Raw genomic sequence first — 57188 nt, 5'->3', positions numbered from 1 at the left:
TGTCCGCCGGGAAGGGCTCGCCGTTCATCGTGCGGGCCAGCAGGCCCGTGGACGACAGCAGCACGCGGCACGGGTCGTCGGCCACCTGGAGTGGCACCACGGCCGCCGGGGCACCGGAGGCCTCCAGCAGGACCGTGCGCCGCTCGGTGCCGAACTTCTTGGCCACGGCGGCCAGTTCCGCGGAGACCAGCTTGCGCAGCTCCGCGTCCGACTCCAGGATCCGGGTCAGCTCGGCGATCTCCGCGGTGAGCTTCTCCTTCTCCGCCTCCAGCTCGATGCGGTCGTACTTGGTGAGGCGGCGCAGCGGGGTGTCGAGGATGTACTGGGTCTGGATCTCCGACAGGGAGAAGCGCTCCATCAGGCGCTCCTTGGCCTGCGCGCTGTTCTCGCTGGAGCGGATCAGCCGGATGACCTCGTCGATGTCGACCAGGGCGGTGAGCAGGCCCTCGACCAGGTGCAGGCGGTCGCGGCGCTTGGTGCGGCGGAACTCGCTGCGGCGGCGCACCACGTCGAAGCGGTGGTCCAGGTAGACCTCGAGGAGCTCCTTGAGACCCAGGGTGAGCGGCTGGCCGTCCACCAGGGCCACGTTGTTGATGCCGAAGGACTCCTCCATCGGCGTCAGCTTGTAGAGCTGCTCCAGGACCGCCTCCGGCACGAACCCGTTCTTGATCTCGACGACCAGGCGCAGTCCGTGCTCGCGGTCGGTGAGGTCCTTGACGTCGGCGATGCCCTGCAGCTTCTTGGCGTTGACCAGGTCCTTGATCTTGCCGATGACCTTCTCGGGGCCGACCGCGAAGGGAAGTTCGGTGATGACCAGGCCCTTGCGGCGGGCCGTCACCGTCTCCACCGCCACCGTGGCCCGGATCTTGAAGGTGCCGCGGCCCGTCTCGTACGCGTCCCGGACGCCCTCCAGGCCGACGATCCGGCCGCCGGTCGGCAGGTCGGGGCCCGGGACGTGCTTCATCAGCGCGTCCAGGTCCGCGTTCGGGTAGCGGATCAGGTGCCGGGCGGCCGCGATCACCTCGCCGAGGTTGTGCGGCGGCATGTTGGTCGCCATGCCCACGGCGATCCCCGACGAGCCGTTCACCAGCAGGTTCGGGAAGGCGGCGGGCAGCGCCACCGGCTCCTGCTCCTGGCCGTCGTAGTTGGGCGCGAAGTCGACCGTGTCCTCGTCGATGGACTCGGTCATCAGGCTCGTCGCCTCGGCCATCCGGCACTCGGTGTACCGCATGGCGGCCGGCGGGTCGTCGTTGCCCAGCGAGCCGAAGTTGCCGTGGCCGTCGACCAGCGGGACGCGCATCGAGAACGGCTGCGCCATCCGCACCAGCGCGTCGTAGATCGACGAGTCGCCGTGCGGGTGCAGCTTGCCCATCACCTCGCCGACCACGCGCGCGCACTTCACGTAGCCGCGCTCGGGACGCAGCCCCATCTCGTTCATCTGGTAGACGATCCGGCGGTGCACCGGCTTGAGCCCGTCACGGGCGTCCGGCAGGGCGCGCGAGTAGATGACCGAGTACGCGTACTCGAGGTAGGAGCCGCGCATCTCGTCCACGACGTCGATGTCGAGGATCCTCTCCTCGAACGAGTCGTCGGGCGGCGGGGTCTTCGTGCTGCGGCGGGCCATCGCTGCCGGCTCCTTGCTCATGCGTGAACGGGATCTGACGCGGACCATTGTGGACCGCCCTACTGACAACCCGGGTCAGGACCCGGTCTCCGCGGCCCGCTCCACCGCCCGGCGGCGTTCGGGAGCGGGTCTGACGCAGGCTACGCGATCCGCTGTGGGCGTACGTCGTGCGGGAACTTCGCCGGGCCCCCGCCCGCTTGCATACAGTGGCAGGACCGGCAGAAAAACCGCGGTTCGAGACCGCTTCCGCGAGCGAAGGGACGTACATGCCCATGGGTCACACGACCACGGCCGAGACAGGCTCCGGAGGCCTGACAGCGACCGAGCACCGCTTGGCCAACGGTCTGCGCGTGGTGCTCTCCGAGGACCACCTGACCCCGGTCGCGGCGGTCTGCCTCTGGTACGACGTCGGTTCCCGGCACGAAGTCAAGGGCCGTACCGGCCTGGCTCACCTTTTCGAGCACCTGATGTTCCAGGGCTCCGCCCAGGTGAAGGGCAACGGCCACTTCGAGCTCGTCCAGGGCGCCGGCGGCTCGCTCAACGGCACCACGAGCTTCGAGCGCACCAACTACTTCGAGACCATGCCCGCCCACCAGCTGGAGCTCGCCCTCTGGCTGGAGGCCGACCGCATGGGCTCGCTGCTCGCCGCCCTGGACGACGAGTCGATGGAGAACCAGCGCGACGTCGTCAAGAACGAGCGCCGCCAGCGCTACGACAACGTCCCCTACGGCACGGCGTTCGAGAGGCTCACCGCCCTCGCCTACCCGGAGGGCCACCCCTACCACCACACGCCGATCGGCTCGATGGCGGACCTGGACGCGGCCACCCTGGAGGACGCCCGCGCGTTCTTCCGCACCTACTACGCGCCCAACAACGCCGTCCTGTCGGTCGTCGGCGACATCGACCCGCAGCAGACGCTCGCCTGGATCGAGAAGTACTTCGGTTCCATCCCGTCGCACGACGGCAAGCCCACCCCGCGCGACGGCGCGCTGCCCGAGACCATGGGCGAGCAGCTGCGCGAGGTCGTCGTCGAGGAGGTGCCCGCGCGGGCGCTGATGGCCGCGTACCGGCTCCCCGAGGACGGCACGCGCGCGGCCGACGCGGCCGACCTGGCCCTCACCGTCCTCGGCGGCGGTGAGTCCTCCCGGCTCTACAACCGCCTGGTGCGACGCGACCGCACGGCCGTCGCGGCCGGCTTCGGCCTGCTGCGGCTCGCCGGCGCGCCGTCCCTGGGCTGGCTGGACGTGAAGACCTCCGGTGACGTGGAGGTGCCGGTCATCGAGGCCGCCATCGACGAGGAGCTCGCCCGTTTCGCCGAGGAGGGCCCCACGCCGGAGGAGATGGAACGCGCCCAGGCCCAGTTGGAGCGCGAGTGGCTGGACCGGCTCGGCACCGTGGCCGGCCGCGCCGACGAACTGTGCCGGTTCGCCGTCCTGTTCGGCGACCCGCAGCTCGCCCTGACCGCCGTTCAGCGCGTCCTCCAGGTCACCCCCGAGGAGGTCCAGGAGGTCGCCAAGGCCCGGCTGCGCCCCGACAACCGCGCGGTGCTCGTCTACGAGCCCAAGTCCCCGGAGGCGGTCGAGGACGCCGACGTGCCCGAGGACCCCGAGGCCGAAGCCACGGTCGAAGCCGGCGACAACGATGAGGAGACGGCCAAGTGACCGAGCTCGCCAGCATGGACTTCCATCCCCAGCCGCAGCCGGGCGAGGCCAGGCCGTGGGCCTTCCCCGCCCCCGAACGCACCACCCTGGACAACGGCCTGACCGTGCTCCGCTGCCACCGCCCCGGCCAGCAGGTCGTCGCCGTGGAGGTGCTCCTGGACGCGCCCCTGGACGCCGAACCGGCCGGCCTGGACGGGGTCGCCACGATCATGGCGCGGGCCTTCTCCGAGGGCACCGACCGGCACTCCGCCGAGGACTACGCCGCCGAGCTGGAGCGGGCCGGGGCGACCCTCGACGCGCACGCCGACCACCCCGGCGTCCGCATCAGCCTGGAGGTCCCGGCCTCCCGCCTGGCCAAGGGCCTCGGGCTGCTCTCCGACGCCCTCAGGGCGCCCGCCTTCGCCGACAGCGAGGTCGAGCGGCTGGTGCGCAACCGTCTCGACGAGATCCCGCACGAACTGGCCAACCCCAGCCGCCGGGCCGCCAAGCAGCTCTACAAGGAGCTGTTCCCGGCCACCGCGCGGATGTCCCGCCCGCGCCAGGGCACCGAGGACACCGTCGAGAAGATCGACGCCGCCGCCGTACGGGCGTTCTACGACCGTCACGTGCGCCCCGCCACCGCCACCGCGGTCGTCGTCGGCGACCTGACCGGCATCGACCTGGACGCGCTGCTCGGCGACACCCTGGGCGCCTGGACCGGCTCCACCGCGGAGCCCCGGCCGGTGCCGCCGGTGACCGCCGACGACACCGGGCGGGTCGTCATCGTGGACCGCCCCGGCGCCGTCCAGACGCAGCTGCTCATCGGCCGCGTCGGCCCCGACCGGCACGACCGCGTCTGGCCCGCCCAGGTGCTCGGCACCTACTGCCTGGGCGGCACCCTCACCTCCCGCCTGGACCGCGTGCTGCGCGAGGAGAAGGGCTACACGTACGGCGTCCGCTCCTTCGGGCAGGTGCTGCGCTCCGCCCCCGACGGCACCGGTGCCGCCCTGCTGGCCATCAGCGGCTCCGTGGACACCCCGAACACCGGCCCCGCCCTCGACGACCTGTGGACGGTGCTGCGCACCCTCGCCGCCGAGGGCCTCACCGACGCCGAGCGGGACGTCGCCGTGCAGAACCTCGTCGGTGTGGCGCCGCTCAAGTACGAGACGGCGGCGGCCGTCGCCGGCACCCTCGCCGACCAGGTCGAGCAGCACCTGCCCGACGACTTCCAGGCCACGCTCTACCGGCAACTGGCCGCCACCGGCACCGTGGAGGCCACCGCGGCGGTCGTGAACGCCTTCCCGGTGGACCGCCTGGTGACCGTCCTCGTCGGCGACGCGGCGCAGATCAGGGAGCCCGTCGAGGCCCTCGGCATCGGCGAAGTGACCGTCGTCGCGGCGGAGTAGCTCCACGCGCGCGTGCGGAGCCCTGGCGGCCGTCGGCCACCAGGGCTCTCGTATGTCCGAATTGGGGCGGAGGTTGCCTGTCTGCCCTGTGGGATGCGCTACAAAAACCGCGATCGGTTTGAGTCTTGAAAGAACGCCGCCGTAGGTTCCTTCGGGCTGTCCGTCAGGCACCGAGCCGCACCCGCGGCACCGGACAGCCATCGCCGAGTCCCCGTACGGCGCGAGCCAGGGGAGCCGGGGACCCACGCAGTCCCTGGGGTGAATCGGGCGCCCGCGCGTGTCGCGAGGGGGTCCGTAGGAGACCTTCCTGCTCCGAACCCGTCAGCTAACCCGGTAGGCGAGAGGGAAGGAAAGGACCAGCCTCTACATGGCGTTCATGTGCGCCTCCGGGAAGCACCGTCGTCCCGGCCGCGTGAAGCGCACCACCGCGCAGGCCGCCGGCATCGCGGCCCTCACCACCACCGGCATCATCGGCACCGTCTCCGCCGCCCCGGCGCTCGCGGCCGAGAACTCCGTAGAGCAGACCGGTCTCACCCCGGTCATCACGGTCAGCGACTCGGTCGCCGAGCACGTCGACGCCCAGGCCGTCGCGCAGCAGGCCGAAGCGGAGCGCAAGGCGGCCGAGCAGGCCGCGCGCGAGCGGGCCGCGGCGCGCGCGGAGAAGGAGCGCGAGGCCAAGGCACGGGCCGCGCGGGAGGCCGAGCGCAAGCGCCTCAACGCCTTCGTCGCGCCCATCAGCGACTCGTACGTCTCCACCGGCTACAAGACCGGCGGCTCCCTGTGGTCCTCCGGCTCCCACACCGGCATCGACTTCCACGCCGCAGCCGGCACGGTCGTGCACGCGGTCGGCACCGGCACGGTCGTCTCCACCGGCTGGGGCGGGGCGTACGGCAACCAGATCGTCATCAAGATGGCCGACGGCATGTACACCCAGTACGGCCACCTGTCGTCCATCGGCGTCTCGGTGGGGCAGCAGGTGACCCCGGGCCAGCAGATCGGCCTGTCCGGGTCCACCGGCAACACCACCGGCCCCCACCTCCACTTCGAGGCCCGCACGACCGCGGAGTACGGCTCCGACGTCGACCCGGTCGCCTACCTCCGCAAACACGGCGTGAACGTCTGACGTCCGCCTTTTTCGGCGACATCCTGCGAAGCCCCGGCGGCCGGCCGGGGCTTTCGTCGTTTTCGCGCCCCCGCTGTCCAAAAAATACTCATGGATTCCGGCCCCCCGTCGGAAATTCCCGCGCATTGCAATAGAGTCACGGAACCGGCGTCACTCGGCGGCGTTTCACGGGGATTAAGGCGGAGGTCGGACATGCGTATTCCGGCGCACTCGGTATGCACGGCGATCCGGGACGACATCGTCGCGGGTGTCCACGAGCGCGGCAGCCGGCTCACCGAGGAACTCCTGGCCCGCCGCTACGGCGTCTCGCGCGTCCCGGTCCGCGAGGCGCTGCGCACGCTGGAGGCCGAGGGCTTCGTCGTGACCCGTCGGCACGCCGGCGCGTGTGTGGCCGAACCGACCGAGCAGGAGGCCGCCGACCTGCTGGAGATGCGCCTGCTCCTGGAGCCGCTCGGCGCTCTGCGGGCCGCCCAGCGCCGCACCGAGGCCCACCTGAAGGTGCTGCGCGGGCTGGTCAGGCTGGGTCAGGAGCGGGCCAGGACGGGCCACAGCGACGACCTGCGCTCGCTGGGCGGCTGGTTCCACGAGACGCTCGCCCAGGCCTCCGCCAGCCACGCCCTGACGTCGACGCTCACCCAGTTGCGGCACAAGATCGCCTGGATGTACACGGTGGAGGCGCCCGTCAGCCCGGTGGAGTCCTGGGCCGAGCACGGCGCGATCGTGGACGCGGTGGCGCGCGGGGACGGGGAGCGCGCCCGGGCGGTGACGGCGCTGCACACCGAGCGCTCCATGGTCTTCCACCGGCTCCGGTTTTCCGGCGCCACCGAACGGGCGAACGGTGTGAGGACTTCGCAACATCCCGTAAACATGTCGGGCGTGCGGCATTAACACGGGCGCCGTATACAAAGAGGTGCTATTCGCGGGGGCGGTTTTTCCGTTGCCCGTTTCCCGGCATGCCCATATCCAGATGTGCCCCTGTCAGGCGTGCGCTTTTTCACGTGTGTTTACGCGGGCCGCTGCCGAGTGCGACCGCATTGCCGCGCGCACTTATCGAAGCGTGCCGCTGATTGCGGCCGTGCGCCTTTCGTGCGCGAAAAGAGCGGGGCCGTGCCGGCCCCCGGAGGGGTCGGCGCGGCCCCGGTCGTGCGGGCGCTGCGGTGCTCAGACGGTCTCGGGGAGTTCCTCGAGGCCCTCGGCGACCAGCTTGGCCAGGCGGTCGAGGGCGGCGTCCGCACCCTCGGCGTCGGAGGCGAGGACGATCTCCTCGCCGCCCTGGGCGCCCAGCCCCAGGACCGCCAGCATGGAGGCCGCGTTGACGGGGTTGCCCCCGGCCTTGGCGATCGTGACCGGGACGCCTGCGGCCGTGGCGGCTCGGACGAAGATGGAAGCGGGGCGGGCGTGGAGGCCCTCGGCCCAGCCGACGTTGACGCGGCGCTCAGCCATGTGATGCTGCCCTTCGGTGTTCAGGGTTGTCTAGACCAGTTTTCCATATCGTGAAGCATCCCCGGAGCGGACGTAAGTCCCTCCGGGTGTGTCGCCGGACCGCGGCCTCGGTCCGGCTTCCGTCCTCCACAGACTGCCTCGCGCCGTTGTCGGACGCGAGCCGTACTCTGGGGCCCATGCAGACCCCGGCGGACCGGCAGGACCGGCACGAGTACCCCGCCCACTGGGAGGCGGACGTGGTGCTGCGCGACGGTGGCACCGCGCGCATCCGGCCCATCACCGTCGATGACGCCGACCGCCTGGTCAGCTTCTACGAGCAGGTCTCGGACGAGTCGAAGTACTACCGCTTCTTCGCGCCCTACCCCAGACTCTCCGCCAAGGACGTCCACCGCTTCACTCACCACGACTTTGTGGACAGGGTGGGACTCGCGGCCACCATCGGCGGCGAGTTCATCGCAACCGTACGCTACGACCGCATCGGCGCCGACGGCACGCCCGCCTCCGCCCCCGCCGACGAGGCCGAGGTCGCCTTCCTCGTCCAGGACGCCCACCAGGGCCGCGGAGTCGCCTCCGCCCTCCTGGAACACATCGCCGCCGTCGCGCGCGAGCGCGGGATCCGCCGGTTCGCCGCCGAGGTGCTGCCCGCCAACAGCAGGATGATCAAGGTGTTCACGGACGCCGGCTACACCCAGAAGCGCAGCTTCGAGGACGGCGTCGTCCGCCTGGAGTTCGGTCTGGAGCCCACGGACCGCTCGGTCGCCGTCCAGCAGGCCCGCGAGCAGCGTGCCGAGGCCCGCTCGGTACGAAGGCTGCTGGCGCCCGGCTCCGTGGCCGTGATCGGCGTCGGCCGCGCGCCCGGCGGGGTGGGCCGCAGCGTTCTCGGCAACCTCAGGGACGCCGGTTTCACCGGTCGTCTGCACGCCGTGAACCGGGCCTTTCCCGAGGACCTCAAGGAGGTCGACGGGGTGCCCGCGCACCGCTCCGTAGGGGACATCGGGGAACCGGTGGACCTGGCGGTGGTCGCCGTACCCGCCGACCACGTCCCCGACGTCGTCACCGCGTGCGGCGAGCACGGCGTCCAGGGTCTCGTGGTCCTCGCCGCCGGCTATGCGGAGAGCGGGCCCGACGGCCGTGAACGCCAGCGCGAACTGGTCCGCCGAGCGCGCACGTACGGCATGAGGATCATCGGGCCGAACGCCTTCGGGGTCATGAACACGGCGGACGACGTCCGGCTGAACGCGTCCCTCGCACCCGAGATGCCGCGCCCCGGCCGCATCGGGCTGTTCGCCCAGTCCGGCGCCATCGGCATCGCCCTGCTGTCCCGGCTGCACCGGCGGGGCGGGGGTGTCACCGGGACCACGGGCGTGTCCACCTTCGTCTCGGCGGGCAACCGCGCGGACGTCTCCGGCAACGACGTGCTCCAGTACTGGTACGACGACCCCGAGACCGACGTCGTCCTCATGTACCTGGAGTCGATCGGCAACCCCCGCAAGTTCACCCGGCTCGCACGGCGCACGGCGGCCGTCAAGCCGCTGGTCGTGGTGCAGAGCGCGGGATCGGCGCCGCAGGGGCACGCGGTACGGGCGACGCGGCTGCCGTACGCCACGGTCTCCGCGCTGCTGCGGCAGGCCGGGGTGATCCGCGTCGACACGATCACCGAACTGGTCGACGCGGGTCTGCTGCTCGCACGGCAGCCGTTGCCGTCCGGACCGAGGGTGGCCATCCTCGGGAACTCCGAGTCGCTGGGGCTGCTGACGTACGACCGGTGTCTCGCGGAGGGGCTGCGCCCGGCCAGGCCGCTGGACCTGACCACTGGGGCGACCGCGGCCGACTTCCACCGGGCGCTGGCCCGGGCGCTGGCGGACGAGTCCTGCGACGCGGTGGTCGTGACGGCGATACCGGCGATCGGGGAGGGACCGGTGGGGGACGCCGAGCTGGCCCAGGCGCTGCGGTCGGCGGCCGAGTCGGTGCCCGGGAAGCCCGTGCTGGTGGTGCACGTGGAACTCGGGGGGCTGGCGCAGGCCCTGTCGGCCGCGGGCCGTACCGCACCGCAGGCGGGAGCGACGGCACCGGGCGCCGGTGCCCACCCGGTCCCCCCTGCGGAAGTGGCTCCCACCGCGGTGCGCCACTCGTACTCCCGGCTCATCCCCGCCTACCCCGCGGCCGAGCGCGCCGTGCGGGCGCTCGCCGAGGCCGTGAAGTACGCGCAGTGGCGGCGGGAGGCCGCCGAGCCCGGGCGGGTGCCCGAGTACGACGACATCGACGAGAAGGGGGCCGCCGAGCTGGTCGGCGCGCTGTCGGCGGGCGGCCAGGGCCTCACCCTCGGCGTCGAGCAGACCTGCGCGCTGCTCGGCAGGTACGGGATCACCGTGCACCGGGCGCTGCCCGCGCCCAGCCCGGACGCCGCCGTCCGGGCCGCCCGCGACCTCGGCTACCCCGTCGCCCTCAAGGCCACCGCTCCCCATCTGCGGCACCGCGCGGACCTGGGCGGCGTCCGCCTCGACCTCGCGGACGAAGAGCAACTGCGCCGGGCCTACGCCGAGTTGGCACAGCTGTTCGGGCCGCCGGAGGAGCTGCGGCCGGTGGTGCAGCGGATGGCGCCCCGGGGCGTCGACACCGTCGTACGGGCCGTGATCGACCCGGCGGCCGGAGCCGTGCTGTCGTTCGGGCTCGCCGGGGCCGCCTCGCAGCTGCTCGACGACATGGCGCACCGGCTGGTTCCGGTCACCGACCGGGACGCGGCCTCGCTGGTGCGGTCGATCCGGACCGCACCCCTGCTGTTCGGCTGGCGCGGCTCGGCCCCCGTCGACACGCCCGCCCTGGAGGAGCTGCTGCTCAGGGTCTCCCGGCTGGTCGACGACCACCCGCAGGTGGTGGCGGTCACCCTGGAACCGGTCGTGGTCGCCCGGCGGGGCGTGAGCGTCCTCGGTGCCACGGTCCGCCTCGCACCCCCGCCGGCCCGCGACGACCTCGGTCCCCGCACCCTGCCCGCGTACTGAGGGCGGCGAACCTCCGCACCCGGTGGCGGCGTTCGAGGAGGTGCCCGTGACTGGCCCGGGGCCCCTTGCCCACGGATTAGGATGGACGCCATGGCCAAGACCAGTACGACGACCCAGGGGCTGCGCGTCGCGATCGAGCGCAGCGGCTACTACCCGGCCCTCGTGGCCGAGGCGGTGGAGGCTGCCGTGGGTGGTGAGCCGATCCGGTCGTACCTGGTCCACCAGGAGACGACGTTCGACCAGAACGAGGTGCGGCGGCACGTGACCGTGCTCGTCCTCACCGGCAACCGCTTCATCGTCAGCCACACCGACGAGCAGGCCGCCGACAGCACCTCCCCGACGCCGTACGCCACCACCTCGACCGAGTCCGTCAAGCTCGGCCGGATCTCGTCGGTCGTGGTCAGCCGGGTGGTCGCCAACCCGGAGCAGTACACGCCGGGAACCCTGCCCCGGGAGATCGTGCTGACCATCGGCTGGGGCGCCGTCTCCCGGATCGACCTGGAGCCCGCCGCCTGCGGCGACCCCAACTGCGACGCCGACCACGGCTACACCGGCAGCTCCACGGCGGACGACCTCAGCCTGCGCGTGAGCGAGGCCGGGGACGGCCCGGAGACGGTGCGCCAGGCGCTCGCCTTCGCACAGGCGATCTCCGAGGCGACCGCGGACGTCACACGCTGATGGCGTACGCCGCCTGGGACCATCCGGAACCCCTCGCTCTCGGCTCCGCGCCGCTGCCCGAGTACGGCAGCGGCTCCCTCGCCGACCTCCTGCCCACCCTGGCCGCCGGGATGGCCGTACCCGGCATGACCGCGTCGATCGCGGAACTCACCCCGGCGGACCGCAACTGCGTCTTCCTGATCGACGGGCTGGGCTGGGAGCAGATCAAGGCCCACCCCGCCGACGCGCCCTACCTGACCTCGCTGCTCGGCGGCTCGCGCGGCGGCACGGGACGGCCGATCACGGCAGGCTACCCGGCGACCACCGCGACCTCCCTCGCCTCCGTCGGCACCGGTCTGCCGCCCGGCGCGCACGGTCTGCCCGGCTACACGGTCCGCAACCCGGCGACCCGTGAACTGATGAACCAGCTCCGCTGGCAGCCCTGGACCGATCCGGCCGCCTGGCAGCCGTACCCCACCGTCTTCCAGCTCGCCCAGGACGCCGGGGTGCACTGCGCCCAGGTGTCCTCGCCGACCTTCGAGCGCACCCCGCTCACCAAGGTCGCGCTCAGCGGCGGAACGTTCCACGGGCGGCTGACCGGCGAGGAGCGGATGGACCTCGCGGCGGAGCAGCTCGGCGCCGCCGACCGCTCCCTCGTGTACACGTACTACGCCGAACTGGACGGCGCGGGCCACCGCTATGGCGTCGACTCCGACACCTGGCGGGGTCAGCTGATGCACGTCGACCGGCTGGTGCAGCGGCTCGCCGAGCAACTGCCCCCGCGCAGCGCGCTCTACGTGACCGCCGACCACGGCATGGTCGACATCCCGTTCGACGAACAGCACCGCATCGACTTCGACGAGGACTGGGAGCTGCGGGCCGGGGTCGCGCTGCTCGGCGGCGAGGGCCGGGCCCGGCACGTGTACGCGGTGCCGGGCGCCGAGAACGACGTGCTGACCTGCTGGCGCGAGGTGCTCGGCGAGCAGTTCTGGGTGGCCTCGCGAGACGAGGCGATCGCCGCCGGCTGGTTCGGCCCGCCGGACAGCTTCGACGAGCGGGTGTACGAGCGGATCGGCGACGTCGTCGCGGCCGCGCACGACGACGTCCTGATCATCGCCTCCGAAAGGGAGCCCAAGGAGTCGGCGATGGTCGGCAACCACGGTTCGATGACCCCCGCCGAGCAGCTCGTGCCGCTGCTCGAAGTACGCTCCTGACGCCCCCTGACCGAAACTCGCCGAAAGGTGCTCAACTCCCCATGCCCGAGCTGGTGTTCTTCTCCGGAACGATGGACTGCGGGAAGTCGACGCTGGCTCTGCAGATCGAGCACAACCGATCGGCGCGCGGCCTCGTCGGCATGATCTTCAGCCGTGACGACCGCGCGGGCCACGGCAAGCTCTCCTCCCGCCTCGGGCTGGTCACCGACGCCGTGGAGGTCGAGGACGAGCAGGACCTGTACGCCTACCTGGTCGACCATCTCTCCCAGGGCGGCCGGGCCGACTACGTCATCGCCGACGAGGCGCAGTTCCTGGGACCGGAGCAGATCGACCAGCTCGCGCGCGTGGTCGACGATCTCGGTCTCGACGTCTACGCGTTCGGCATCACCACCGACTTCCGTTCCAAGCTGTTCCCCGGCTCCCAGCGGCTGGTGGAGCTGGCCGACCGCGTCGAGGTCCTCCAGGTCGAGGCACTGTGCTGGTGCGGCGCCCGCGCCACCCACAACGCCCGCACGGTCGGCGGCGAGATGGTCGTCGAGGGCGCCCAGGTGGTCGTGGGAGACGTCAACGAGGCCGCCGGCAAGGTGGGTTACGAGGTGCTCTGCCGACGCCACCACCGGCGCCGGATGACCGCCGCGTCGGCCCGCGCGGCGGCCCTGTCCCCGGACGTGCTCCCGGTCACCACGTAGGACGCCGGCACCGGCCCGTCACCGCGGGCCCTCGACCAGCGAGAAGACCGCGCCCTCCGGATCGGCCACCGTGGCGACCCGGCCGTGCGCGCTGTCCCGGGCCGGCCTCAGGACCTGCCCGCCCAGCTCGGCGACCGCACGCAGGGTCGTGTCCACGTCGGCCACCTGGAAGTACGTCAGCCAGTGCGGTCCCCGGTCCCGGGGCAGCGAGAGGCCGACGCCGTGGATGCCGGCCACCGGGCGGCCCCCCACGTGCAGCGTCACGTAGTCGAAGTCGGCGGACACCACCGGCTCCTCCTCGTAGCCGAACACCGTCTCGTAGAACTTGGCGACGCTCGACGTCTCGAAGGTGAGCAGCTCGTCCCAGACCGGTGTGCCCGGAACCCCGGTCAGGGAGGTGAGGAGGTGGGCCGACGCCTGCCAGATGCCGAACACCGCGCCCGACGGGTCACTGGCGATGGCCATCCGCCCGGCCTCGGCCGCGTCGAGCGGCCCGACCCCCACCGTGCCCCCGCACAGCCGGGCCGTCTCCGCCGTCAGATCCACGTCGTGCGAGGCGAAGTACGGCGTCCAGGCGATCGGCAGCCGCAGGTCCGGCGGCAGCTGACCGATGCCCGCGACCTCCCGCCCGTCGAGCAGGGCCCGGACGTAGGGGCCGAGCTGCTGCGGGCCGGGCTCGAACTCCCAGCCGAACAGCGCTCCGTAGAACTCCTCGGTCGTGGTCAAGCCGTGCACCATCAGACTCACCCAGCAGGGGGTGCCGGGCGCGCGCCGAGCGTGCGTGCCGTTCTGGCCGGCCGATCCCCGTACCTCGGTCATCGTCACTCTCTCCTCGGCCCCTCGCGGTGGCCGTGTCGCTTCCGTTCCGCGGACCGGTTGCTCTCCGGTCGCGGACACGCCCCGTACCGATGCCCGCACCGTCCGTGGCGGCCTGTGGCCACGGCTGTGGGGCGGCCTCGCCGCGGGGATGCCTCGTCTGCCGCTTCCGCCCGTCCCGGACGATCGCCGGGGGGCGTCCATCTGCCGTACAGCATGTGCCCGATCCCGTACGCCAGGCGACCGGGCCTGCCCGGCCGAGCAGAGTAGTCGTACCTGGACGCCTCGGCCACCCCTGGCGTAAGGATGGGGCCATGGAAGCCATCATCACCGCAACCGAACTCGCCGACGCTCTGACCGGGCCGAACCCGCCCGTCCTGCTGGACGTCCGCTGGCAGCTGACCTCGCCCGGCGCACCGCCGTTCGACGGCCGGGCCGCGTACGCGGAAGGCCACCTGCCGGGCGCGGTCTTCGTGGACCTGGACGGGGAACTCGCCTCCGCGCCCGGCGAGAACGGCCGGCACCCGCTGCCCGACCTGGCCGTCTTCGGTGCGGCGATGCGCCGCGCGGGCGTCTCGGCGGGCCGCCCGGTCGTCGTCTACGACGGGGGGCTGGGCTGGTCGGCCGCGCGCGCCTGGTGGCTGCTGCGCTGGACGGGTCACCCGGACGTGCGGGTCCTCGACGGCGGGTTGCCGTCCTGGGAGGGTGTTCTTTCGACCGACGTGGCCACGCCGGTCCAGGGTGACTTCGAACCGGCGCCCGACCCGGCCGGGTTGCTCGACGCCGACGGGGCGGCGGCGCTGGCTCGCTCGGGTGTGCTGCTCGACGCCCGCGCGGGGGAGCGGTACCGGGGTGAGGTGGAGCCGATCGACCGGGTCGGCGGGCACATCCCGGGCGCCGTGTCGGCGCCGACCGTCGAGAACGTCGGCCCGGACGGCCGGTTCCTGCCCGCCGCCGAACTCCAGGGCCGGTTCAAGGGCTTGGGCGCCGTGCAGGGGGCCGCGGTCGGTGTGTACTGCGGTTCGGGCGTCTCCGCCGCCCACGAGGTGCTCGCGCTGGCCGTCGCGGGCATCCCGGCGGCGCTGTACGTCGGTTCGTGGTCGGAGTGGACCGCCGACCCGTCCCGTCCGGTCGCGGTCGGCCCCGACCCGCAGTAGGGCGACGTGAACGTGGGGGGCACGCGCGCGTGCCCCCCACGTTCATACGGTCGTAAGACCTGTTCTCGTCCTCGCGCCTATTCCTGCTTCTTGCGGCGCGTGCCGAAGACGATCTCGTCCCAGCTCGGCACGGCGGCCCGGCGGCCCGGGCGGACGCCGTCGGCCTCGGCCTGGCGGTCGGTGGCACCGATCAGCCGGTCGCGGTGGCTGCCGACCGAGCGGGGCATGAGGACGTCGGCGTAGGCGGAGCCGGCCGAGGCCGCGGGGGCCGGCGGTTCCTCGGTCACCGGTTCCTCGACGGGCTCCTCCAGCGGCTCCACCGGGCGCTCCGGGACCACCAGGTCGCCCCGGAAGCTCGGCACCGCCTCCAGCAGGCTGGTCAGCGAGTCGCGTTCGCCGGCCGTCTCCTCGACCGGCTCGGCCGCCGCGGGCAGGCTCGGCCGCTCGCGATCACCGGGACGGTCCAGCGGCCGGTCGCGCGGCAGCCGTGCGATCCGGGGCACGAACGGAAAGCTGGGCTCCGGCACGGCGAGGTCGTCGGACTCGCCGATCAGCGAGCGGGCCTCGTCGTCGACCGCCTGCACGAGCCGCCGGGGCGGGTCGTACGTCCAGCTCGCCGAGTGCGGTTCGCCGGCGACCCGGTAGACGAGGAGTACCTCCCAGGTGCCGTCGTCGCGGCGCCAGGAGTCCCACTGCACGGTGTCCTTGTCGGCACCGCGCAGCACCAGCCGTTCCTGCACGGCCTCGCCGAGCAGCGGGCCGGAGTTCTCACCGGGCCGGCGGACGGGCGTCTTGCGGGCCCGCTCGGCCATGAAGGCGCGCTCGGCCAGTACCGGACCCTCGAAGCGCCGCACCCGGTCGACGGGGATCCCGGCGAGCTGCGCGACCTCTTCCGCCGTCGCGCCCGCACGTATCCGCGCCTGGATGTCTCGGGGCCGCAGATGGCTCTCGACCTCGATCTCGATCTGCCCGAGCCGGGGCCGGTCGCCGCGTACGGCGGCACGGAGCCGTTCGTCGATCGGAAGGGTGTACTCCGTAGAGTCGGCAGCCTTGAGCACCAGCCGTGTGCCGTCATTGGAGACGGCCACGACACGCAGTTCGGGCATGGGGACCTCCCGGGTGGTGCCTGCCGACGTCACGTGCGTCGCTGCTTCCGCTAGTCGAGTGTGGCCTGCCCGGGTGCAGCCTGCCACAACCTTGCCGAGTTGCCCGGCGTGTCGGGCGCGGGCCCTGGAACGCCGTTATGGCACGGTTACCTATTCGCAACGCTAAGTGACCAACTCCGTCACCCTGTGCAACGAGCCCCCCTCCCGGTGGTCCTGCAAGGCCCCGGACACCCTGGCGGGAGACCGGACCCAGGGCTCGCAACAGTACTCCATTCGGGCCACGTGCGTGGATTGGCGCGCCGCCGAACTTCTTGCAACAACCGCTCTCTCACCCTCGGTTGCCCGGTTCCGGGGATCTTGAACGTGGCGTACTTCACCCAATCCACAGAAACGGAACCAATGGTTTCGTCCGTACGTCCTTTTCTTGTGCAGTCGGTCGAACAAGCAGGGGAAGGGCAGGCAAGGTTCAGGAATGCGTGAAAGGCCCGGTTCCGGTGTGGAGACCAGTGCGGGGGAGGAGGTGACGGGACGTCCGAAGCGGATCGAACTCAGCGTGCCCCAGGTCGCGGGCAGTGCGGTGGCCGCCGTGGTGGCCGCCGAACTCGCGTCCTCCTTCGGGGTGTACGGCACGATCCTCGGTGCCGGAGTCGTGAGCGTGATCGCCACCTGCGGCGGCACCTTGTTCCAGCACTTCTTCCAGCGCACCGGGCAGCAGTTCCGCGACGCGACCGGGCCCGCCAGGCAACGGGACCCGGAGCCCGCGGCGCCCGGCGCGTTCACCGAGGGCACCGTCTACCGCGCCCGGGTGCGGACCTGGCGCCGTCCGCTGGTCGCGGCCGCGCTGGTGTTCGCCGTGACCTTGGCCGCCGTCACCACCTGGGAACTGGTCTCCGGCGGCAGCTTCAGCGGCGGCCCCGGTACGACGGTCAGCGGCGCCGTCACCGGCGGGACCAGGCCGTCCGGGGCGTCGGGATCCTCGCGGACCCCGGCCTCGTCCGCCCCGAAGTCCGGGCGGGCGAGCACCGCTTCGCCGGGTCCCTCGCCCTCGTCCCCGGCGCCGGGCGGGTCTTCGAAGAGCCCGGACGGGACGCCCGCCGGCGCCGGGACCACGACCCCGGCGCCGAGCACGAGCGGGGATCCGGGCACGGCAGGGGAGCCGAGCGCGACGGGCACGCCCACCGGTTCCCCGGCTACTGCCCCAGCACCCTCCGCAGATAGTCGTTCTGGAACAGCCGGTCCGGATCGAGCCGGTCCCGCAGCGCCGTGAACTCGCCGAAGCGGGGATAGACCTCCGCGAAGTAGTCCGCGTCGCGGGTGTGCACCTTGCCCCAGTGCGGACGCCCCTCGTGCGCGGTGAAGATCCGCTCGGCGGCCGTGAAGTACGCCTGGTAGGGGGTGCCCCGGAACATGTGTACGGCGATGTAGGCGCTGTCGCGGGCGGAGGCGGTGGACAGCGCGATGTCGTCGGCGGGGGCGGTGCGGACCTCGACCGGGAAGTTGACCCTGAGACCGGAACGGTCGACGGCCGCCTTCAGTTCCCGCAGCGTGTCCACCAGCGCCTCACGCGGAACGGCGTACTCCATCTCCACGAAGCGCACCCGGCGCGGGGATGTGAAGACCTTGTAGGGAATGTCCGTGTAGGTCCGCGCGGACAGTGCCCTGCTGGAGATCCGGGCGATGGCGGGCACCACGGCGGGGGCCGCGCGGCCGACCAACTGGGCGGCGTGGAAGACGCCGTTGGAGAGGAACTCGTCCTCGAACCAGCCGGCGAGCTGCCCCACCGGCTGCGGCGGGCCCGCGCTGCGGTTGTTGCGCTTGGTGTTGGTGTTGCCGGTGTGCGGGAACCAGTAGAACTCGAAGTGCTCGTTCTCGGTGCGGAGCTGGTCGAACTCGGCGAGGACCCGGTCCAGGGGCATCGGCTCCTCGCGCGCGGTGAGCAGGAAGACCGGCTCCACGGCGAAGGTGATCGCGGTGACGATGCCGAGGGCGCCCAGGCCGACCCGGGCGGCCGCGAAGACCTCCGGATTCTCCTTCTCGGAGCAGGTGAGCACGGAGCCGTCGGCGGTCACCAGTTCGAGTTCCCTGATCTGGGCGGCGAGCGAGGCGGACTCCCGGCCGGTGCCGTGGGTGCCGGTGCTGGTGGCCCCGGAGACCGTCTGCTCCATGATGTCGCCCATGTTGGTCAGCGACAGTCCCTCACGGGCCAGGGCCACATTGAGCCTCTTGAGCGGGGTGCCGGCCTCGACCGTGACGGTCATCGCCTTGCGGTCGACGGCGCGGATGCCCGTCAACAGTTGAGGGCGGATCGAGACACCGTCGGTCGCGGCGATCGCGGTGAAGGAGTGGCCGCTGCCCACCGCCTTCACCTTCAGGCCGTCCTGTGCCGCCTGCCGCACGGCCGCGGCCAGCTCGTCGACGGAGGCGGGCGTGACCTCCCGCGCGGGGCGAACGGTGACGTTCCCGCCCCAGTTACGCCACGTGCCGCTCCTGCCGCTCGCTGTACTGCTCAACGGTGCCTCCCCGACGCGTGACCGGCCTGTTGAGCCGGCGGTACCCGAGGAAACCGACCGCGACCGCGACGGCCCCGGACACGGCCGGGACCCCGTACCCGGCACGGGCGCCGGCCGCGTCGATCACCCAGCCGGCGACCGAGGAGCCGAGCGCCACCCCGACCGCGAGGCCGGTGCTCACCCAGGTCATGCCCTCGGTGAGCTTCGCGCGAGGTACGTGCTCTTCGATGAGGGACATCGTCGTGATCATCGTCGGTGCGATGGACAGGCCCGAAACGAACAGCGCCACGGCCAGAAGCGGCAAGTTTCCGACCAGTAGGAGGGGGATCATACTCACGGCCATCGCACATATGCCCAGCAGCCACCTGCGTTCCGGCCTGCCCGTGAACCGCATCAGGCCGAAGACCACCCCGGCCGCGCAGGAACCGGCCGCGTACAGGGCCAGGACCACGCTGGAAGCGCCCTTGTGGCCGCGTTCGTCGGCGAAGGCGACGGTCACCACGTCCACCGCCCCGAAGATCGCCCCGGTGGCCACGAAGGTCGCCACCAGCACCTGGAGGCCGGACGCGCGCAGCGCCGAACCGCCGCCGTGGTGCTCACGCGGGTGCGGCTGCGGTTCGGTGGCCCGCTGGGCGGTCAGCCAGAAGACGCCGGCCGCCAGGAAGCAGGCGGCCAGCAGCGGTCCCGCCTCCGGGAACCAGGCCGTGGACAGACCGATGGAGATGATCGGCCCGAAGATGAAGCAGACCTCGTCGACCACGGACTCGAACGAGTAGGCGGTGTGCAGCTGCGGGGTGCCCCGGTACAGGACCGCCCAGCGGGACCGGATCATCGCGCCCAGGCTCGGCACCGCGCCGATCCCGGCGGCGCAGACGAACAGCGTCCAGTCCGGCCACCCGTAGTGCGCGGCGAACAGCAGCCCGGCCGCCGCCGCGAGCGCGAGCAGCGTCGCGGGGCGCAGCACCCGGCGCTGGCCGTACTGGTCGACCAGCCGGGACACCTGCGGGCCGATCGCGGCGGCGGACAGCGCGATGGTCGCGGAGAGCGCGCCCGCCAGGCCGTACCGCCCGCTGAGCTGGGAGACCATCGTGACCACGCCGATCCCCATCATGGACAACGGCATCCGGCCGACGAAGCCCGCGGCGGAGAAGCCCTTCGTGCCGGGTGCGGCGAACAGGGCGCGATAAGGGCTGGGCACGGGGACTCCGACGGCTGGGTAAGGCGTGACTGCGGCTGATACAGCTTACGAGGGGGAGTGTCCCGACGCACCCGGTCGGCGTCCGGGATAAAGCTCCCGAATCCGACTCTTCACCCTCCTGTTTCCGGGCCGTCAGTGCCGGGTGGCAGGATCGGCTCATGTCAGACGCGCTCGATGCCACCCCCTACGACGCCCTGCTCCTGCTCTCCTTCGGCGGCCCGGAAGGCCCGGACGACGTGGTCCCGTTCCTGGAGAACGTGACACGCGGGCGCGGTATCCCGAAGGAACGCCTCAAGGAGGTCGGGCAGCACTACTTCCTGTTCGGCGGAGTCAGCCCCATCAACGACCAGAACCGCGCCCTGCTGGACGCCCTGCGCAAGGACTTCGCCGAGCACGGCCTGGACCTGCCGATCTACTGGGGCAACCGCAACTGGGCGCCGTACCTCACGGACACCCTGCGCGAGATGGTCGCCGACGGCCGCCGGCGCATCCTGGTGCTCGCCACCAGCGCCTACGCCTCCTACTCGGGATGCCGCCAGTACCGCGAGAACCTCGCCGACTCGCTGGCCGCGCTGGAGGCCGAGGGCCTGGACCTGCCGCGGGTCGACAAGCTGCGGCACTACTTCAACCACCCCGGCTTCCTCGCCCCGATGATCGACGGGGTGCTCGCCTCGCTCGCCGACCTGCCCGAGGACGTCCGTGCGGGCGCCCACATCGCGTTCACCACCCACTCCATCCCGACCGCGTCCGCGGACACCTCCGGCCCCGTCGAGGCGCACGGCGAGGGCGGCGCGTACGTCGAGGAGCACCTGGACGTGGCCGAGGTGATCGCCGACGCCGTCCGCGAGCGCACCGGCGTCGACCACCCCTGGCGGCTCGTCTACCAGTCCCGCTCGGGCGCCCCGACCATCCCGTGGCTGGAGCCCGACATCTGCGACCACCTGGAGGAACTGCACGGCGCCGGCGTCCCCGCCGTCGTCATGGCCCCCATCGGCTTCGTCTCCGACCACATGGAGGTCCTCTACGACCTCGACACGGAGGCCACGGCCAAGGCCGCGGAGCTGGGCCTGCCGGTACGGCGCTCCGCGACCGTCGGCGACGACCCGCGGTTCGCCGCCGCGATCCGTGACCTCGTGGTGGAGCGCGCGGCCAGGGAGCGCGGCCGGGAGGTCACGCCGTGCGCCCTGGGCGCGCTCGGCGCGAGCCACGACCTCTGCCCGGTCGGCTGCTGCCCCGCCCGCGCTCCCCGGCCGGCCGCCGCGGGCGCCGACAGCCCCTACGCGTGAGGAGCCCCGTGACCGACGCCCTGTACTCGGACCTGCTGGACCTCGCCCGGGAGGCGGCCGCCCGCGCGGGCGAGCTGCTGCGGGACGGCCGCCCGGCCGACCTCTCCGTGGCCCGTACGAAGTCCAGCCCGATCGACGTCGTGACCGAGATGGACATCGCGGCCGAGAAGCTCATCACCGACCTGATCTCCGCCCACCGGCCCGACGACGGCTTCCTCGGCGAGGAGGGCGCGTCGACGCCGGGCACGAGCGGGGTCCGCTGGGTGATCGACCCGCTGGACGGCACGGTCAACTACCTGTACGGCCTGCCGACCTGGGCGGTGTCCATCGCCGCAGAGCAGGACGGGGAGACCGTGGTCGGGGTCGTGGCTGCGCCGATGCGGGGCGAGACGTACCACGCGGTGCGGGGCGGCGGAGCCTGGGCGACCGGGGCGTGGCGGGGCGAGCGGGCGCTGGCCTGCCGGCCGGCCGCGCCGCTGGCCGAGGCCCTGGTCTCCACGGGCTTCAACTACGTGACGGAGGTCCGCACCCACCAGGCCGAGGTCGCCGCCCGGCTGATCCCGCTGCTGCGCGACATACGCCGCGGCGGTTCGGCGGCGATCGACCTGTGCGACCTGGCCTGCGGCAGGCTGGACGGGTACTTCGAGCGCGGCCTGAACGCGTGGGACTGGGGCGCGGGCGACCTGATCGCGCGGGAGGCCGGTGCCCTGACGGGTGGCCGCCCCGGAGAACGCCCCTCCCGGGACCTGACGGTCGCGGGCACCCCCGGGGTCTTCGAGCCCCTCCAGCGCCTCCTGGAGGACTTCGGGGCCTGGCACGACTGAGGCCCGTCCCGGACGCGGACCGATTCCGCGGAGTTCTCCGCCACCGCGGCCGGACGGGAATCGAACGCCGATGCGCGGGTAGGAGATCACGTACGAGCAGGGCCCCGGCGCTGGATTCGCCGGGGCCCTGCTCATGTGCCGGTGGTGCTGCTGCTGCGGGACTGTCAGACGCTGGTCGCGCCGACTTCCACACCGTGTTCGGCGGCGAGGCGGCGCAGGTCGTCGAGCTCGGCCTGTTCCACTTCGACGAGGAAGTCGTCGCCCTCGTCACGAGCCCGGGTGATGTCGGACTCGGTCGCCTTTATGCGCTGCAGAAGTCCTGTCGTGAATGCGTCCATGCTGCGCCCCCTCGTCCTGGGTCGTGGGTCGGTGGCACGGGGAAGTGCCGGTCGGGAAGGGACGATCACGTCTTGGCGGGTGCCCAGCGCTGCCCTGCTGGGCGGCGACGGTGCCGGACACCCCCGTCGTCCACTCTGCTGTAGCGGCGACGTACGTACCGCATGGTGCTGCGGCACATGCAGAGCGTGATCGCGGGGTGTACATGCGGTCCTCCCCCCGCTCCCCTCCGCGGAAACCTCAACCGCAGGAGAAAATCTGGCATTCCCGCCCCGCGGCATCCGATCCGACGGTTCCGGCCCCCGTCTTACTGCCGACTTATGGCCGAAAAGGGCAGGATGGAGGCACCACACCCCATGCAGACCCCCGCCCGGGTGCGCCTGGTGCGCGCTACGCGGGTGGACAGAGGAAGGACAAGCGACGTGCGCGTACTCGTCGTCGAGGACGAGCAACTGCTCGCCGATGCGGTGGCCACCGGACTGCGCCGGGAGGCCATGGCCGTCGACGTCGTGTACGACGGTGCGGCCGCCCTGGAGCGCATCGGCGTCAACGACTACGACGTGGTCGTCCTCGACCGGGACCTTCCCCTCGTGCACGGCGACGACGTCTGCCGCAAGATCGTCGAACTCGGCATGCCCACGCGCGTGCTCATGCTCACCGCGTCCGGCGACGTCAGCGACCGCGTCGAGGGCCTGGAGATCGGCGCCGACGACTACCTCCCCAAGCCCTTCGCGTTCAGCGAGCTGATCGCCCGCGTGCGCGCCCTCGGCCGGCGTACCAGCGTGCCGCTGCCGCCCGTGCTGGAGCGCGCCGGCATCAAGCTCGACCCGAACCGCCGCGAGGTCTTCCGGGACGGCAAGGAGGTCCAGCTCGCGCCCAAGGAGTTCGCCGTCCTGGAGGTGCTGATGCGCAGCGAGGGCGCGGTGGTCAGCGCCGAGCAGCTCCTGGAGAAGGCCTGGGACGAGAACACCGACCCCTTCACCAACGTGGTGCGCGTGACCGTGATGACCCTGCGCCGCAAGCTCGGCGAGCCTCCTGTGATCGTCACCGTCCCCGGCTCGGGTTACCGGATCTGATGAACGTGGCGACCACTCCCGCACCCCCGCAGGCTCCCCCGAAGCCCACCTGGGACCCCAGGAGACCGCAGCCGGTCTTCCCGTGGCTGCGCCCGACCATCCGGATACGGCTCACCCTGCTGTACGGCGGCATGTTCCTGATCGCCGGCATCCTGCTGCTGTCGATCATCTACCTGCTCGCCGCGCAGGCGATCAACACCGGCAACCAGCCGCTGTTCAAGATCGTAAGTGCTGACAATCTGCAGGTCTCCAGCGACAACTGCCCAGGGATCGCCGGTTCCAGGCTGCCGCTGTCCGACTTCAACACCGCGATCGCCCAGTGCGTGGACCACCAGCGCCAGGCGGCCCTGGACAACCTGCTCAGCCGCTCGCTGCTCGCCCTGCTGGGCCTCGCCGTGATCGCCTTCGCGTTCGGCTACGCGATGGCCGGCCGTGTGCTCTCCCCGCTCGGCCGGATCACCAGGACCGCCCGCGCGGTGGCCGGCTCGGACCTGTCCCGCCGGATCGAGCTGGACGGCCCCGACGACGAGCTGAAGGAACTCGCGGACACCTTCGACGACATGCTGGAGCGATTGCAGCGGGCCTTCACCGCCCAGCAGCGCTTCGTCGGCAACGCCTCGCACGAACTGCGCACGCCCCTGGCGATCAACCGCACGCTCCTGGAGGTGCACCTCTCCGACCCGGGCGCCCCCGTGGAGCTCCAGCAGCTCGGCAAGACGCTGCTGGCCACCAACGAGCGCAGTGAGCAGCTCGTGGAGGGCCTGCTGCTGCTCGCCCGCAGCGACAACCAGATCGTGGAGCGCAAACCCGTCGACCTGGCCGAGGTGGCCACCCAGGCCGTCGACCAGGTGCACGCCGAGGCGGAGGCCAAGGGTGTGACGATCAGGGGCGTACGGAAACCGGCGGTGGTCCAGGGCAACGGCGTGCTGCTGGAGCGGATCGCCCTGAACCTGCTGCAGAACGCGGTGCGCTACAACGTGCCCGAGGACGGTTGGGTCGAGGTCACCACCGACGTCCAGCACGGCCAGGCGGTACTCTCCGTGTCGAACACCGGTCCGGTGGTGCCGGCCTACGAGATCGACAACCTCTTCGAGCCTTTCAGGCGGCTCCGTACCGAGCGCACGGGCAGCGACAAGGGCGTCGGCCTCGGCCTGTCCATCGTCCGCTCCGTGGCGCGGGCGCACGGCGGTCACATCGCCGCCCAGCCCCGTGAGGGCGGAGGGCTCGTGATGCGAGTCACGCTGCCGGTCTGATGGCTTTACAAGATCGCGACACACGCGAGGGATGTTCGCTTTGCGCTGAATTTTCGGACGGCGTGGTGCGTCGCCGCGTGTGTGATCGATCACAGGGGCGGTTTTCCGGCCATCTACTCTCAGTGATCATGGCCGGGGGAATAAAGGCGGGAAAATCCCTGTTTTCGGGGGTCTTGATCACGGGAAGTACAGGGTGAGGCGCCTTTGAGGTGTCTCGTGAGGACCGTGTACGGTCCCCATCGCCATTCAACCCGATCACTCTCGAGGGGTCCGGTTGGGTGTCGATTGAGTAACAGACCTTGATGTGAGGCAAAATCTCCGCCTCGGGTCGGGCACAAGTCCGGCCTCTCACGCGTTACGTGCGCTGGAGACACCGCAGACACCCAGAGGGGGAGAGCGACATGGCAACCGACTACGACACTCCACGCAAGACCGACGACGACGTCGACTCGGACAGCCTTGAAGAGCTGAAGGCCCGGAGGAACGACAAGTCGACGTCCTCGGTGGACGTCGACGAGTTCGAGGCCGCGGAAGGCCTCGAACTTCCCGGGGCGGACCTCTCGAACGAGGAACTGGCCGTCCGGGTGCTGCCCAAGCAGCAGGACGAGTTCACCTGCATGAGCTGCTTCCTGGTGCACCACCGCAGCCAGCTGGCCCGCGAGAAGAACGGTCAGCCGATCTGCCGCGACTGCGACTGAGAGCGGGTCGGGCATGACTGGCTCGACCCCACCTCGGAAGCGCCGTTTCCCTCTGCGGGGAGCGGACTCGGGGCCGTCCGACGGCCCACGCGCGCGTGACGTCGAGCGGGGCTCGTCCGATGAGGGAGCCTCGCTCGAACCGGCGGCCGGCCGGGGTGACCTCCCGGCGCCGACGGAGGAGCCCGCGCCCGTCGCCAGGCGACGGGCCGCGGTCATCCGCGGCAAGGCCGTGGAGATGGCCCGGGAAGGGGCCCGCAAGGGCGGCAGCCGGGCGAAAGCGGGGCTGGCGTACCTGGCGGACCGGATCATCGAGATCGCCCCGCGTGTCCCCGTACGTGACCTCGCGACCCTGCGCCGGCAGTTCCCGGGTCTCGGGCCCGAGCAGCTCGCCGACAAACTGGTGGCGGGCGCCGCGGGCGCGACCTCGGCGGTCGGGGCCGGGGTCGGTGCGGCGGCGATGCTGCCGGTGCCGCCGGCGATGCCGACCGAGCTGGCCGCGGAGATCACCGGCGTCGCGGCGATCGAACTCAAGCTGATCGCCGAACTCCACGAGGTGTACGGCGTGCGGCCGCCGGGGAACCTGAAGGCCCGCAGCACCGCGTATCTGTCCTCCTGGTCGGGGGAGCGCGGCATCGACGTGATGAGACCGTCGACGGTCAACAACGCCCTCGGCGGGCAGATGAAGCGCGAGCTGCGCCAGCAGATCATGAAGCGGACGGTCCGGGACCTGCCCAACCTGATGCCGTTCATGGTCGGCGCCGCGGTCGGCGCGGTCATGAACCGACGGGACACCAGGAAGCTCGCGGCGCGGATCCGCAAGGACCTGAGGAAGATCCAGGTGCCCTGGGAGGAACTGCCGGAGCTGCCGCCGCTGGAGAAGCCGGCCGAGCCGCTGCCGATCGCCGAGCTGCCGGAGGACTTCGGCGCCTGAAGCCCGCCCCGGGCCCGTCACCCTGTCACACCCGCGTGGTCCTCACGCCTGCGCGGTCTTCGCCGCCTCGATCGCCGCCGCCAGGGCCTCCGGCTGCCTCGTCGACAGGTACAGGTAGGGCGTCGGGTCCTGCGGATCCGTGACCTCCACGCGCAGCGCCGTCGGGATGTAGGCGCGCAGCAGCAGGAACGCGCGCACGTCCGCCTTGTAGGTGCGCCAGGCGCGCGTCTCCTCGGGGTCCAGGACGTGGGCCTCGCCGAGGGCCGACACCGGGATCTTCGCCTCGCCCGCGATCAGCGAGTCGCCCACCACCCGGATCCGCTGGGAGCCGTACGAGCTGGCCACCACCGCTGCCGCCGCCGTGCCGCCGGCCAGGCCGCCGAGCGCCGGCAGGGTGCCGAAGGGCAGCAGTATCAGGGCGAAGGAGACACCGACCAGGAAGCTGATGAACCACCACGACCGCGGGGCGGTGAGGCGTTCTTCGTACGGGGTGGCGGAAAGCTGCATGGAGCAAGCTTGGCACGGTGTCCGGATTCACCGGACGCGCGGGTAAGGTCTGCGGCTGTGAGTGGTAGTTCCGCAGCTCTTCAGCCTCCCGCCGGTGCCCGGAAACCGGAGCGGCATCCCGATGCGCCCGCGCCCGGCGAGCTCATCGGCGCACACTACGAACACTGTTTCGGATGTGGCCACGGGCAGGCGCACGGGCTGCACCTGGAGGCACGGGCCGGCGAGGGGGTCTCCCTGACCGCCGAGTTCACCGTGCGCCCCGCTCACCAGGGCGCCCCGGGTCTCGCGCACGGCGGGGTGCTCGCCACCGCCCTCGACGAGACGCTCGGCTCGCTGAACTGGCTGCTGCGCAGGACCGCCGTCACCGGACGCCTGGAGACCGACTTCGTACGGCCGGTGCCCGTGGGCAGCACGCTCCACCTGGCGGCCGAGGTCGTCGCCGTGGCCGGCCGGAAGATCTACTCGACGGCCACCGGCCGCATGGACGGCCCTCACGGGCCCGTCGCCGTCCGCGCCGACGCCCTCTTCGTCGAGGTGCCCCTCGCGCACTTCACCGACCACGGCCGGCCGGAGGAGATCCAGGCCGCCATGAACGACCCGGACCGGACCCGGCGCGCCCGCGCCTTCGAGGTGAACCCGTGAGCCCCGCTCCACTGAACGTCCTGCTGCGCCGCGTCGACCCCGACGTACCGCTCCCGGCGTACGAGCACCCCGGTGACGCGGGCGCCGATCTGCGCACCACCGAGGCGTGCGAGCTGGCGCCGGGTGAACGGGCCGTGCTGCCCACAGGGGTGTCGATCGCCCTCCCGGAGGGGTACGCGGCCTTCGTGCATCCCCGTTCGGGGCTCGCCGCCCGGTGCGGCGTGGCCCTCGTGAATGCCCCGGGGACGATTGATGGCGGGTACCGTGGGGAGATCAAGGTGATCGTGGTGAATCTCGACCCGCGCGAGGCCGTGCGGTTCGAGCGCTTCGACCGGATCGCCCAACTGGTCGTCCAGCAGGTCGAGAGGGTCCGCTTCCAGGAGGTGGCGGAACTTCCCGACTCGGCGCGGGCCGAGGGGGGCTTCGGGTCCACCGGCGGTCATGCCGCGGTGGGCGACGTGAGCGGCACAAGCGGTCAGGCCGCCGAGGGCGGTCGGACGGGTGGGAATCGATACGCTTCGGTCGTATCCGACCGGGAAGGACAGTGACGTGTTCGGACGTCGCAACAAGAAGGGTGCCGCCGAGGACGCGGCCGGCGAGGCCGAGCAGGTCGTCGACAACGTCGACACCGAGGCGGACGAGGAAGAGGGCGAGCGCGAGCGCGTACGCCTGGAACCGGAGCCCCGGCCCGACGGGCCGTGGGACGCCAGTGAGGTGCGCGACCCCGGCGAGGGCCGGGTGGACCTCGGCGGTCTGTTCGTGCCCGGAGTGGACGGCATGGAGCTCCGGGTGGAGGTCGCGGGCGACGCGATCGTCGCGGCGACCGTCGTCCTGCGCGACAGCGCCGTCCAGTTGCAGGCCTTCGCCGCGCCCAAGCGCGAGGGCATCTGGGCCGAGGTGCGCGAGGAGATCGGCTCCGGCATCACCCAGCAGGGCGGCATCGTCGACGAGGTCGAGGGTCCGCTGGGCTGGGAGCTGCGGGCCCAGGTGCCGGTGCAGCTGCCGGACGGCACGAGCGGCTTCCAGGTCGTGCGGTTCGTCGGCGTGGACGGGCCGCGCTGGTTCCTGCGCGGGGTGATCTCCGGCCAGGGCGCGGTGCAGCCGCAGGCCGCCGGGCTCCTGGAGCAGATCTTCCGGGACACCGTGGTGGTCCGCGGCGAGGGCCCGATGGCGCCCCGCGACCCGATCGTCCTGAAGCTGCCGAACGACGCCCAGATGGTCCCCGAGGGCGTCCAGCAGGAGGAGTCCTCGCGCTTCTCCGGCGGCATGGGCCAGCTGCAGCGCGGACCGGAGATCACCGAGGTCCGCTAGGCGCCGCGCCCGCCGTACCGTTCGAGAGCCGCATCCTTCGGGTGCGGCTCTTTCCGGTTCGGGCGCCGGTGCGCGCGGCCATCAGGGTTCCGTCAAAGATGCCCGTGGCCCCCGCCTTCCGTCCCGTCCGCCGGGACCGTTGGCCGTAAGGTCGACGCTGCGTAGGCGGTAGTTACGGGAAGACAATGGGACCATGGCACGCGGCAAGCTTCGGATCTACCTCGGTGCGGCACCGGGCGTGGGCAAGACCTACGCCATGCTCTCCGAGGCGCACCGGCGCGTGGAGCGCGGTACCGACTGCGTGGTCGGCTTCGTCGAACACCACGGTCGCCCCCGCACCGAGGTGATGCTGCACGGCCTGGAGCAGGTTCCGCGCCGGGAACTGGAGTACCGGGGCGCCGCCTTCACCGAGATGGACGTGGACGCCGTGCTGCGCCGCGCCCCCGCGGTCGCCCTCGTGGACGAACTCGCCCACACCAACGTCCCCGGCTCCCGCAACGCCAAGCGCTGGCAGGACGTCGAGGAACTGCTCGCGGCCGGCATCGACGTCGTCTCCACCGTCAACATCCAGCATCTGGAGTCGCTCGGCGACGTCGTCGAGGCCATCACGGGCGTGCGCCAGCGCGAGACGGTGCCCGACGAGGTGGTACGGCGCGCGGACCAGATCGAACTGGTCGACATGTCACCCCAGGCGCTGCGCCGGCGCATGGCGCACGGCAACATCTACCAGCCGGACAAGGTCGACGCGGCCCTGTCCAACTACTTCCGGCCCGGCAACCTCACCGCCCTGCGCGAACTCGCCCTGCTGTGGGTCGCGGACCGGGCCGACGAGTACCTGAAGCAGTACCGCAGCGAGCACCAGGTGTCGGCGATCTGGGGCTCCCGGGAGCGGATCGTCGTCGGGCTCACCGGCGGCCCCGAGGGGCGCACGCTGATCCGGCGGGCCGCCCGGCTCGCCGAGAAGGGCGCCGGCGGCGAGGTGCTCGCCGTCTACATCTCCCGCAGCGACGGGCTGACCTCGGCCTCCCCGAAGGAACTCGCCGTCCAGCGCACCCTCGTCGAGGACCTCGGCGGCACCTTCCACCACGTCGTCGGCGAGGACATCCCGGCGGCCCTCCTCGACTTCGCGCGCGGGGTCAACGCCACCCAGATCGTCCTCGGCTCCTCACGCCGCAAGGCCTGGCAGTACGTCCTCGGACCCGGCGTCGGCGCCACCGTCGCCCGGGAGTCGGGACCCGACCTGGACGTCCACATCGTCACCCACGGCGAGGCGGGCAAGGGCCGCGGGCTGCCGGTGGCCCGGGGCGCCCGGCTCGGGCGCGGCCGGATCATCGCGGGCTGGGTGGTCGGCCTGGCCGGCCCGGCCGTCATGGCGGTCCTGCTGAACACCGTCAACCTGGGCCTCGCCAACGACATGCTGCTGTTCCTGACCTTCACGGTCGCGGCGGCGCTGCTCGGCGGGCTCTTCCCGGCGCTGGCCTCGGCGGCCTTCGGCTCGCTGCTGCTCAACTACTTCTACACCCCGCCCCTGCACCGGCTGACCGTCGCCGACCCGAAGAACATCGTCGCCATAGTGATCTTCTTCGGGGTCGCGCTGTCGGTCGCCTCGGTCGTGGACCTGGCCGCCCGCCGCACCCACCAGGCCGCCCGGCTGCGCGCCGAGTCCGAGATCCTCTCCTTCCTCGCCGGCAACGTGCTGCGCGGCGAGACCAGCCTGGAGGAACTCCTCGAACGGGTCCGGGAGACCTTCGGCATGGAGTCCGCGGCCCTGCTGGAGCGGGCGGGTGACGTCGAGCCCTGGACCTGCGCCGGACGGGCCGGCTTCGGACCCGCCCTGGAGCGGCCCGAGGAGGCCGACGTCGACATGCCCGTGGGCGACCACATGGCCCTCGCGCTGACCGGCCGGGTGCTGCCCGCCGAGGACCGCAGGGTGCTCGCCGCCTTCGCCGCCCAGGCAGCCGTCGTACTGGACCGCAGGCGCCTCCAGGAGGAGGCCGAACAGGCCCGCGCGCTCGCCGAGGGCAACCGGATCCGCACCGCGCTGCTGGCCGCCGTCAGCCACGACCTGCGCACGCCGCTGTCCGCGATCAAGGCGGCGGTCACCTCGCTGCGCTCGGACGACGTGGCCTGGTCCGAGGAGGACCGGGCGGAACTCCTCGAAGCCATCGAGGAGGGCGCCGACCGGCTCGACCACCTCGTCGGCAACCTGCTCGACATGTCCCGGCTGCAGACCGGCACCGTCACCGCGATCGTCCGTGAGATCGACCTCGACGAGGTGGTCCCGATGGCGCTGGTCGGCGTCCCCGAGGGCAGCGTGGACCTGGACGTGCCCGAGACCCTGCCGATGGTCGAGGCCGACGCCGGGCTGCTGGAGCGGTCGGTGGCCAACCTGGTCGAGAACGCCGTCAAGTACAGCCCGCCCGACCGGCCCGTGCTCGTCTCCGCCAGTCCCCTCGCGGACCGCGTGGAGGTGCGGATCGTGGACCGCGGGCCCGGCGTGCCCGACGACGCCAAGGAGCGCATATTCGAGCCCTTCCAGCGTTACGGTGACGCTCCGCGCGGCGCCGGGGTCGGACTCGGGCTCGCGGTCGCCCGCGGCTTCGCCGAGGCGATGGGCGGCACCCTCGACGCCGAGGACACGCCGGGCGGCGGGCTCACCATGGTCCTGAGTCTGCGTGCGGCGGGATCGGCCGCCGCGGCGGAGGCGGGGGAGGCGGGGGAGGCGGGGGAGACGAGGGAGACGAGGGAGAGGGTGAAGGCAGTGGCGGAACCGGAAAGGCAGGCCTCATGACCCGTGTGCTCGTGGTCGACGACGAGCCGCAGATCGTGCGCGCCCTCGTGATCAACCTCAAGGCGCGCAAGTACGAGGTCGACGCGGCCCCCGACGGCCGTACCGCCCTCGAACTCGCCGCCTCCCGCCACCCCGACGTGGTCGTCCTCGACCTCGGCCTGCCGGACATGGACGGCGTCGAGGTGATCAAGGGGCTGCGCGGCTGGACCCGGGTGCCGATCCTGGTCCTGTCGGCCCGCCACTCCTCCGACGAGAAGGTCGAGGCGCTCGACGCGGGCGCCGACGACTACGTCACCAAGCCCTTCGGGATGGACGAGCTGCTGGCCCGCCTCAGGGCCGCCGTACGGCGCGCCGAGCCCGTCGCCGGGGGCGGCGAGGACGACGTGCTGGTGGAGACCGAGGGGTTCACCGTCGACCTGGCCGCGAAGAAGGTCAACCGGGCCGGCCGCGACGTCCGGCTCACGCCGACCGAGTGGCACCTGCTGGAGGTCCTGGTCCGCAACACCGGCCGGCTCGTCGGCCAGAAGCAGCTGCTCCAGGAGGTGTGGGGACCGTCGTACGGGACGGAGACCAACTACCTGCGGGTGTACATGGCCCAGCTCCGCAGGAAACTGGAGACGGACCCCGCGCACCCGAAGCACTTCGTCACGGAGCCGGGGATGGGGTACCGGTTCGAGAAGTGAGGCGGGCTTTCGGGGGATCACGTGAGATGGCCTACGGCGGTGTCCGTGGGCCCCGGTAGGCTTTCAGACATGAGTGCTGTTCCTCGTTCCGAAAAGCCGGCCGGCCGGTTCCGGCGCATGCTCGACCGGCTCTCCTCGTCGCAGGAGGACCTGGAGTCGGAGGAGCTGCGCGAGGACGCCGACACGACCGGATGCACCCGGATCGGTGACTGTCAGGACCGGCAGATCGTCACCGTTACTGGTACCTTGCGCACGGTCACCCTACGACCGCGAGCCGGGGTCCCGGCCCTGGAGGCCGAGCTGTTCGACGGCTCCGCCGCCCTGGACGTGGTGTGGCTCGGCAGGCGCTCCATCGTCGGCATAGAACCGGGGCGCAGGCTGATCGCATCGGGCCGGATCTCGCTGAGCCGGGGCCGTCGGGTGCTGTTCAACCCCAAGTACGAACTGAGACCCCTCGGTAGGGAGTAGCCGGTGACGTCGCTCGACAAGCCGACCGAAGAAACACAGGCCCAAGGCGATGCGCGGGCGGTGACCGAGGCCGCGCTGTTCGAGGCCTTCGGCGGGGTGCGCGGCATGGTCGAGACGGTGCTGCCCGGCCTGCTGTTCGTCACGATCTTCACCATCAACAAGGACCTGCACTGGTCGGCGATCGCCGCCCTCGCCGTCTCCGTGGTGCTGGTCGTGGTGCGGCTCGCCATGAGGGACACCGTCAAGCACGCCTTCAGCGGTGTCTTCGGCGTCGCCTTCGGTGTCGTCTTCGCGATGATGACCGGCAACGCCAAGGACTTCTACCTCCCCGGCATGCTCTACACGCTGGGCCTGGCGCTGGCGTACATCATCACGACCCTGTGCGGGGTCCCCCTGATCGGCCTGATCCTCGGCCCGGTCTTCAAGGAGAACCTCTCCTGGCGCACCCGCAACCCGGGCCGCAAGGCGGCGTACGCCAAGGCCAGCTGGGCGTGGGGCCTGATCCTGCTCGCCAAGTGCGCGATCCTCTTCCCGCTGTACTGGTGGGCCAACACCGCCCAACTGGGCTGGGTACTGGTCGCCTTGAAGATCCCGCCGTTCCTGCTCGCCGTCTGGCTCACCTGGGTCTTCCTGGCGAAGGCGTCGGCTCCGATCGACGTCTTCGCGGAGATGGAGGCGGCCGAGAAGGCCGAGGAGAAGGCCGAGGAGGAGCGCAAGGCCGCCCTGGCGGCGGAGCAGGGTGAGTCCTCCGCCGGACGCCACCGCAAGTAGCCGGACACGGAGAAGGGCGCCCTCCGCCGTGGAGGGCGCCCTTCTCCCGTACCCGCTCCGCGTCAGCCGTCCTCGCGCCGTACCGACAGCAGGTCCTCCAGCTGCTCCTCGCGGGCCTGGGCCGCCACGAAGAGGAGTTCGTCGCCCGCCTCCAGGGAGTCCTCCCGGGAGGGGGTGAGCACCCGGGTGCCCCGGATGATCGTGACCAGGGAGGTGTCCTCGGGCCACGCCACGTCACCGACCTGGGTGCCGGCCAGGGCCGACTCCTCCGGGAGGGTGAGCTCGACGAGGTTGGCGTCACCGTGGCTGAAGCGCAGCAGGCGGACCAGGTCGCCGACGCTCACCGCCTCCTCGACCAGCGCCGACATCAGACGCGGTGTGGAGACGGCGACGTCCACGCCCCAGGACTCGTTGAACAGCCACTCGTTCTTGGGGTTGTTCACCCGGGCGACGACGCGCGGAACGCCGTACTCCGTCTTCGCGAGCAGCGAGACGACCAGGTTCACCTTGTCGTCACCGGTCGCGGCGATCACGACGTTGCAGCGCTGGAGCGCGGCCTCGTCCAGGGAGGTGATCTCGCAGGCGTCGGCCAGCAGCCACTCCGCCTGGGGGACCCGCTCCACCGAGATGGCGGTGGGGGCCTTGTCGATCAGCAGGATCTCGTGGCCGTTCTCCAGCAGCTCGCCCGCGATGGAGCGGCCGACGGCACCGGCCCCGGCAATGGCGACCCTCATCAGTGACCGCCCTCCTCTTCCGGACCCCCGGCGAAGGCGGCCTCGACCTTGTCGACGTCGTCCGTCCGCATCATCACGTGCACCAGATCGCCCTCCTGCAGCACCGTCTGCGAGGTGGGCAGCATGGACTCCCCGAGCCGGGTCAGGAACGCCACCCGGACCCCGGTCTCCTCCTGCAACTTGCTGATCTTGTGCCCGACCCACTTCGGGGAGGCGTGCACCTCGGCGAGCTGCACCCCGCCGGTGGGATCGCGCCACAGCGGCTCGGCGCCCGAGGGCAGCAGCCGGCGCAGCATCTGGTCGGCGGTCCACCGGACGGTGGCCACGGTCGGGATGCCGAGGCGCTGGTAGACCTCGGCGCGCCGCGGGTCGTAGATCCGGGCGGCGACGTTCTCCACGCCGAACATCTCGCGCGCGACCCGCGCCGAGATGATGTTCGAGTTGTCACCGCTGGAGACGGCGGCGAAGGCGCCGGCCTCCTCGATGCCCGCCTCGCGGAGGGTGTCCTGGTCGAAGCCGACCCCGGTGACCCGGCGGCCGCCGAACCCCGGTCCCAGCCTGCGGAAGGCGGTGGGGTCCTGATCGATCACGGCGACCGTGTGCCCCTGTTGCTCCAGGGTCTGGGCGAGAGCGGAACCCACTCTGCCGCAGCCCATGATGACGATGTGCACGACCGTCCTTCCGGTGTCCAAAAGTTACTGCTCAGCCACATCAGGGTCTCAGACCGAGCCCCAAGCTACACACGCACGGTCCCGGCCGGGCACCCTTCGGGCACGCTCACCGGCGAGTGATGCTGCGCACGCTCCACGCGGTGAGGATTCCGAGGCCGACGAGGGCGACCGCGGCGCCGATCAGCTCAGCGGCAGCGGGCATATGACCTCCGAAGTGCGATGACAGGCGGGATCTGTCATCTAGGCACGGATCGGGCGTAGGCTGCGGAATCCGCAGTTCCCCACGTCTCCTTTTTCACCCGTGAGGCAGATCCGGCCCCGCGGCTGGAGACCTGCCACGCGGAAGGCCTACGATCCTCTCTCGTGTCCAAACTGACCGACGTGCCCAAACGGATCCTGATCGGGCGCGCACTGCGCAGCGACCGGTTGGGCGAAACGCTCCTGCCGAAGCGCATCGCACTCCCCGTCTTCGCTTCCGACCCGCTGTCCTCCGTCGCCTACGCGCCGGGGGAGGTCCTGCTGGTCCTGTCCATCGCGGGCGTGTCGGCCTACCACTTCAGCCCCTGGATCGCCGTCGCGGTCGTCGTGCTGATGTTCACGGTGGTCGCCTCCTACCGGCAGAACGTGCACGCCTACCCGAGCGGCGGCGGTGACTACGAGGTCGCCACCACCAACCTCGGCGCCAAGGCCGGCCTCACCGTCGCCAGCGCCCTGCTCGTCGACTACGTCCTGACCGTCGCCGTCTCCATCGCCTCCGGCATCGAGAACCTGGGCTCGGCGATCCCCTTCGTCGTCGAGCACAAGGTGTTCTGCGCGGTCACCGTGATCCTGCTGCTCACCCTGATGAACCTGCGCGGCGTCAAGGAGTCCGGCAAGCTCTTCGCGATCCCGACGTACGTGTTCGTCGGCGGCGTCTTCGTCATGATCGCGTGGGGTGCCTTCCGCGGCCTGGTCCTCGGCGACACGATGCGCGCCCCGACCGCGGACTACCACATCAGGGCGGAGCACCAGGGCCTGGCGGGCTTCGCGCTGGTCTTCCTCCTGCTGCGCGCGTTCTCCTCCGGCTGCGCCGCGCTCACCGGTGTCGAGGCGATCTCCAACGGCGTCCCGGCCTTCCGCAAGCCGAAGTCGAAGAACGCGGCGACCACCCTGGCCATGATGGGCCTGCTGGCCGTCACGATGTTCTGCGGCATCATCGCGCTCGCCATGACCACCAAGGTCCGCATGGCCGAGAACCCGGCCACCGACCTGATCCGCAACGGTGTCCCGATCGGCTCCGGCTACGTCCAGAACCCGGTCATCTCCCAGGTAGCCGAGGCCGTCTTCGGCAAGGGCAGCTTCCTGTTCGTGCTGCTCGCCGCCGCCACCGCCCTCGTCCTCTTCCTCGCCGCCAACACCGCGTACAACGGCTTCCCGCTGCTCGGCTCGATCCTCGCCCAGGACCGCTACCTGCCGCGCCAGCTGCACACCCGCGGTGACCGGCTCGCCTTCTCCAACGGCATCGTGCTGCTCGCCGGCACCGCCGCGCTGCTGGTGGTCATCTACGGCGCCGACTCGACCCGCCTCATCCAGCTCTACATCGTCGGCGTGTTCGTGTCCTTCACGCTCAGCCAGACCGGCATGGTCCGGCACTGGAACCGCCACCTGGCCACCGAGCAGGACCCGGCCAAGCGCAGCCACATGATGCGCTCCCGCGCGATCAACGCCTTCGGCGCCTTCTTCACCGGCCTGGTGCTGGTCGTGGTCCTGGTCACGAAGTTCACCCACGGCGCCTGGGTGGCGCTGCTCGGCATGTGCATCTTCTACGCCACGATGACCGCGATCCGTAAGCACTACGACCGGGTCGCCGAGGAGATCGTGGCCCCGGAGGAACCCGACGACGACCTGGCCCGCCCCTCCCGGGTGCACTCCGTCGTCCTGATCTCCAAGATCCACCGCCCCACCCTGCGGGCCCTCGCCTACGCCCGGCTGATGCGCTCCGACACCCTGGAGGCGCTCACCGTCAACGTCGACCCGGCCGAGACCAAGGCGCTGCGCGAGGAGTGGGAGCGGCGCGGGATCGACGTGCCGCTCAAGGTCCTCGACTCCCCGTACCGCGAGATCACCCGGCCGATCATCGAGTACGTCAAGGGCCTGCGCGCCCAGTCCCCGCGGGACGCGGTCTCCGTGATCATCCCGGAGTACGTGGTCGGCCACTGGTACGAGCACATCCTGCACAACCAGAGCGCCCTGCGCCTGAAGGGCCGGCTGCTGTTCACGCCCGGCGTGATGGTGACCTCCGTGCCCTACCAGCTGGCGTCCTCCGAGGCGGCGAAGAACCGGGCCCGCAAGCGGCAGGAGTGGAACGCCCCGGGTGCGGTGCGGCGCGGTCCCGCGGAGCACCGGCCGAAGGAGCACAGCGGGAGCTGACCGGGGGGTCCGGGCGACCGCGTAGACTGGTGGGCTGTCGTCGGTCCGTGCCCGGGCCGTTCCCCCTCCCCTCGATCTGGAGTTATCCCGCCATGCAGGCAGAACCGAAGAAATCGCTGGTGGGGACGGAGTACGAGGTCGAGGTCGGTCCGGTCGCGCACGGCGGGCACTGCATCGCCAGGACCGCGGAGGGCCAGGTGCTGTTCGTCCGGCACGCGCTGCCCGGCGAGCGGGTCGTGGCGAGGGTGACCGAGGGCGAGGAGGGGGCCCGCTTCCTGCGCGCGGACGCGGTCGACATCCTGGACGCCTCCAAGGACCGCGTCGAGGCCCCCTGCCCCTACGCCGGACCCGGCCGCTGCGGCGGCTGCGACTGGCAGCACGCCAAGCCGGGCGCCCAGCGCCGCCTCAAGGGCGAGGTGATCGCCGAACAGCTGCGGCGGCTCGCGGGCCTCACGCCCGAGGACGTCGGCTGGGACGGCACGGTGATGCCCGCCGAGGGCGACAAGCTGCCGGCGGGTGAGGTGCCGCAGTGGCGGACCCGGGTGCAGTACGCCGTCGACGCCGACGGCAACGCGGGACTGCGCCGACACCGCTCGCACGAGGTGGAGCCCATCGAGCACTGCATGATCGCGGCGCCGGGCGTCAGCGAGCTGGGCATCGAGGAGCGCGACTGGTCCGGCATGGCCTCGGTGGAGGCGATCGCCGCGACCGGCTCCCAGGACCGCATGGTGATCCTGGAGCCCCGTCCCGGCGCCCGCCTGCCCCTCGTCGAACTCGACAGGCCGGTCTCGGTCATGCGGGTCGACGAGCACGACGGCGGCATCCACCGCGTCCACGGCCGCGCCTTCGTCCGCGAGCGCGCCGACGGCCGCACCCACCGGGTGGGCAGCGGCGGCTTCTGGCAGGTCCACCCGAAGGCGGCGGACACCCTGGTCACCGCGGTCATGCAGGGCCTGCTCCCACGCAAGGGCGAGATGGCGCTGGACCTGTACTGCGGGGTCGGCCTCTTCGCGGGGGCCCTCGCGGACCGCCTCGGCGAGAAGGGGGCGGTGCTCGGCATCGAGTCCGGCAAGCGGGCCGTCGAGGACGCGCGCCACAACCTCGCGGACTTCCCGCGGGTCCGCATCGAACAGGGCAAGGTCGAGTCGGTCCTGCCGCGCACCGGCATCACCGAGGTCGACCTCATCGTCCTCGACCCGCCCCGCGCGGGCGCGGGCCGCAGGACGGTGGACCACCTGACGTCCCTGAACGCCCGCCGCATCGCCTACGTCGCCTGCGACCCGGCAGCCCTCGCCCGCGACCTGGCGTACTTCCGGGACGGGGGGTACCGGGTACGGATGCTGCGGGCGTTCGACCTGTTTCCGATGACGCATCATGTGGAGTGCGTGGCGATTTTGGAGCCTGCTGCAAAGGGACTCTGACCTGCGACTTTCTTGGATTTTCCATAGGTGGTCGGTGGTCCTCGACCTGTTTCCCGAAGCCCATGACGTGGGGCGTCTCCAGGGCTCGTGAGGCCGCCCGACCTGGCATTTCTGGGTCCGCTGCCGGATCGGCGGGGAGGGTCTTGCCGCCCCTCGGCCCGTACGGCGCCGGCGATCTCGACGCTCGGATGACGCTCGTTCTGATGAGGCGTCAGGACAGCGGAGGTTGCCGGACCGAAACCGGGCTCACCGCGCCAGTGGATCGGGACCGGCCTGCCAGGGACGGCACAGCGCGAGGAAGCATCCGGCCGCGGCCACGGCGAGGCCGAGCACCGACATCGCCATGGGGAGGGCGGTGGACTGCCCCCCGAGACCGGCGAGGGCGGGGGCGAGGGCGCCCATGAGGAACTGGGTGGTGCCCAGTAGCCCGGAGGCACTGCCCGCCGCGTGCGGAGCGCGCTGCAGGGACAGGGCCGTGGTGGTGGGCAGGATCATGCCGACCGGACAAGCGGTGAAGAAGAGCGCGACCGCGATCCACGGCAGACCCGCGTGCGTGGCGGTGACCAGGAGCACCAGGGCCACGCCCGCGGCGGCGAGCACGGCCAGGCCGGTGGCCAGCACCCGGTGCGAGGGGAAGCGGCCGAGCAGGAGTTTGCCGTTGAGCTGCCCGGTGGCGACCATGCCGAGCGAGTTGAGGCCGAAGAGCAGGCTGTACGTCTGCGGGGAGGCGCCGTAGACCTCCTGGAGGGTGAAGGAGGAGCCGGCGATGTACGCGAACAGGGCGGCGAAGCCGAGGCCGCCGGTGAGCAGGTAACCGGTGAAGGAGCGGTCGCCCACCAGCTCGCGCATGGTGCGCAGGGTCGCCGGGAGTTCGCCGTGTCGCCGTGCCGGACGTGGCAGGGTCTCGGGCAGCACAGTGGCGGTGGCCGCGAGGATGGCCAGCCCCAGGAGCGTGAGGGTGACGAACACGCCGCGCCATGAGGTCAGCCTCAGCAACTGGGCGCCCAGTACAGGGGCGAGGATCGGCGCGGTGCCGGAGACCAGCATCAGCGAGGACAGCAGCCGGGCGGCGGCGAGTCCGTCGTACAGGTCACGCACGACCGCCCGGGCGATGACGATGCCGGCGGCCCCCGCCAGGCCCTGGACCAGACGCATGCCGATGAGCACCGCAGGATCCGGGGCGAAGGCGCACAGGGCGCCGGTCACCACGTACAGCGACAGGCTCACGATCAGCGGCCGGCGCCGGCCGAGGGTGTCGCTGAGCGGGCCGATGGCCAGTTGCCCCAGGGCGATCCCGACCATGAAGGCGGTCAGGGTGAGCTGGGTGACGGCCTGTGAGACGTGCAGGTCCGTGCTGACCTGCGGGAGAGCCGGCAGGTAGAGGTCGATGGTGAGGGGGCCGAGTGCGGTCAGGGAGCCCAGGACCAGGACGAGGGAGAGGTGGCGGCGGCCTCGAGTCGTGCGTCGCTCCGTGTCGTCTGCCGGGGCGCCGGTCTGCGGAATTGCGTCCATCTCTGTTCCAGACTGCGTCGGTCGCGACCGCGAGGGGGTCGGCCGGTACGGCCGTGTCAGCGGTCGAGGCGGGCGACGAGCAGGTTGGGGTCCTCGTTCGTGAGGTACGCGGCGCTGGGGACGTACACCTTGTTGCCGTGGACCGCGACGGAGGTCGGGGTCTGCAGACCGTCGGCGGCCGTGAGGACCGCGGTGTGGGTGCCGTCGGGGCGGACGAGGTCGACCTGGTTGTCGTCGAGGGCGGCGAGGAGGGTGTCGCCGTGGCCGGTGAAGGCGAAGTCGTCGATGAAGGGCATGCCCGTTGCACGGACCTCGATGGTGCCCGCGGTGCCGTGCGTGGTGAACGGGATGCGCAGGACGGTGCCCTTGTCGAGGTTGGTGGCCCAGACGGCTCCGTTGTGGAGCTTCAGGCCGTTGGCGCCGGCGAAGGTGCTGGGTTCGATCGCCTCGCCGCGGGCCCAGACGGTGGCCTCGCCGCCGCGTGCGGGCAGGCGGTAGATGACGCCGTGGACGGAGTCGGTGACGTAGAGCCTCTGGGTGTGCTGGTCGAGGGCGAGGCCGTTGGGCAGTCCGTCGGCGGGCAGGGCGGCGATCCGGTGCGGACGGCCGCCGGGGCGGATGGCCCAGACGCCGGTGAGGTCGGCGGTGCCGGTGGCGTAGGTGACGTAGAGGGTGCCGTCGTCGGCGCGGGCGATGCCGCCGACGAACGCCTTGCCCAGGTTGGGGGTGCTCGCCTTGGCGGGTGCGGGGAGCGTGGCGAGTACCTGCGCGTGTCCGCCGGGGGCGATGCGGACGATCTGCCGGGCGAAGGAGAAGGTCAGATACGCGGATCCGGTGCGGTCGACGGTGATGTTCTCGGGCTGCTGCGAGGCCGCCAGGCTGAAGTGGTCCGCGATGCGGGGCCCGGAGAGCGGCTCGGTCGCCGCCGTGGCGGTCGCGGCGGAGGTCAGCAGGGCCGCTGCGGCGGCGAGCGTGGTGACGGTGGCGCGGACGTGCATGGGGTGGTTCTCCTGGTGTGGGCCGGGGCCACTGCCGGTCCGTGGGGAGGGGGCGGGCCCGACAGTGTGGGTGGGGGTGGTGGAGGGGTTCAGGGGGCGACGATCTTGATCGTGCTGGCCCAGCCGTGGCCGCCTTCGCGGATCTGGAGCGCCATGTGGAGCAGTTGGAAGCCCTCCAGCTGGCGGGCGTGCTTCAGCGCGCCGACGTCGACCGGGTTCAGTCCGCCGGAGGTGACCAGGTCGGCGACTTCCTTGCGGGCGGCCTGGTCGTCACCGGCGACGAAGACGTCCAGCGGGGTTCCGCCCACCTGACCGGAGACCAGGGTGGTGGCGAACGTCGTGTTGAACGCCTTGACCACCCGCACCTGTGGTCCCGCGGCCTCGGCGATCTGCTCGGCGGCCGAGGTGCCGTGCGGGACGACCAGCGCGTCGAGCGAGGCGTCGACGGGGTTGCTGATGTCGATCAGCACTTTGCCGCCGAGGCGTGGCCCGTAGGAGGCGGCGAGCTGCCTGGCCGCGTCGAAGGGCACCGCGAGGACCACGATGTCCGCCTGGTCCACGGCCGACTCGTCGGCGGCGCCCACCTGCCCGGCGCCGTGTGCCTGTTCGCGTAGTTCGTCGACGAGTCGTACGGCCTTGCCGGGATCCTTGGCGGTGATGGTGACCGTGTGGCCACCGGCCAGGGCCCTGGTGGCGATGGAGCGGGCCATGTTCCCGGCGCCGATGATGGTGATCTTCATGGGGGGTCCCTTCTCCGTGCTGGGGTGCCGTGCCGCTACCGGGCGTGCACGCGCAGGACGTCGAACGGCGTCGTCGGGTCGGTGATCTGGAACCGGAAGTCGACGATCAGAGGGTGCGGGCCGTCGTCCTTGGCGGCTGGCCGCTGCGACGGCCGTGTCACGGGAGCCACGCAGACGTACCGGGGGACAATGGCGAATCTCTCGGGACGAGCGTGTGCCGGCAGGCAGGCGAGGAACGAACGGCAATCAGCCGGCGGTGGGAAAGAGCGACCGGTTGGCGATGTCGATGATGAAGGGGCCGACGTGGCCCGGGTACTTGTCGACGATCGCCTTCTTGTACGCGTCGCCGTCGTCGCCGAGCAGTTCGCGGGCGTCGGCCAGGTAGCGGCGGATGTCCTCGTAGACCTCGGGTCCGGTGGGAGTGCCGTGACCGGCCAGGATCGTGTCGTAGCCGGACTCGGAGCTCAGCGCGTCCACGAGCTGCTGCCAGCCGGTGATGTCGTTGTTGCCCAGGTAGAGGTGGACGTCGTGGTAGACGAGGTCCTGGGCGATCAGCACGCCCTGCTCCGGCAGCTTGATCAAGAGTTCGTCGGCCGCCTCGCCGCCGGAGACGGCCTCGAACACGAAGGTGACGCCGTCGATGACCTCGGTGCCCGGGACGAGGACCACGTCCGGGGTGAAGTCGGTGAGGGGGATGACCTGTCCGGTCGGCAGCCGGCTGTCGCCGCGGGCGATGATCTGCTCGCTCACCCGAGCCAGCGCGTGGACGGGGACGCCGAAACGGGCGGCGCCGTTGTAGTGGTCCGGGTGGGCGTGGGTGACGATGAGGCGGTCGATCGGCTTGCCGAGTCCCTTGGCGTAGGCGACGGCCTCGTCTGCGTAGGCGGGAAGCAGCTGGGCGTCGATCGCGATGATCCGGGCCGGGGTCTCGATCAGCTGGGTGGTGGTGTGAAAGGTGTCGGCGGGAGACATGTAGCTGTGGATGCGGACCGTGCCCTTGTCCAGGACGGTGACCGAGCCGTTCATAGGGGCTCCTTGCGGTGGAGGCGGCCCTGTGCCGCCTCGATGTCCTCCACTGTTGTCCCATCGCCGCAGGCAGGCGAGATACGCTGAAGACTCGGCATGGTAAATCGAGGACATCTGGAGATGGTGATGCCTCCTGCGGATCTCGGAGACGGTGAACCCGCTTCGGAAGGTGCCATCCTCCGGCTCGGCTTCCGTCCCCCCGACGACCGGGTTCCCGGGTTCGAGATCATCGATCTCGCCACGCTGCACGAGCGGCGCCGACGCCGGGGGCGGCGGCCCGATCTGGTGCACCGCGTGGACTTCCACACCCTCACGCTGATCACGGAGGGCAGCGGGGATCACGCGGTCGACTTCGTGACCCACCCCTGCCGCCCCGGCACCCTGTTGTGGGTCCGGCCGGGGCAGGTGCAGCGTTTCGTCCGGCCCGGCACGGCGAACGGCGCCCACCTCCTCTTCACGCCGGCCTTCCCGCCGCACGCCAGCAGCGCCGACCGGCTGGTGACGGAGTGGTACGGACCGGCCTGTCGGCACCTTGGAGCCAGCCCCGAGTACGCCGTACTGTCGACCCTGTTCGGTCAGATGCGGGCCGAGTACGACCGTCCCGCGCAGACCGTGTCGGCGGAGATCCTCCAGTTTCTGCTGGCGACCGTGCTGCTGCAGATCGACCGCCTGCCCCACACGGAGGGCGGTGGCGACCCGCACGCGGGCGGCGAGGTCTACCGCCGCTTCCGCGCCGAGCTGGAGCGCGGTTACACCACCACCCGCCGCGCCGCCGACTACGGCCACCGACTGGGGTACACCGTCAAGACACTGACGCGTGCCTGCCTGGCCGCCACCGGACAGCCCGTGAAGCATGTCATCGACGCCCGGGTGACCTTGGAGGCCCAACGGCTGCTCGCCCACACCGACGAACCGGTGGCGACGGTCGCGCGACGTCTCGGCTTCGTCGAACCCACCAACTTCGGCAAGTTCTTCACCCGTCACAGCGGCATGACTCCGGGTGCGTTCCGCCAGGCCCATCAGGGCGCATAGGCATCTGACCGCTCACGGAAACACAATGTGGCGGTCATGCGCAGTTCCTCTTTCCGTCCGGTTCCGGTCAAGGCGAAACCCTCGCATTCGGGGGCGGCGCGCTGCGCTCGCGCAGCCGGGAAATAGGCTGCTGAGCAGCCGCGGTGGAACCAGATCGCGTGGAGATCGTCATGCGGGTCGAAGAGTCGGTGGCCATGCACGTCCCGCAGCGGGAAGGGCGGACCCAAGGGCGGATCAGGAGGCGTGCGGTTCGATGTCCCCTGCGAAGACGATGACCTGGTCGATGAGGCTCCGCCGCAGGTGGACGACGTCCGTGCCCGCCAGGCAGGGGCCGCCGTCCGGCGTGGTGAAGACCCACTGGTATCGGGCCCACTCGTCAGGCATGTCCACCGCCGAGCAGCGCACCATCGTGCCGGTCCCCGCCGGGTGGCGCCGGATGTCCAGCACGAACCGCTCGACCGCCGCGATTCCTTCGCTGCGACCCAACGGCCCCCAGAAGACCACGTCCGAGGTCAGGGCCTGGGAGAGCAGGGCAGTCACATAGGTGTCGTCCGAGGCGTTGAAGGCGGAGATGAACGTGTCGATCGCGGAGCGTGCCGTCTCTTCCTGCATGCCCCAGTAATACCAGCGGTCGGGTGCACGGTTCTCAACGTCGGCCCTGGCCCAACCGAATATCCGTGTTCCAGGCGTTGCTCCGGCCGTTCGGTCCGGTTTTGCAGGCCGTGTCGTAGCAGCGCCAGAACCACGTGCCGTTCGTGCGGCGGCGCAGTTCGATGCTCGTGCCACCGCAGCGAGCGCATGTCGGTGGGCGGGCGAACAGCTCGGCATGCTCGTGCTCCAGCAGCTTGCGCGCGAAGTGGCCGCCTCGCATCGTCACCATGATCTCGCGGGTCCATGACTGGGACAGGCTGTTGAGGCTGCCCATCATCACCGTCTGCTCGTCGATCACCGCGATCTTCTGGTGCATGACGTTGACGGGGATGACGGTGTGGACGACGGCTCGGAGGTCGGCGACGAGGCTCTGGTTCTCAGGTCGCGCCTGGAGCTGGTCCGTGTCGTCCCGGACGAAGACGGTTACGCGCACGCCCCGCCCCGCCGCCTCGCGCAGCAGCGGCAGGATGCCGCGTACCCGGCGCGCGACCCACGGGGCCCACAGCCAGATGGAGGCGCGGGCCTTGTTGATCTCCTCCTCGAAGGTGCTGAAGAAGGTCAGTTCGTCGTCGAGGCCGGTGACTTCGACGTGCCGGGCCAGGACGTCGGCGAGCGCGGCCCCGAAACCGCCGAGATCCCGCCCTGAGTCCTGCGGCGGCGTGATCAGGTGACTCGCCCTCAGCCGTCGCACGCCGGGCGTGCCGACCAGCGCGGCCAGATGAGTGAAGGCCCTGCCGTTCCGCGCGGCCCGCATCCGTTCCCAGCTGCCGAGCACGTACAGACGCGTCTGGACGCGGGTGGCGGCCACGTTGAACAGACGTACTCCGTTCCGTGCCCAGTCCGAAGCGTCCGGTTCCCGGTGCGCCAGGGACATCCACAGTTCGCGTCCGTCGGATCCCTCGACCGTGTCGAAGACGACGACGGGGAACTCGCGGCCCTGGAAGCGGTGCGCCGTGCCCACTTCGGCCAGCGGTCCGCCACCGCTCTCCACGTCCCGCAGAGCCTCAAGGGTCGCGTCCGCCTGGATACCGTACGGCGTGACGATGCCCGTCTCCTCGCCCTTGCCGCGGTGGTAGTCCACGAGAGCTCTGGCGATCAGTGTCCCGGCCGGCCACCAGCCGCTCCTGCGGCCGGTGAGGTGCGGCCTTGCCAGCTCGTGCAGTCCGTCGGTGTCGACGACCACGATCTCCGGATCGTCGGCCGGTCTTGGCGCCACGGTCTGCTTGCCACCCCGCAGCAGTCCGCCGTAGGCGAGCGAGTTGGCCAGCCGCATGACGGCCGGGCCGAAGCGGTGCTGCTCGCTCAGGGTGACGCACGCCGCGTGCCGGTGGGCGTCCGCCGGTTCCCGGATGCCGCAGTGCTCGAAGACGTCCGGGAGCAGCCAGCGCTTGACATCCGGGCGGTCGAGATCTTTCAGCTGCTCCTCGACGACCGGCCCGAGCTGCATGAAGTCGCCGAGCAGCACAGCCGTCCGGGAAGCCTTCGCCGTCGCGAGGATCACTTCGGGCAGCGTCGCCGCCCCCGCCTCGTCGACCAGGACGACGTCGTAAGGGCCCTCGAAGACCGCCTTGTTGGTCCTGAACCTGGCGAGTGTGGTCGCGACCAGCTTCGCCCTCTTGATGATCTCGCCCTGGGCGTTGCGGGCGAGGCGTTCGTACTCTTCCTGAACCTGCTGGAACTGTCCCTCCAGTGCCGGCCGGCGGGAGGCGTCGGCCGTCACCTGGGGTCGGAGTCGCTCGGCGCGGGCATGGCGGGTGGGCCAGCCCTGCCGGTCGGCGAGTCCGGTGAGTTCCGCCGCGTCGAGAGCGTGCACGACGGCCTTCTCCAGCCGGGTGACGTCGTCACGGCTCGACGCAAGGGTGGCGAGGGCCGCCCTGCGGGCCGACTGCGCCGAAGCGAGCGTCCCCTCCACAGCGGCGATCCGCTCGCGGGTGTGGGGGATGCCGGCGGCCAGCCGGGCCCGTTCACCTTCCAGCGCGGCGGCATGTGCTTCGGCCGTGGTGCGCGCGGCCCGGGCGGTCCGGTGGGCCTGCTCGGCGGCCTCCTGCAGTGCGGTCATCTGGTCGCGGAGTGCCTGCCGTCTCTCCCGAGCCCGCCACTTGGCCATGGACCGCCGGCTGTCGAGCTGCCGCAACTCCTCGTCCACGTCGTGCAGTTGTTCCTCGGCCAGGAGCGCCGCGGCTTCCTTCCGCTCCGCCGCTGCGAGGATCCGCGCCTGCTCGTCGCGCAGCCGGTCGACCTCCGACCACTGACGACGGGACTCCGCGGCTTCGTCCCGGTGCCGCTGTGCCGCCGACACAGCCCTCTCGGCCGCTGCCAGCGCCGCCTCGGCCTCCTCCAGCGAGGACGCGGCGCTCTCCGCGCGTTCCCGCACGGACTGGGGGTCCTGGCCGGGCGTACGCAACAGCTTCAGCGCGTCGAAGTACGCGGTCGGATCGAAACGGACGAGGGAGGCGTCCAGCGCGGCCAGTTCCTTCGCGCGGTTCCGCATGTCCACCAGCGCGGCCTCGAGGACACGCCTGCGCTCCGCCGTCCGGGTCAGCCGCTCGCGGACCATGAGCGGCAGAGACACCGTGGGATCGTCCGCCACTTCCCGAAGCTGGGGCGGGCCGACACGGACGATGTCACCGGATCCGTGCCGGTTCTCCCTCACCACGCCCAACAGGGCATTGTCCACGGCGATGTTGGTGGCGGACACCAACAGCACGCGGTCGCCCCGTGCGATCAGGTCACCGATCGCCCGCTTCAGCACGGTCGTCTTGCCGGTGCCCGGCGGACCCCACACCAGGTGCACGCCCTGGCCCAGGCACGCACGGTACGCGCGTCCCTGCGCGGGGTGGAATCCCGGAGGGTCCGGGTCGGGCGAGGAGGTACCGCCGATCGATCCTGCGGCCAGGGCGTTCGCCAGCGGGCTCTCGCCCAGTCCGGCGATTCCGTCGCGCAGTGCCTCCACGAGGAAGGTCGGCGGTTGCCTCAGCAGCCACAGATACGCATCCGGAAGATCCGCGAACTCGGCGACTTTCAGCGTGAGCAGGGAGCCGTTCTGCACCGTCTCCGAGACGGCGAACCCCTGCGTCTCGATGTTGTCCGAATCCGGGCCGGCCAGTCGCAGGGCGTCCAGCTGATCCGGCCCGATGTCCGAACCGCGCAGGTCCACTGCGTACCAGCCGACTTCTTTGGTGCGGACCGCGCGCCCCACCCGTTGCCAGCGCGGCTGTCTCCCCGAGCCGCCCGTGACCCTGATCAACTCGCCCAGAGCCGTCGCGATCTCCTCGCGCCACCCCACCCGCGTCGCCCCCGATCCGCGCCTTCGCGGGATCCGACGCGTGCACGCGGCCGGATCCCGCGGGGACCCTACCCGTTGCGTACCTGGGGCGATTCCGGGACGGCCCTGTCCTACGGCGACTTTCGGCCTGCCGTGCGACCGGGGTCCCGTGGGGCGGCGACCCTCATGCCGGACGCGCGCATCCCGGGCCGCGCCTCGTCCAGCGGCTCGTCGAACATGTTCGTTACGATCGGGCGATGACTGCGAGAAGAGAGCCGATCAGCCGCCGTGAGCGCCCGGCGAAGCCCGCTCTGTCCCGGCGCTGGATCGTGGACACCGCCGTGCGGATCATGAGGGCGGAGGGGCTGGGGAAGGTCACGATGCGCCGCCTGGCGCAGGAGCTGGACACCGGCCCCGCGTCACTGTACGTGTACGTCGCCAACACCGCGGAACTTCACGCGGCCGTCCTGGACGCCCTGCTCGGCGAGGTCGATCTGACCGGACGGGACGGCGGTGGGGACTGGCGCGAGCAGCTCCGTGCCGTCATGACGTCGTACACCCAGGTGCTGTTCGAGCACCCGCAGCTCGCGCGGGCCGCGCTCGTCGCCCGCCCGAGCGGCGAGAACTACCTGCGTCTGGTGGAGCGCATCCTCGACCTCCTCGCGCAGAGCGGCGCAGGCCGCGAGCAGGTCGCCTGGGGGGTGGACAAACTGCTCCAGGACGCGACGGCCACCGCCGCCGAGCACTCGACGCGCGAGCACGACCCCGCCTCCGAGGACGACTGGAACGCCGCCGTGCGTGCACTGCACGCCGTGGACGCCACCACGCACCCGGCGATCACCGCGCACCTGCCCGCCCTGATCGGTGGCTCGGTGTCGGACAGGATCCGCTGGAGCTTCGACGTCCTCGTCAACGGCATCACGCTCACACCTGTGCCGGGCGCGGTGGACTGAGCCCGGGGCCGGGCGGCCCGCCCTGGTGGCCGCCCTCTGCGCAGTGACGAACTTGTTCGCAACGAACATGTTCGGTACGTTGAAGGGGCGGCCGAGGCATCCCTTGCCGCCTCGTCGTGCACGCCGCCCTGCGACAGGGGGCTTGCGGCGTCGGCGGCGATGGCTCGGCGCACGTGAGGTGTTTCCCCTACTGCTTCGGAGGCCCCGTGAACACCCCCCATTTCCCGATAGCGATCATCGGCGCGGGTCTTGGTGGCCTGACCGCCGCCCGCGTCCTGCACGTCAACGGCATCGAGTCGGCGATCTTCGAGTGGGAGGCGTCGGCGGCGGCCCGTACGCAGGGCGGGATGCTCGACATCCACGAGGCCGACGGGCAGAAGGCCCTGCGCGCCGCCGGCCTGCACGACGACTTCCTCAAGATCGTTCACGAGGGCGGTCAGGCCCTGCGCCTGCTCGGCCCCGACGGCACCGTGCACGTGGCCGAGGAGGACGACGGCACCGGCGGCCGGCCCGAGGTGGACCGCGGCGACCTGCGGGACCTGCTGTTGGGCTCCCTGCCCGACGGCACGATCCACTGGGGCCACAAGGTCACCGGGGCCCGGCCGCTGGGCGACGGGCGTCACGAGATGACGTTCGCCGACGGCTCGGCCGTCACCACCGATCTCCTGATCGGCGCGGACGGCGCCTGGTCCCGGATCCGGCCACTGGTCTCCAGCGCGTGGCCCGCCTACACCGGCATCTCCTTCGTCGAGACCGACCTGTACGACGCCGACACCCGCCACCCGCGCAGCGCCGCGGTCGTCGGCGGCGGGTTCTTCATCGCCCTGGGCCACGAACGCGGGGTCCTCGCGCACCGGGAGAGCGACGGCAGTCTCCACGTCTACGCGGCGCTCAAGGCCGACGAAGGCTGGCTGGACACGGTCGACTTCACCGACCAGGCCACCGCCAAGGCCGCGGTCCTCGCCCACTTCGAGGATTGGGACGAGGGTCTGCGCGCCCTGGTCGCCGACGCGGACTCGGTCACCCCGCGCCGGATCCACGCCCTGCCCGTGGGGCATCGCTGGGACCGCGCCCCGGGTGTGACGCTGCTCGGTGACGCCGCCCACCTGATGTCCCCCTTCGCGGGGGAGGGCGCCAACCTCGCCATGCTCGACGGTGCCGAACTCGCCCTGGCCGTCGCCGCCCACCCCGGCGACACCGAGGCCGCCCTGGCCGCGTACGAGGAGGCCCTCTTCCCGCGCGGCGAGGCCTCCGCCGCCGAGTCCGCCGCCAGCCTGGACACGATGTTCAGCGAGAAGGGCCTGGAGCAGATGGCAGCCTTCTTCACCTCCGGCCCGGCAGCCCGGTGAGACCCGCGTCCTCAGACTCCCCGCAGGCCGGTCCTCGTCCTGCACGGCCGCCCCGGCCCGGCCGGCATCTCGCCACTGATCGACCACCTCGCACCGGACCACAAGGTGGTCGCGCCCACACACGCGGGCTGGGACGGCACCGTCCGGCCTGACGATCTGGACTGCGTGCCCGCACTCGCCGCTGCCTACCTTGACGTGATCGGCGCGTCTTTCGGCGGTTGGGTCGCCACCCAGACCGCCCTGGACGACCGCGAAGGCCGGATCTCCCGGCTCGTCCTCATGGACGCCATCGGCCCCGTCATCACCGGCCGACAGATCACCGTGCCCGCCGGGTCACCGGCTGCGGCGGCCGCAGGACCGGCGCCGCAGGGCGGACCGTCCGCGCAGTCGATGGCCGACATGCGCACCTACGCCGGCCCGACCACGGCAGGCGCCGGCATGCTGCCCCGCTTTTCCATTGCCACCTGCCCGGTCCTGGTGATCTGGGGCGCCGACGATGCAGTCGTCACCCCCGACTTCGGCCGCGCCTACGCCGCGGCGTTCCCTCTGCCCTCTGTCTCCCCCTCCACGAGCCGGCACCGGCACTGCCCCTCGTAGGTGAGCGCCCATGGGACTCACCAGGCGCGGTCGCACACCGACCGCTTCTGCCGGTGACCTTGTAGGCGCTCCTGACCGGGGGGCGGGGCGGAGGCAGGGTGGCGAAACTTTCGGGGGTTCGGTAAGGGCGGCACGAGGTGCTGTTCCTGGGGCAGGTTTGTGTGTCGGTGGCGGGTCGGACTCTGGCAGCGCGAAAGATTCGGTGTTGATGGCGATACATGCGAGAGGTATTGACGCCGCTCAGGCGTTCCCTATGATCCAGGTTGCTCGGCCCCTCGATCCTTGTTCGACATAGCGAATGCATCGGGTCTGTGACATGTCATGGACCTGCCAACGATCGAATGTGAGGAAGCATCCCATGCACCGAGGAAGGTTCGGCCGAAGGCGTCCGTCAGCGGCGCTCGCCGCGCTGGTCGCGACCCTGGCCGCGATGGCGGCGATGCTTGTCGCCGTCCCGGCTCAGGCGGCTTCCAGCGGCGCCCTGACCGGTGTCGGGTCCGGTCGGTGTCTCGACGTGCCGGGCGCCGCCCAGACCGACGGCACGTATCTGCAGCTCTACGACTGCTGGGGCGGGACCAACCAGCAGTGGACGTTGACGGACGGCAACCAGCTCACCGTGTACGGCAACAAGTGCCTGGATGTCCCGGGCCACGCCACCGCGGCCGGTACCCGGGTGCAGATCTGGACCTGCTCCGGGGGCGCCAACCAGCAGTGGCGGGTGAACTCGGACGGCACGGTCGTCGGCGTGGAGTCCGGGCTGTGCCTGGAGGCCGCGGGGGCCGGAACGGCCAACGGCACCGCGGTGCAGATCTGGACGTGCAACGGCGGCAGCAACCAGAAGTGGACCGGTTTGTCGGGGACGACCCCGCCGGGAGGAGGCGGCGGCACGTGTGCTCTGCCGTCCACGTACCGGTGGACGTCGACGGGTGCGTTGGCGCAGCCGGCGAACGGGTGGGTCTCGCTGAAGGACTTCACCAACGTGACGTACAACGGCAAGCACCTGGTCTACGCGTCGAACGTGTCGGGATCGTCGTACGGCTCGATGATGTTCAAGCCCTTCACGAACTGGTCGGACATGGCGTCGGCCGGGCAGAGCGGGATGAGCCAGTCCGCGGTGGCGCCCACGCTGTTCTACTTCGCCCCCAAGAACATCTGGGTCCTGGCGTCCCAGTGGGGCGCGTCGCCCTTCGTCTACCGCACGTCGAGCGACCCCACCAACCCGAACGGCTGGTCCGCGCCGCAACCGCTGTTCACCGGCAGTGTCTCCGGCTCCGCCCCGATCGACCAGACCCTGATCGCCGACGGCCAGAACATGTACCTGTTCTTCGCCGGTGACAACGGCAAGATCTACCGGGCGAGCATGCCGATCGGGAACTTCCCGGGCAACTTCGGCTCGTCGTACACCACGGTCATGAGCGACACGGTGAAGAACCTGTTCGAGGCGCCGCAGGTGTACAAGGTCCAGGGCCAGAACCAGTACCTCATGATCGTCGAGGCGCGCGGTGCCAACGAGCAGCGTTACTTCCGCTCCTTCACGGCCTCCAGCCTGAGCGGTTCGTGGACCCCCCAGGCCGCCACCGAGAGCAATCCCTTCGCGGGCAAGGCCAACAGCGGTGCCACCTGGACCGACGACATCAGCCACGGTGACCTGGTCCGCAACAACCCCGACCAGACCATGACCATCGACCCCTGCAACCTGCAGTTGCTCTACCAGGGCAAGTCCCCCTCCGCGAGCGGCCCGTACGACCAGCTGCCGTGGCGGCCGGGCGTGCTCACCCTGCAGCGCTGAACCGGCCTGAGCCACCCGTCGACGGCCGGTCCCGCTCCGATCGGGCCGGCCGCCGACCACCCCCTCGCGCGGTCGGTCACGTGCCGGCGCGCGCGGTGACGTCGTCCGCGACCTGCTTGTCGAGCGCGGACCGCACCAGTCCCGCCGCGAGCGCCGGGTACTCGCTCTCCTCCACCAGGCGGGCGATGGCGCTCGGGGATGTCGGGAGCCCGAGCCGTTCGGCGCCCTGGAGGGCCTTGGCGTCGAAGTACGGTGCGGCCTCCGGCCACACGCCCTGGACCTCTCGCAGGAAGATATCCGCCCCGGCGGGCCCGATGCCGGGGAGCTCGCGCAGCAGGCGCTTGCACTCCTCCACGTCACCGTCGGCGGCCTCGCGGAGTTTGCGCAGGTCGCCGCCGTACCGTTCCAGCAGCAGGTCGGCGGCCTCGCCGAGCTGGGTGGCGGTGCGTTCGTCGTACCGGCGGTAGTGGCCCTTGCCGAGGGCGTCGACACGCTGTTGCCAGGTGGCTTCGCTCATGCGCTTGGGGGTGCGCATCCCGTCCTCGAACAGGGCGCGCGCCGCGTCCGTGGCCACGGACGCCCTGATCCGTGCGCTGAGCAGGTGGGCGAGCACCAGCAACTGGTAGAGCGGCTGCGGTGTGTCGCGCAGTTCCACGCCGGCTTCTCGGGCGTACGTCTGTCCGTGATCGGCGAGCAGGGCGTCGGCCCTGGCCCGTTCCATCGCGGTCGGCATGATCGCATCACTCCTTGTCCGCGGCCCGTCGTCTTCCTCGGGCGCTCAAGCCGGCGCCTGGCTGCGTCGCGAGGTCGGGGAGCGAGACCGCCTGCCCGGTCACGACCGGCCATCCGCCGGGTGCCCGTCGAGTCACCGGGAAAACGACGACGCCCCCCGCGCGGCCCCCCTCTCGTGGCAGTGCCGCTCGCCTTCGGCCGCGTCACTTGCTCTGCAGCGTCCCGAGCGGATCGGGGTCCGCCTCCAGGGCGGCGGTCGCCGTCTTCCATGCGGTGGTCTCGCCGTACAGGGCGCTGCGCAGGTAGGCCGTGGTGAGCTGCTGGATCAGGGCGACGCGGGCGGGGTTCGCGTCGGTGGTCTCGGCGGCCTCGTGTCCGGAAATGCCGCCGAGGGAGTGCTCGGCGCCGAAGAGGGTGAGCAGGCTCTTGTCGCCCGGGCTGTAGGTGTAGGGGTCCGTGAACCAGTCCGGGCCACGGGTGGACAGGTGGGACTGGTCGTGGTCCCCGGCGACGATGAGGGCCGGTGTGGTCATGGTGTCGAAGGACGGCCTCATGAAGGGGAAGTTCTCGGCGGCGAACGGGACGAGGTCGTCGCCGAGGCCGGGCAGGGCGAGCAGCACACCCGCCTCGACGCGGGGGTCGGACATGTCCTCGCCCGGCTTGCCGTCGGAGCCGAGGACGCGCGCGCCCAGCAGTGTGCTCGCCGACTGGGCGCCCCAGGAGTGCCCGGCCACGGCGACGCGGTCATGGTCCAGGCGCCCGGCGAGGCCCGGTACGGCGGCTGCAAGGACGTCGAGTTCGTCGAGCACGCGGGTGAGGTCCTGGACGCGGATGCGCCAGATCCGCGGCGTACGGGGGTCCTCGGCGGGGATGTCCAGGGTGCGGGAGTCGAGGTGGGTGGGCTGGACGACCACGAAGCCGTGGGCGGCCCAGTGGTCGGTCAGGGGGGCGTAGGCGTCCATCGACTGGCCGAAGCCGTGCGAGAAGACGACGACAGGCAGGCCGGTGCCGGTCGCGGGGGCCGACACGCGCACCTGGAGGTCGTCACCGCGCTCGGGGGCGGACAGGACGACCGGCCGCGCGGATATCACGGTGGCGGGCGTGTCCGTGCTCTGGTGGGCGTTCGCGGTGCTGGATGCGGACATGGGTGTGCCTTCCGTTCGGTGCGTGCGCACTCTCGGGTTCGGTGGGCCCCCGGCGGGCGACGGCGCCACGCCGGGTGGCGGTGGAGGGTGTTGGAGGGTGTTGCGGACAGCGTGTTGCGGACAGCGTGTTGCGGACAGCGGTTGGCCGCCCGACCGGCGGTCTGCCATCATGAAGCAAACGGAACGTTGTTCCGCCTACGATACGGAACGCCGATCCGTTTTGCAAGATCGGCCATGGAAGGAGTGCTGCGGTGAACGACGGCGGCCGGCGACCGGGAAGCTCAGCCAGGTCCACTCGCAAGGACGCCCGGCGCAACCAGCAGGCGCTGCTGGACGCGGCCGCGGCGGTCTTCGTGACCTCGGGAGTGGAGGCGCCGGTGCGGGACATCGCGGCGGAGGCCGGGGTCGGGGTGGCCACGATCTACCGCCATTTCCCCACCCGGGCGGACCTCGTCGTCGCCGTCTACCGCCACCAGATCGACGCCTGCGTCGAAGCAGGCCCCGCCCTGCTGGCGGCCGGCCCCACTCCCTATCACGCCCTGGAGCGGTGGGTCGGCCTCTTCGTCGACTTCCTCGTCACCAAGCACGGTCTCGCGGCCGCGATGCAGGGCGACAGCGCCGGTTTCGAGGCGCTCCACGCCCAGTTCCTCGACCGCCTCCTGCCGGTGTGCGCCGAGCTCCTCGAGGCCGCCGCCGCCTCCGGCGAGATCCGCTCCGGCTTCGACGCCTACCACCTCATGCGCGGCATCGGAAACCTCTGCGCCGGCGCCGAGCACGACCCCCGCTACGACGCGCGCCGAGTGGTCGAGACCCTCGTCGCCGGACTACGGCAACCGAACTGACCGGCCCGCCGGACCCGGCCGGGCGAGCAGCGGCCCCCGCTGCTCGCCCCCGCTAACTCGCCTTCGGTGCTTCTCCGCCGTGGGTCAGCCGGCCGACGGAATCGTCCAGCGCTGGCCGACGGCGTCCGTGCAGGCGGCGAGGGTCAGTTGGGTCCTGTCGGTGGCGCCGTTGCTCGCGTCGGTGAGGCAGAGACCGGAGGCCGGGTTGACGATCTCGCCGGACGCGTCCGCCCGCCACTGCTCGGCCTGGGTGCCGTTGCAGGTGTGCAGCTGGACCTTGGTGCCGGAGGTGGTCGCGCCGCCTGTCACGTCCATGCAGTCGTCGAGCACCTGGAGGGTGCCGTCCGGGACGGCCTTCCAGGTCTGCGCGGTGGTGCCGTTGCAGGTGTAGAGCTGGACGGCGGTGCCGTTCGAGGTGCCCGAGCCGGCGTCGTCGGCACACTTGCCGGTGGCGGTCTCGGTGAGCGGGCCGCTGGGCTGTGCCACTCCGGTGCCGGGGGTGCCGCCGTAGGACGGCGGAGCAGCGGAAGGGGCGGCCGCCCACGAGGTGTTGGGCGACGAGGAGAGGGTGAAGTCCAGCTCCGTTGCGCCGCTGAGGTACGAGGCCGGTACGTACGCCTTGTCCCAGGGGCCGCCGTCGAGGCTCAGCGACTGGACGTAGGGCGCACCGTCGGCCGCCGCCGGCGCGTCGACGGTGAGCGTGCCCCCGCCGGTCGTGACGACCGCCGAGGTGAACACCGGGCTGCCGATGGCCAGGTCCCCGGTGCCCGGGATCTCCGGGTAGAGGCCGAGGGCGGACCACACGTACCAGGCGCTCATCTCGCCGAGGTCGTCGTTGCCGGGCAGGCCGCCGGCGGTGTCCGTCCAGAGCTGGTCCTGGACGGCCCGTACGGTGGCCTGGGTCTTGTAGGGCTTGCCCACCCAGTCGTACTCCCAGGGCAGCCCGATGCTGGGCTCGTTGCCCATGTTCGACTGGGTGCCGATGACACTGCCCAGTCCCTGGTAGCCGCTGAGCACGCTGTCCAGGTACGACGCCAGGGACGCGGTCCCGCCCTCCAGGGACGCCAGCCGGGCGATGTTGAAGGGGATCATCGGCGTGTAGGTGAAGGCGTCGCCCTCGGCGAAGTCGTTGGACGAGGTGCCGGTGATCAGCTTGGCGTTGAAGCCGTCCATCCAGCGCCCGTTGGAGTGCCGGGGCTGGAGGTAGCCGGAGGACGGGTTGTAGATGTTCTGCCAGTCCTGCGCCCGGTCCTGGAACTTCTTCTGCGTGGCGGTGTCGCCCAGGGCGCCCGCGAACGCCGACAGCGCGAAGTCGTCGGTGTCGTACTCGAGTTGGGTGGACGTCGTGGCGTACTCGTGGCAGCAGCCGTAGAGCGAGTTGGTGGGTAGGTAGCCGAAGGAGTCGAGGTACGTCACGCCGGGCGTGACGTCGGTGTCCGTCGTCTGTTCCGCGACCATGGCGGACAGGGCCGTCGACGTGTCGAAGTCCCGTGCGCCGAAGGCGTAGTAGGCGGCGAGCAGCGGTACGGCGGAGTCGCCGACCATGATGTGGGTCTCGGCGGTCTCCATGCCCCACTTGGTGAGCGTGCCGCCCTGCCGGTAGTCGTCGACGACCGACTGTGCCATGTCCGAAGCGGCCGACGGGTCCAGCAGCGCGGTGAGTTGGGCCTGTGAGCGGTAGGTGTCCCAGGTGGAGAAGTCGGCGTACTTCGCCGCGTGGCCGCTGTCCACGGTGTGCACCGCGCCGTCGAAGCCCCGGTAGGAGCCGTCCGCGTCGCTGATGACGGCGGGGAAGAGCGAGGCGTGGTAGAGCGCGGTGTAGAAGACCTTCTGCTGGTCCGGGGTGCCGCCGGTGACGGCGATCTTCGACAGCTCGGCGCTCCACGCCGCCGCCGCGGCCGTTTTGACGGCCGCGAAGGTCTTCCCGGTCACCTCGGTGTCCCGGTTGGCCGCGGCCTCCGCCACCGAGGTGTAGGAGATGCCGACCCGGGCCTCCACCGTCCTGTTGCTCGTGGTGTCGAACGTCAGGTACTCGCCGCCGGTGAAGGTGCCCGTGGCGGTGAAGGGGTGGTCGAAGGTGATCGCGTAGTAGAGCGTGATCGGGGTGGTGTCCTCGCAGAAGCCGGTGCTGGTGATCGACCCGGTCACCGTGTCGCCGCCGGA

Annotated in this window: 51 protein-coding genes and 1 riboswitch (1 of these 52 running past the window's edge); of the genes, 30 read left to right on the top strand and 21 right to left on the bottom strand. The window is 71.5% G+C overall.

The features are described from left to right. Positions 1-1624 carry the 5' portion of a DNA topoisomerase IV subunit A gene (locus AB0G52_RS31695; protein ID WP_132893647.1) on the bottom strand. Its footprint begins 833 nt before the window's first position, so the window shows 1624 of its 2457 coding nt (coding positions 1-1624); its start codon is at positions 1622-1624; the stop codon falls past the left edge of the window. A 266-nt stretch (positions 1625-1890) separates the two neighbouring features. Here AB0G52_RS31695 and AB0G52_RS31690 point away from each other — a divergent pair, with 266 nt between their 5' ends. The 4 genes from AB0G52_RS31690 (at position 1891) to AB0G52_RS31675 (ending at position 6681) form a co-directional block, all read left to right on the top strand. Further along, on the top strand, positions 1891-3285 hold the full coding sequence (locus tag AB0G52_RS31690; protein WP_132893552.1) for a pitrilysin family protein: 1395 nt from the start codon (positions 1891-1893) through the stop codon (positions 3283-3285). Then, positions 3282-4670 (top strand): pitrilysin family protein, encoded by a 1389-nt coding sequence (locus AB0G52_RS31685; protein WP_132893551.1) that lies wholly within the window; start codon positions 3282-3284, stop codon positions 4668-4670. The genes AB0G52_RS31690 and AB0G52_RS31685 overlap by 4 nt, the downstream gene beginning before the upstream one ends. A gap of 191 nt (positions 4671-4861) precedes the next feature. Beyond that, positions 4862-5025: riboswitch (cyclic di-AMP (ydaO/yuaA leader) on the top strand. A 12-nt stretch (positions 5026-5037) separates the two neighbouring features. Further along, positions 5038-5793 carry a M23 family metallopeptidase gene (locus AB0G52_RS31680; protein WP_132893549.1) on the top strand — a complete coding sequence of 252 codons (756 nt, stop codon included), beginning with the start codon at positions 5038-5040 and terminating at the stop codon, positions 5791-5793. Between the two features lie 192 nt (positions 5794-5985). Then, positions 5986-6681, top strand: coding sequence for a GntR family transcriptional regulator (locus AB0G52_RS31675; RefSeq protein WP_132893547.1), 696 nt, complete (start codon positions 5986-5988; stop codon positions 6679-6681). A 273-nt stretch (positions 6682-6954) separates the two neighbouring features. Here the strand turns inward: AB0G52_RS31675 and AB0G52_RS31670 are convergent, their stop codons facing one another. Then, positions 6955-7236, bottom strand: coding sequence for an HPr family phosphocarrier protein (locus AB0G52_RS31670; RefSeq protein WP_030563197.1), 282 nt, complete (start codon positions 7234-7236; stop codon positions 6955-6957). Between the two features lie 176 nt (positions 7237-7412). On the opposite strand from AB0G52_RS31670, the gene AB0G52_RS31665 reads away from it, so the two are divergent. The 4 genes from AB0G52_RS31665 to AB0G52_RS31650 all read left to right on the top strand — a co-directional run bounded on the left by AB0G52_RS31665 (position 7413) and on the right by AB0G52_RS31650 (position 12795). After that, positions 7413-10235 (top strand): GNAT family N-acetyltransferase, encoded by a 2823-nt coding sequence (locus tag AB0G52_RS31665; RefSeq protein ID WP_361341019.1) that lies wholly within the window; start codon positions 7413-7415, stop codon positions 10233-10235. A 90-nt stretch (positions 10236-10325) separates the two neighbouring features. Further along, positions 10326-10913, top strand: coding sequence for a DUF5998 family protein (locus AB0G52_RS31660; RefSeq protein ID WP_132893543.1), 588 nt, complete (start codon positions 10326-10328; stop codon positions 10911-10913). Then, on the top strand, positions 10913-12106 hold the full coding sequence (locus AB0G52_RS31655; RefSeq protein WP_361341015.1) for a nucleotide pyrophosphatase/phosphodiesterase family protein: 1194 nt from the start codon (positions 10913-10915) through the stop codon (positions 12104-12106). Before AB0G52_RS31660 ends, AB0G52_RS31655 begins: the two co-directional genes overlap by 1 nt. A gap of 41 nt (positions 12107-12147) precedes the next feature. Then, entirely contained in the window at positions 12148-12795 is a 648-nt protein-coding gene (locus AB0G52_RS31650; protein ID WP_132893540.1) for a thymidine kinase, read from the top strand. 18 nt (positions 12796-12813) lie between these two features. Here AB0G52_RS31650 and AB0G52_RS31645 read toward each other — a convergent pair whose 3' ends face one another. Further along, positions 12814-13614, bottom strand: coding sequence for a VOC family protein (locus tag AB0G52_RS31645; RefSeq protein WP_132893538.1), 801 nt, complete (start codon positions 13612-13614; stop codon positions 12814-12816). Positions 13615-13925: 311 nt separating this feature from the next. Between AB0G52_RS31645 and AB0G52_RS31640 the strand changes: the two genes are divergently transcribed. Continuing rightward, positions 13926-14768, top strand: a complete 843-nt coding sequence (locus AB0G52_RS31640) for a sulfurtransferase (RefSeq protein ID WP_361341011.1) — start codon at positions 13926-13928, stop codon at positions 14766-14768. 77 nt (positions 14769-14845) lie between these two features. Here the strand turns inward: AB0G52_RS31640 and sepH are convergent, their stop codons facing one another. From sepH to AB0G52_RS31620, 4 genes are all read right to left on the bottom strand, one after another. Further along, complete coding sequence (gene sepH, locus AB0G52_RS31635) at positions 14846-15874, bottom strand: septation protein SepH (protein ID WP_132893534.1); 1029 nt, start codon at positions 15872-15874, stop codon at positions 14846-14848. A 792-nt stretch (positions 15875-16666) separates the two neighbouring features. Beyond that, the gene (locus AB0G52_RS31630) at positions 16667-17047 is read right to left on the bottom strand and encodes a hypothetical protein (RefSeq protein WP_361341007.1); all 381 of its coding nucleotides are present in this window, start codon (positions 17045-17047) and stop codon (positions 16667-16669) included. A 17-nt stretch (positions 17048-17064) separates the two neighbouring features. Continuing rightward, positions 17065-18384 (bottom strand): D-arabinono-1,4-lactone oxidase, encoded by a 1320-nt coding sequence (locus tag AB0G52_RS31625; RefSeq protein WP_361341004.1) that lies wholly within the window; start codon positions 18382-18384, stop codon positions 17065-17067. Continuing rightward, complete coding sequence (locus AB0G52_RS31620) at positions 18344-19582, bottom strand: MFS transporter (RefSeq protein WP_361341002.1); 1239 nt, start codon at positions 19580-19582, stop codon at positions 18344-18346. The genes AB0G52_RS31625 and AB0G52_RS31620 overlap by 41 nt, the downstream gene beginning before the upstream one ends. A gap of 158 nt (positions 19583-19740) precedes the next feature. On the opposite strand from AB0G52_RS31620, the gene AB0G52_RS31615 reads away from it, so the two are divergent. Together AB0G52_RS31615 and AB0G52_RS31610 are read left to right on the top strand one after the other, a co-directional pair. Beyond that, positions 19741-20868, top strand: a complete 1128-nt coding sequence (locus AB0G52_RS31615) for a ferrochelatase (RefSeq protein WP_132893529.1) — start codon at positions 19741-19743, stop codon at positions 20866-20868. Between the two features lie 8 nt (positions 20869-20876). Continuing rightward, positions 20877-21692, top strand: a complete 816-nt coding sequence (locus tag AB0G52_RS31610; RefSeq protein WP_361340997.1) for an inositol monophosphatase family protein — start codon at positions 20877-20879, stop codon at positions 21690-21692. Positions 21693-21856: 164 nt separating this feature from the next. Here the strand turns inward: AB0G52_RS31610 and AB0G52_RS31605 are convergent, their stop codons facing one another. Continuing rightward, positions 21857-22030, bottom strand: a complete 174-nt coding sequence (locus tag AB0G52_RS31605; RefSeq protein ID WP_165939545.1) for a hypothetical protein — start codon at positions 22028-22030, stop codon at positions 21857-21859. 420 nt (positions 22031-22450) lie between these two features. Here AB0G52_RS31605 and AB0G52_RS31600 point away from each other — a divergent pair, with 420 nt between their 5' ends. The 4 genes from AB0G52_RS31600 (at position 22451) to AB0G52_RS31585 (ending at position 25986) form a co-directional block, all read left to right on the top strand. Further along, a complete protein-coding gene (locus AB0G52_RS31600; protein WP_003993508.1) occupies positions 22451-23104 on the top strand; it encodes a response regulator transcription factor in 654 nt (217 codons plus the stop codon). A 5-nt stretch (positions 23105-23109) separates the two neighbouring features. After that, entirely contained in the window at positions 23110-24357 is a 1248-nt protein-coding gene (locus AB0G52_RS31595; protein ID WP_132893525.1) for a HAMP domain-containing sensor histidine kinase, read from the top strand. 401 nt (positions 24358-24758) lie between these two features. Further along, a complete protein-coding gene (locus tag AB0G52_RS31590; RefSeq protein ID WP_003997302.1) occupies positions 24759-25055 on the top strand; it encodes a DUF4193 domain-containing protein in 297 nt (98 codons plus the stop codon). Between the two features lie 13 nt (positions 25056-25068). Continuing rightward, the gene (locus tag AB0G52_RS31585) at positions 25069-25986 is read left to right on the top strand and encodes a hypothetical protein (protein WP_132893524.1); all 918 of its coding nucleotides are present in this window, start codon (positions 25069-25071) and stop codon (positions 25984-25986) included. Between the two features lie 42 nt (positions 25987-26028). Here the strand turns inward: AB0G52_RS31585 and AB0G52_RS31580 are convergent, their stop codons facing one another. Then, on the bottom strand, positions 26029-26493 hold the full coding sequence (locus AB0G52_RS31580; protein ID WP_132893522.1) for a DUF3093 domain-containing protein: 465 nt from the start codon (positions 26491-26493) through the stop codon (positions 26029-26031). Positions 26494-26550: 57 nt separating this feature from the next. Here AB0G52_RS31580 and AB0G52_RS31575 point away from each other — a divergent pair, with 57 nt between their 5' ends. From AB0G52_RS31575 to AB0G52_RS31545, 7 genes are all read left to right on the top strand, one after another. Next, positions 26551-27135, top strand: a complete 585-nt coding sequence (locus AB0G52_RS31575; RefSeq protein ID WP_132893520.1) for a PaaI family thioesterase — start codon at positions 26551-26553, stop codon at positions 27133-27135. After that, positions 27132-27683, top strand: coding sequence for a dUTP diphosphatase (gene dut, locus AB0G52_RS31570; protein ID WP_132893518.1), 552 nt, complete (start codon positions 27132-27134; stop codon positions 27681-27683). The genes AB0G52_RS31575 and dut overlap by 4 nt, the downstream gene beginning before the upstream one ends. Position 27684: 1 nt before the next feature. Then, the gene (locus AB0G52_RS31565; protein ID WP_132893517.1) at positions 27685-28446 is read left to right on the top strand and encodes a DUF3710 domain-containing protein; all 762 of its coding nucleotides are present in this window, start codon (positions 27685-27687) and stop codon (positions 28444-28446) included. 193 nt (positions 28447-28639) lie between these two features. Continuing rightward, positions 28640-31237, top strand: coding sequence for a sensor histidine kinase KdpD (locus AB0G52_RS31560; protein WP_361340989.1), 2598 nt, complete (start codon positions 28640-28642; stop codon positions 31235-31237). Then, a complete protein-coding gene (locus tag AB0G52_RS31555; protein WP_132893515.1) occupies positions 31234-31920 on the top strand; it encodes a response regulator in 687 nt (228 codons plus the stop codon). The genes AB0G52_RS31560 and AB0G52_RS31555 overlap by 4 nt, the downstream gene beginning before the upstream one ends. 69 nt (positions 31921-31989) lie before the next feature. Then, complete coding sequence (locus AB0G52_RS31550; RefSeq protein ID WP_132893513.1) at positions 31990-32388, top strand: OB-fold nucleic acid binding domain-containing protein; 399 nt, start codon at positions 31990-31992, stop codon at positions 32386-32388. Between the two features lie 3 nt (positions 32389-32391). After that, positions 32392-33159 (top strand): DUF3159 domain-containing protein, encoded by a 768-nt coding sequence (locus AB0G52_RS31545; RefSeq protein ID WP_361340985.1) that lies wholly within the window; start codon positions 32392-32394, stop codon positions 33157-33159. A gap of 62 nt (positions 33160-33221) precedes the next feature. Here the strand turns inward: AB0G52_RS31545 and AB0G52_RS31540 are convergent, their stop codons facing one another. Both AB0G52_RS31540 and AB0G52_RS31535 read right to left on the bottom strand, forming a co-directional pair. Continuing rightward, complete coding sequence (locus tag AB0G52_RS31540; protein ID WP_132893510.1) at positions 33222-33893, bottom strand: TrkA family potassium uptake protein; 672 nt, start codon at positions 33891-33893, stop codon at positions 33222-33224. Continuing rightward, on the bottom strand, positions 33893-34564 hold the full coding sequence (locus AB0G52_RS31535) for a TrkA family potassium uptake protein (protein ID WP_132893508.1): 672 nt from the start codon (positions 34562-34564) through the stop codon (positions 33893-33895). The genes AB0G52_RS31540 and AB0G52_RS31535 overlap by 1 nt, the downstream gene beginning before the upstream one ends. Before the next feature lie 363 nt (positions 34565-34927). Between AB0G52_RS31535 and AB0G52_RS31530 the strand changes: the two genes are divergently transcribed. Beyond that, a complete protein-coding gene (locus AB0G52_RS31530) occupies positions 34928-36973 on the top strand; it encodes an APC family permease (protein WP_132893506.1) in 2046 nt (681 codons plus the stop codon). Between the two features lie 92 nt (positions 36974-37065). Beyond that, positions 37066-38394 carry a TRAM domain-containing protein gene (locus AB0G52_RS31525; protein ID WP_361340980.1) on the top strand — a complete coding sequence of 443 codons (1329 nt, stop codon included), beginning with the start codon at positions 37066-37068 and terminating at the stop codon, positions 38392-38394. 246 nt (positions 38395-38640) lie between these two features. Here AB0G52_RS31525 and AB0G52_RS31520 read toward each other — a convergent pair whose 3' ends face one another. The 5 genes from AB0G52_RS31520 to AB0G52_RS31500 form a co-directional block, all read right to left on the bottom strand. Continuing rightward, positions 38641-39906, bottom strand: coding sequence for a multidrug effflux MFS transporter (locus AB0G52_RS31520; RefSeq protein WP_361340977.1), 1266 nt, complete (start codon positions 39904-39906; stop codon positions 38641-38643). Between the two features lie 56 nt (positions 39907-39962). Beyond that, on the bottom strand, positions 39963-40904 hold the full coding sequence (locus AB0G52_RS31515; RefSeq protein WP_361340974.1) for a hypothetical protein: 942 nt from the start codon (positions 40902-40904) through the stop codon (positions 39963-39965). Between the two features lie 89 nt (positions 40905-40993). Next, positions 40994-41644, bottom strand: a complete 651-nt coding sequence (locus AB0G52_RS31510) for an NADPH-dependent F420 reductase (protein ID WP_132893499.1) — start codon at positions 41642-41644, stop codon at positions 40994-40996. A gap of 35 nt (positions 41645-41679) precedes the next feature. Next, positions 41680-41805, bottom strand: a complete 126-nt coding sequence (locus tag AB0G52_RS31505) for a hypothetical protein (protein ID WP_361340971.1) — start codon at positions 41803-41805, stop codon at positions 41680-41682. An 85-nt stretch (positions 41806-41890) separates the two neighbouring features. After that, positions 41891-42670 (bottom strand): MBL fold metallo-hydrolase, encoded by a 780-nt coding sequence (locus AB0G52_RS31500; protein ID WP_132893497.1) that lies wholly within the window; start codon positions 42668-42670, stop codon positions 41891-41893. 126 nt (positions 42671-42796) lie between these two features. Between AB0G52_RS31500 and AB0G52_RS31495 the strand changes: the two genes are divergently transcribed. Beyond that, entirely contained in the window at positions 42797-43702 is a 906-nt protein-coding gene (locus tag AB0G52_RS31495; RefSeq protein WP_361340968.1) for an AraC family transcriptional regulator, read from the top strand. Between the two features lie 234 nt (positions 43703-43936). On the opposite strand, the gene AB0G52_RS31490 is transcribed toward AB0G52_RS31495, so the two are convergent. Further along, the gene (locus AB0G52_RS31490; RefSeq protein ID WP_132892169.1) at positions 43937-44314 is read right to left on the bottom strand and encodes a nuclear transport factor 2 family protein; all 378 of its coding nucleotides are present in this window, start codon (positions 44312-44314) and stop codon (positions 43937-43939) included. 34 nt (positions 44315-44348) lie between these two features. Then, positions 44349-47639 carry an AAA domain-containing protein gene (locus AB0G52_RS31485; protein WP_132892171.1) on the bottom strand — a complete coding sequence of 1097 codons (3291 nt, stop codon included), beginning with the start codon at positions 47637-47639 and terminating at the stop codon, positions 44349-44351. A 236-nt stretch (positions 47640-47875) separates the two neighbouring features. Here AB0G52_RS31485 and AB0G52_RS31480 point away from each other — a divergent pair, with 236 nt between their 5' ends. From AB0G52_RS31480 to AB0G52_RS31465, 4 genes are all read left to right on the top strand, one after another. Continuing rightward, a complete protein-coding gene (locus AB0G52_RS31480) occupies positions 47876-48571 on the top strand; it encodes a TetR/AcrR family transcriptional regulator (protein ID WP_132892173.1) in 696 nt (231 codons plus the stop codon). Positions 48572-48777: 206 nt separating this feature from the next. Then, on the top strand, positions 48778-49920 hold the full coding sequence (locus AB0G52_RS31475; RefSeq protein WP_165939513.1) for an NAD(P)/FAD-dependent oxidoreductase: 1143 nt from the start codon (positions 48778-48780) through the stop codon (positions 49918-49920). 105 nt (positions 49921-50025) lie between these two features. Further along, a complete protein-coding gene (locus AB0G52_RS31470; RefSeq protein ID WP_361340963.1) occupies positions 50026-50517 on the top strand; it encodes an alpha/beta hydrolase in 492 nt (163 codons plus the stop codon). 358 nt (positions 50518-50875) lie between these two features. Beyond that, the gene (locus tag AB0G52_RS31465) at positions 50876-52306 is read left to right on the top strand and encodes a non-reducing end alpha-L-arabinofuranosidase family hydrolase (protein ID WP_132892177.1); all 1431 of its coding nucleotides are present in this window, start codon (positions 50876-50878) and stop codon (positions 52304-52306) included. Between the two features lie 76 nt (positions 52307-52382). Here AB0G52_RS31465 and AB0G52_RS31460 read toward each other — a convergent pair whose 3' ends face one another. Continuing rightward, positions 52383-53039: an endonuclease gene (locus AB0G52_RS31460; RefSeq protein ID WP_361340960.1), complete on the bottom strand. Its 657-nt coding sequence runs from the start codon at positions 53037-53039 to the stop codon at positions 52383-52385. 202 nt (positions 53040-53241) lie between these two features. Further along, positions 53242-54183, bottom strand: coding sequence for a chlorophyllase (locus tag AB0G52_RS31455; protein ID WP_361340957.1), 942 nt, complete (start codon positions 54181-54183; stop codon positions 53242-53244). Between the two features lie 251 nt (positions 54184-54434). On the opposite strand from AB0G52_RS31455, the gene AB0G52_RS31450 reads away from it, so the two are divergent. Next, positions 54435-55025: a TetR/AcrR family transcriptional regulator gene (locus AB0G52_RS31450; protein ID WP_132892180.1), complete on the top strand. Its 591-nt coding sequence runs from the start codon at positions 54435-54437 to the stop codon at positions 55023-55025. An 84-nt stretch (positions 55026-55109) separates the two neighbouring features. On the opposite strand, the gene AB0G52_RS31445 is transcribed toward AB0G52_RS31450, so the two are convergent. Further along, positions 55110-57188, bottom strand: a 2079-nt coding sequence (locus AB0G52_RS31445; protein ID WP_361340954.1) for a lectin, incomplete at its 5' end; no start/stop codon positions are given.

Source organism: Streptomyces sp. NPDC021562, from assembly GCF_040640875.1.
In the GTDB taxonomy this organism is placed as follows: Bacteria; Actinomycetota; Actinomycetes; order Streptomycetales; family Streptomycetaceae; genus Streptomyces.
Note: the sequence above shows the minus strand (reverse complement) of the source record. Positions and strands in the feature narration are given on the sequence as shown.

Coding starts and splice junctions, on each gene's coding strand:
- AB0G52_RS31690 (WP_132893552.1), top strand. CDS start 1,891: ATGCCCATGGGTCACACGACCACGGCCGAGACAGGCTCCGGAGGCCTG.
- AB0G52_RS31680 (WP_132893549.1), top strand. CDS start 5,038: ATGGCGTTCATGTGCGCCTCCGGGAAGCACCGTCGTCCCGGCCGCGTG.
- AB0G52_RS31675 (WP_132893547.1), top strand. CDS start 5,986: ATGCGTATTCCGGCGCACTCGGTATGCACGGCGATCCGGGACGACATC.
- AB0G52_RS31670 (WP_030563197.1), bottom strand. CDS start 7,236: ATGGCTGAGCGCCGCGTCAACGTCGGCTGGGCCGAGGGCCTCCACGCC.
- AB0G52_RS31665 (WP_361341019.1), top strand. CDS start 7,413: ATGCAGACCCCGGCGGACCGGCAGGACCGGCACGAGTACCCCGCCCAC.
- AB0G52_RS31660 (WP_132893543.1), top strand. CDS start 10,326: ATGGCCAAGACCAGTACGACGACCCAGGGGCTGCGCGTCGCGATCGAG.
- AB0G52_RS31655 (WP_361341015.1), top strand. CDS start 10,913: ATGGCGTACGCCGCCTGGGACCATCCGGAACCCCTCGCTCTCGGCTCC.
- AB0G52_RS31650 (WP_132893540.1), top strand. CDS start 12,148: ATGCCCGAGCTGGTGTTCTTCTCCGGAACGATGGACTGCGGGAAGTCG.
- AB0G52_RS31645 (WP_132893538.1), bottom strand. CDS start 13,614: ATGACCGAGGTACGGGGATCGGCCGGCCAGAACGGCACGCACGCTCGG.
- AB0G52_RS31640 (WP_361341011.1), top strand. CDS start 13,926: ATGGAAGCCATCATCACCGCAACCGAACTCGCCGACGCTCTGACCGGG.
- sepH (WP_132893534.1), bottom strand. CDS start 15,874: ATGCCCGAACTGCGTGTCGTGGCCGTCTCCAATGACGGCACACGGCTG.
- AB0G52_RS31615 (WP_132893529.1), top strand. CDS start 19,741: ATGTCAGACGCGCTCGATGCCACCCCCTACGACGCCCTGCTCCTGCTC.
- AB0G52_RS31605 (WP_165939545.1), bottom strand. CDS start 22,030: ATGGACGCATTCACGACAGGACTTCTGCAGCGCATAAAGGCGACCGAG.
- AB0G52_RS31590 (WP_003997302.1), top strand. CDS start 24,759: ATGGCAACCGACTACGACACTCCACGCAAGACCGACGACGACGTCGAC.
- AB0G52_RS31585 (WP_132893524.1), top strand. CDS start 25,069: ATGACTGGCTCGACCCCACCTCGGAAGCGCCGTTTCCCTCTGCGGGGA.
- AB0G52_RS31580 (WP_132893522.1), bottom strand. CDS start 26,493: ATGCAGCTTTCCGCCACCCCGTACGAAGAACGCCTCACCGCCCCGCGG.
- AB0G52_RS31560 (WP_361340989.1), top strand. CDS start 28,640: ATGGCACGCGGCAAGCTTCGGATCTACCTCGGTGCGGCACCGGGCGTG.
- AB0G52_RS31555 (WP_132893515.1), top strand. CDS start 31,234: ATGACCCGTGTGCTCGTGGTCGACGACGAGCCGCAGATCGTGCGCGCC.
- AB0G52_RS31550 (WP_132893513.1), top strand. CDS start 31,990: ATGAGTGCTGTTCCTCGTTCCGAAAAGCCGGCCGGCCGGTTCCGGCGC.
- AB0G52_RS31540 (WP_132893510.1), bottom strand. CDS start 33,893: ATGAGGGTCGCCATTGCCGGGGCCGGTGCCGTCGGCCGCTCCATCGCG.
- AB0G52_RS31525 (WP_361340980.1), top strand. CDS start 37,066: ATGCAGGCAGAACCGAAGAAATCGCTGGTGGGGACGGAGTACGAGGTC.
- AB0G52_RS31520 (WP_361340977.1), bottom strand. CDS start 39,906: ATGGACGCAATTCCGCAGACCGGCGCCCCGGCAGACGACACGGAGCGA.
- AB0G52_RS31515 (WP_361340974.1), bottom strand. CDS start 40,904: ATGCACGTCCGCGCCACCGTCACCACGCTCGCCGCCGCAGCGGCCCTG.
- AB0G52_RS31510 (WP_132893499.1), bottom strand. CDS start 41,644: ATGAAGATCACCATCATCGGCGCCGGGAACATGGCCCGCTCCATCGCC.
- AB0G52_RS31500 (WP_132893497.1), bottom strand. CDS start 42,670: ATGAACGGCTCGGTCACCGTCCTGGACAAGGGCACGGTCCGCATCCAC.
- AB0G52_RS31495 (WP_361340968.1), top strand. CDS start 42,797: ATGCCTCCTGCGGATCTCGGAGACGGTGAACCCGCTTCGGAAGGTGCC.
- AB0G52_RS31490 (WP_132892169.1), bottom strand. CDS start 44,314: ATGCAGGAAGAGACGGCACGCTCCGCGATCGACACGTTCATCTCCGCC.
- AB0G52_RS31480 (WP_132892173.1), top strand. CDS start 47,876: ATGACTGCGAGAAGAGAGCCGATCAGCCGCCGTGAGCGCCCGGCGAAG.
- AB0G52_RS31465 (WP_132892177.1), top strand. CDS start 50,876: ATGCACCGAGGAAGGTTCGGCCGAAGGCGTCCGTCAGCGGCGCTCGCC.
- AB0G52_RS31460 (WP_361340960.1), bottom strand. CDS start 53,039: ATGCCGACCGCGATGGAACGGGCCAGGGCCGACGCCCTGCTCGCCGAT.
- AB0G52_RS31455 (WP_361340957.1), bottom strand. CDS start 54,183: ATGTCCGCATCCAGCACCGCGAACGCCCACCAGAGCACGGACACGCCC.